At 65.4% G+C, this 41,080-nt stretch carries 38 protein-coding genes and 1 pseudogene; 19 read left to right on the top strand and 20 right to left on the bottom strand.

Annotated elements, in window-relative coordinates:
- Positions 1-336 (bottom strand): annotated as a pseudogene (locus ACFW0H_RS28575) (acetaldehyde dehydrogenase); the annotation flags it as partial.
- Between the two features lie 42 nt (positions 337-378).
- Entirely contained in the window at positions 379-1,686 is a 1,308-nt protein-coding gene (locus ACFW0H_RS28570) for an MFS transporter (RefSeq protein WP_422917220.1), read from the bottom strand.
- 196 nt (positions 1,687-1,882) lie between these two features.
- Between ACFW0H_RS28570 and ACFW0H_RS28565 the strand changes: the two genes are divergently transcribed.
- The 4 genes from ACFW0H_RS28565 to ACFW0H_RS28550 all read left to right on the top strand — a co-directional run bounded on the left by ACFW0H_RS28565 (position 1,883) and on the right by ACFW0H_RS28550 (position 8,305).
- Entirely contained in the window at positions 1,883-3,622 is a 1,740-nt protein-coding gene (locus ACFW0H_RS28565) for an IlvD/Edd family dehydratase (protein WP_422917219.1), read from the top strand.
- A gap of 104 nt (positions 3,623-3,726) precedes the next feature.
- Positions 3,727-4,449 (top strand): FadR/GntR family transcriptional regulator, encoded by a 723-nt coding sequence (locus ACFW0H_RS28560; protein ID WP_422917218.1) that lies wholly within the window; start codon positions 3,727-3,729, stop codon positions 4,447-4,449.
- Between the two features lie 52 nt (positions 4,450-4,501).
- The gene (locus ACFW0H_RS28555) at positions 4,502-5,905 is read left to right on the top strand and encodes an FAD-binding oxidoreductase (protein ID WP_422917217.1); all 1,404 of its coding nucleotides are present in this window, start codon (positions 4,502-4,504) and stop codon (positions 5,903-5,905) included.
- Between the two features lie 606 nt (positions 5,906-6,511).
- Positions 6,512-8,305, top strand: coding sequence for an alpha/beta fold hydrolase (locus tag ACFW0H_RS28550; protein WP_422917216.1), 1,794 nt, complete (start codon positions 6,512-6,514; stop codon positions 8,303-8,305).
- A gap of 282 nt (positions 8,306-8,587) precedes the next feature.
- Here ACFW0H_RS28550 and ACFW0H_RS28545 read toward each other — a convergent pair whose 3' ends face one another.
- Both ACFW0H_RS28545 and araD1 read right to left on the bottom strand, forming a co-directional pair.
- A complete protein-coding gene (locus ACFW0H_RS28545) occupies positions 8,588-10,168 on the bottom strand; it encodes an aldehyde dehydrogenase (NADP(+)) (protein WP_422917215.1) in 1,581 nt (526 codons plus the stop codon).
- 127 nt (positions 10,169-10,295) lie between these two features.
- Positions 10,296-11,291 carry an AraD1 family protein gene (gene araD1, locus ACFW0H_RS28540; RefSeq protein WP_422917214.1) on the bottom strand — a complete coding sequence of 332 codons (996 nt, stop codon included), beginning with the start codon at positions 11,289-11,291 and terminating at the stop codon, positions 10,296-10,298.
- 105 nt (positions 11,292-11,396) lie between these two features.
- Between araD1 and ACFW0H_RS28535 the strand changes: the two genes are divergently transcribed.
- Positions 11,397-12,338: a LysR family transcriptional regulator gene (locus tag ACFW0H_RS28535; RefSeq protein ID WP_422917213.1), complete on the top strand. Its 942-nt coding sequence runs from the start codon at positions 11,397-11,399 to the stop codon at positions 12,336-12,338.
- A gap of 122 nt (positions 12,339-12,460) precedes the next feature.
- Positions 12,461-13,189 (top strand): gamma-glutamylcyclotransferase, encoded by a 729-nt coding sequence (locus ACFW0H_RS28530; protein ID WP_422917212.1) that lies wholly within the window; start codon positions 12,461-12,463, stop codon positions 13,187-13,189.
- Here ACFW0H_RS28530 and ACFW0H_RS28525 read toward each other — a convergent pair.
- On the bottom strand, positions 13,156-14,265 hold the full coding sequence (locus tag ACFW0H_RS28525; protein ID WP_422917211.1) for a DUF1615 domain-containing protein: 1,110 nt from the start codon (positions 14,263-14,265) through the stop codon (positions 13,156-13,158). The two genes, ACFW0H_RS28530 and ACFW0H_RS28525, sit on opposite strands and share 34 nt — an antisense overlap.
- Positions 14,266-14,810: 545 nt before the next feature.
- Between ACFW0H_RS28525 and ACFW0H_RS28520 the strand changes: the two genes are divergently transcribed.
- Positions 14,811-15,626: a gamma-glutamyl-gamma-aminobutyrate hydrolase family protein gene (locus ACFW0H_RS28520; RefSeq protein WP_422917210.1), complete on the top strand. Its 816-nt coding sequence runs from the start codon at positions 14,811-14,813 to the stop codon at positions 15,624-15,626.
- Between the two features lie 190 nt (positions 15,627-15,816).
- Here the strand turns inward: ACFW0H_RS28520 and ACFW0H_RS28515 are convergent, their stop codons facing one another.
- The gene (locus ACFW0H_RS28515) at positions 15,817-16,755 is read right to left on the bottom strand and encodes a YeeE/YedE thiosulfate transporter family protein (RefSeq protein ID WP_422917209.1); all 939 of its coding nucleotides are present in this window, start codon (positions 16,753-16,755) and stop codon (positions 15,817-15,819) included.
- A gap of 120 nt (positions 16,756-16,875) precedes the next feature.
- On the opposite strand from ACFW0H_RS28515, the gene ACFW0H_RS28510 reads away from it, so the two are divergent.
- Together ACFW0H_RS28510 and ACFW0H_RS28505 are read left to right on the top strand one after the other, a co-directional pair.
- Complete coding sequence (locus tag ACFW0H_RS28510) at positions 16,876-17,361, top strand: GNAT family N-acetyltransferase (protein WP_422917208.1); 486 nt, start codon at positions 16,876-16,878, stop codon at positions 17,359-17,361.
- Positions 17,362-17,523: 162 nt separating this feature from the next.
- Complete coding sequence (locus ACFW0H_RS28505; protein ID WP_422917207.1) at positions 17,524-18,474, top strand: phospholipase D family protein; 951 nt, start codon at positions 17,524-17,526, stop codon at positions 18,472-18,474.
- Between the two features lie 174 nt (positions 18,475-18,648).
- On the opposite strand, the gene ACFW0H_RS28500 is transcribed toward ACFW0H_RS28505, so the two are convergent.
- Together ACFW0H_RS28500 and ACFW0H_RS28495 are read right to left on the bottom strand one after the other, a co-directional pair.
- Complete coding sequence (locus ACFW0H_RS28500) at positions 18,649-18,948, bottom strand: cell division protein ZapA (protein ID WP_422917206.1); 300 nt, start codon at positions 18,946-18,948, stop codon at positions 18,649-18,651.
- Complete coding sequence (locus ACFW0H_RS28495; RefSeq protein WP_377696616.1) at positions 18,945-19,175, bottom strand: hypothetical protein; 231 nt, start codon at positions 19,173-19,175, stop codon at positions 18,945-18,947. Before ACFW0H_RS28495 ends, ACFW0H_RS28500 begins: the two co-directional genes overlap by 4 nt.
- Before the next feature lie 223 nt (positions 19,176-19,398).
- Between ACFW0H_RS28495 and ACFW0H_RS28490 the strand changes: the two genes are divergently transcribed.
- A complete protein-coding gene (locus ACFW0H_RS28490) occupies positions 19,399-21,762 on the top strand; it encodes a DNA polymerase II (RefSeq protein ID WP_422917205.1) in 2,364 nt (787 codons plus the stop codon).
- Positions 21,763-21,902: 140 nt separating this feature from the next.
- Here the strand turns inward: ACFW0H_RS28490 and ACFW0H_RS28485 are convergent, their stop codons facing one another.
- Both ACFW0H_RS28485 and ACFW0H_RS28480 read right to left on the bottom strand, forming a co-directional pair.
- Positions 21,903-22,535: a response regulator gene (locus tag ACFW0H_RS28485; protein WP_422917204.1), complete on the bottom strand. Its 633-nt coding sequence runs from the start codon at positions 22,533-22,535 to the stop codon at positions 21,903-21,905.
- A gap of 34 nt (positions 22,536-22,569) precedes the next feature.
- Positions 22,570-23,916 (bottom strand): cache domain-containing protein, encoded by a 1,347-nt coding sequence (locus tag ACFW0H_RS28480; protein WP_422917203.1) that lies wholly within the window; start codon positions 23,914-23,916, stop codon positions 22,570-22,572.
- Between the two features lie 172 nt (positions 23,917-24,088).
- On the opposite strand from ACFW0H_RS28480, the gene ACFW0H_RS28475 reads away from it, so the two are divergent.
- Entirely contained in the window at positions 24,089-25,354 is a 1,266-nt protein-coding gene (locus tag ACFW0H_RS28475; protein WP_422917202.1) for an OprD family porin, read from the top strand.
- Positions 25,355-25,598: 244 nt separating this feature from the next.
- On the opposite strand, the gene yjiA is transcribed toward ACFW0H_RS28475, so the two are convergent.
- The 10 genes from yjiA to ACFW0H_RS28425 all read right to left on the bottom strand — a co-directional run bounded on the left by yjiA (position 25,599) and on the right by ACFW0H_RS28425 (position 34,349).
- Entirely contained in the window at positions 25,599-26,573 is a 975-nt protein-coding gene (gene yjiA / locus ACFW0H_RS28470; RefSeq protein ID WP_422917201.1) for a GTPase, read from the bottom strand.
- A 169-nt stretch (positions 26,574-26,742) separates the two neighbouring features.
- Entirely contained in the window at positions 26,743-26,946 is a 204-nt protein-coding gene (locus ACFW0H_RS28465) for a YbdD/YjiX family protein (RefSeq protein ID WP_422917200.1), read from the bottom strand.
- A 13-nt stretch (positions 26,947-26,959) separates the two neighbouring features.
- A complete protein-coding gene (locus ACFW0H_RS28460; protein WP_422917199.1) occupies positions 26,960-29,017 on the bottom strand; it encodes a carbon starvation CstA family protein in 2,058 nt (685 codons plus the stop codon).
- A 342-nt stretch (positions 29,018-29,359) separates the two neighbouring features.
- On the bottom strand, positions 29,360-29,977 hold the full coding sequence (locus ACFW0H_RS28455) for a LysE family transporter (RefSeq protein WP_422917198.1): 618 nt from the start codon (positions 29,975-29,977) through the stop codon (positions 29,360-29,362).
- A gap of 196 nt (positions 29,978-30,173) precedes the next feature.
- Positions 30,174-30,800, bottom strand: coding sequence for a hypothetical protein (locus ACFW0H_RS28450; RefSeq protein ID WP_422917197.1), 627 nt, complete (start codon positions 30,798-30,800; stop codon positions 30,174-30,176).
- 738 nt (positions 30,801-31,538) lie between these two features.
- Positions 31,539-32,402, bottom strand: coding sequence for an MBL fold metallo-hydrolase (locus ACFW0H_RS28445; protein WP_422917196.1), 864 nt, complete (start codon positions 32,400-32,402; stop codon positions 31,539-31,541).
- 42 nt (positions 32,403-32,444) lie between these two features.
- Positions 32,445-32,864 (bottom strand): DUF6691 family protein, encoded by a 420-nt coding sequence (locus ACFW0H_RS28440; RefSeq protein WP_422917195.1) that lies wholly within the window; start codon positions 32,862-32,864, stop codon positions 32,445-32,447.
- The gene (locus tag ACFW0H_RS28435; RefSeq protein ID WP_422917194.1) at positions 32,861-33,301 is read right to left on the bottom strand and encodes a YeeE/YedE family protein; all 441 of its coding nucleotides are present in this window, start codon (positions 33,299-33,301) and stop codon (positions 32,861-32,863) included. Before ACFW0H_RS28435 ends, ACFW0H_RS28440 begins: the two co-directional genes overlap by 4 nt.
- Positions 33,302-33,492: 191 nt before the next feature.
- Positions 33,493-33,762, bottom strand: a complete 270-nt coding sequence (locus ACFW0H_RS28430) for a metal-sensing transcriptional repressor (protein WP_422917193.1) — start codon at positions 33,760-33,762, stop codon at positions 33,493-33,495.
- A gap of 140 nt (positions 33,763-33,902) precedes the next feature.
- Positions 33,903-34,349, bottom strand: coding sequence for an Lrp/AsnC family transcriptional regulator (locus ACFW0H_RS28425; RefSeq protein WP_422917192.1), 447 nt, complete (start codon positions 34,347-34,349; stop codon positions 33,903-33,905).
- Between the two features lie 132 nt (positions 34,350-34,481).
- Between ACFW0H_RS28425 and ACFW0H_RS28420 the strand changes: the two genes are divergently transcribed.
- From ACFW0H_RS28420 to ACFW0H_RS28385, 8 genes are all read left to right on the top strand, one after another.
- Positions 34,482-35,102 carry a LysE family translocator gene (locus ACFW0H_RS28420; protein ID WP_422917191.1) on the top strand — a complete coding sequence of 207 codons (621 nt, stop codon included), beginning with the start codon at positions 34,482-34,484 and terminating at the stop codon, positions 35,100-35,102.
- A gap of 97 nt (positions 35,103-35,199) precedes the next feature.
- Complete coding sequence (locus tag ACFW0H_RS28415; protein ID WP_422917190.1) at positions 35,200-35,706, top strand: ankyrin repeat domain-containing protein; 507 nt, start codon at positions 35,200-35,202, stop codon at positions 35,704-35,706.
- Positions 35,707-36,019: 313 nt separating this feature from the next.
- Positions 36,020-37,120: a polyamine ABC transporter substrate-binding protein gene (locus tag ACFW0H_RS28410; protein WP_422917189.1), complete on the top strand. Its 1,101-nt coding sequence runs from the start codon at positions 36,020-36,022 to the stop codon at positions 37,118-37,120.
- 381 nt (positions 37,121-37,501) lie between these two features.
- Positions 37,502-38,656 (top strand): amine dehydrogenase large subunit, encoded by a 1,155-nt coding sequence (locus ACFW0H_RS28405; RefSeq protein WP_422917188.1) that lies wholly within the window; start codon positions 37,502-37,504, stop codon positions 38,654-38,656.
- Between the two features lie 12 nt (positions 38,657-38,668).
- On the top strand, positions 38,669-39,208 hold the full coding sequence (locus tag ACFW0H_RS28400) for a MauE/DoxX family redox-associated membrane protein (RefSeq protein WP_422917187.1): 540 nt from the start codon (positions 38,669-38,671) through the stop codon (positions 39,206-39,208).
- A 3-nt stretch (positions 39,209-39,211) separates the two neighbouring features.
- Positions 39,212-39,823 carry a methylamine dehydrogenase accessory protein MauD gene (mauD, locus tag ACFW0H_RS28395; protein WP_044874235.1) on the top strand — a complete coding sequence of 204 codons (612 nt, stop codon included), beginning with the start codon at positions 39,212-39,214 and terminating at the stop codon, positions 39,821-39,823.
- A 15-nt stretch (positions 39,824-39,838) separates the two neighbouring features.
- Positions 39,839-40,360, top strand: coding sequence for a methylamine dehydrogenase light chain (locus tag ACFW0H_RS28390; protein ID WP_069084045.1), 522 nt, complete (start codon positions 39,839-39,841; stop codon positions 40,358-40,360).
- Positions 40,361-40,377: 17 nt separating this feature from the next.
- Positions 40,378-40,905: a cytochrome C gene (locus ACFW0H_RS28385; RefSeq protein WP_422917186.1), complete on the top strand. Its 528-nt coding sequence runs from the start codon at positions 40,378-40,380 to the stop codon at positions 40,903-40,905.
- Positions 40,906-41,080: the final 175 nt, after the last annotated feature.

Genomic DNA, 41,080 nt, shown 5'->3' with positions numbered 1-41,080 from the left:
GCAATACGGGCCGATGGCGGCCGGGGTCAGGTCGATCACACGCAGACCGGGCTTGTGGCCCCGCAGCAAGGCGTCATTCTTCACGTGCGCCGACGCACTGGTGGCATCGAAGACGAAGTCGATCTCGCTAAAGACCGGCAGGCGCGTCAGGCCCTCGACGCCTTCATGGGTGGTGGCTACGCCCAGTCGTGCGGCGCGGGCCAGACCGTCGGACGCCGGATCGATACCGACCATGGCGCCCATTTCCAGATGCTGCGCGTTGCGCAGCACCTTGATCATCAGGTCGGTGCCGATGTTGCCGGAACCGATGATCGCGACTTTCAGCTTTCTATTCATGCACGTGCTCCAGGGCGGCGGGAATCCCTGCCCGCCGCTGTGTCAGGAAGCCTGCTCAAGCACCGTAGGGCGCGCGGCGGCAGTCTTCTTTTCCAGTTGGCTGTAAACAATCCAGGTCAGCAGCACGCCGCTGATCAGCACCGCGGAGAGGAAGTACAGGCCGGAGGCCAGGCTGCCGGTGTATTCCTTCAGGGCGCCGATGCCGAACGGGCCGATGTAGCCGCCCAGGTTGCCGAAGGAGTTGATCAGGGCGATGCCCGCCGCGGCGCTGGCGCCGGTGAGGAAGCGGCCCGGCAGGACCCAGAAGATCGCGGTGATCGAGAACAGGCTGAAGGCGGTCAGGCACAAGGCCGCCAGCTGCAGTACCGGCGAGCCCAGCCAGGCGCTGAGGAACAGCCCGGTGGAGCCGAGGATGTAGAGCACGGTGAGGTGGCCGTAGCGATCGTTCAGGCGGTCGGAGCTGCGCGGCACCACCAGCAGGCCGATCACACCGAAGATATAAGGCACCGCGGAGATGAAGCCGGTGGTCAGGTCGCTGCCACCGAACTGGTGTACCAGGGTCGGCAGCCACAGGCTCAGGCCGTAGGTGCTGAGGGTGCTCGGCAGGTACAGCAGGGCCAGCAGCAGCACACGGCGGTCGGTCAGGGCGCGCAACGGGTTGGCGTGCTCGGTCTGGCCGTATTCCTTGCGATCCTTGTCCAGCTCGGCGATCAGCCACTGACGGTCCGGCTCGGCCAGCCAGCGGGCGTCCTTCGGGGTGTCCGGCAGGATGCGCAGGGTCGGCCAGGCCAGCAGGATGGCCGGTACGCCGATGACGATGAACAGCCATTGCCAGCCGGCGAGGCCGGCGATGCCGTTCATGCCCAGCAGCGCGCCCGCCAGGGGGCCGGTGACCATCAGGGCGATGGGCTGGGACAGGATAAAGAAGCCCAGCACCTTGCCGCGATGGCGCACGGGGTACCAGCGGGTGATGTAGTAGAGCACCCCCGGGAAGAATCCCGCCTCCGCGGCGCCCAGCAGGAAGCGCATGGCGTAGAAGCTGTAGGCCCCCTGCACCAGGGCCATGCCCACGGTGATTGCACCCCAGGTGATGAGGATACGGGCGAACCAGCGCCGCGCGCCGTAGCGCTCCAGCAGCAGGTTGCTGGGCACTTCGAAGATGAAATAGCCGATGAAGAACAGGCCGGCGCCGAAGCCGTACGCCATGTCGCTGATGCCGATGTCGGCATTCATATGCAGCTTGGCGAAGCCCACGGCGGAGCGGTCGATGAAGGCGACGAGGTAAAGCAGGATCAGGAAGGGAATCAACCTGAGCGTGAGCGTACGAATGATCCGAGCTTCCGGATTCATGGCGGTTCTCCAGCTTGTTGTTTTTATGGGTCGGTTGCCTCGGTCCGGCGGGCGCATGGCAGGCACCCGTCTCGGCCAAGTGAGGCAGACAATATAGTAATACTTTTTGACGAGCAACTATTTCAAAAAGCCTTTTCAGCAGGTAGATTTGGCAACAACCCCACTAAATAGTCATACAATAAGAGTTGACCCCGCCATGACTGAGAAGAAGTCCCCGCTCCGCTCCGCCCAGTGGTTCGGCACCGCCGACAAGAACGGTTTCATGTACCGCAGCTGGATGAAGAACCAGGGCATCCCGGACCACGAATTCCAGGGCAAGCCTATCATCGGCATCTGCAACACCTGGTCGGAGCTGACGCCCTGCAACGCCCACTTCCGCAAGATCGCCGAGCACGTGAAGAAGGGTGTCCTGGAGGCCGGCGGCTTCCCGGTGGAATTTCCGGTCTTCTCCAGCGGCGAATCCAACCTGCGTCCCACTGCCATGCTCACCCGCAACCTGGCCAGCATGGACGTGGAGGAAGCCATTCGCGGCAACCCGGTGGATGCCGTGGTACTGCTCACCGGCTGCGACAAGACCACCCCCGCCCTGCTGATGGGCGCGGCCAGCTGCGATGTGCCGGCCATAGTCGTGACCGGCGGGCCGATGCTCAACGGCAAGCACAAGGGCAAGGACATCGGCTCCGGCACCGTGGTCTGGCAGATGCACGAGGCCTACAAGGGCGGTCAGATCAGCCTGGACGAGTTCCTCTCCGCCGAGGCCGGCATGTCCCGCTCGGCGGGCACCTGCAACACCATGGGCACCGCCTCCACCATGGCCTGCATGGCCGAGGCCCTGGGCACCTCCCTGCCCCACAACGCCGCGATCCCGGCGGTGGACTCGCGCCGCTACGTGCTGGCCCACCTGTCCGGCATGCGCATCGTCGACATGGTCCATGAAGACCTGCGCCTGTCGAAGATCCTCACCCGCGAAGCCTTCGAGAACGCCATCCGCGTCAACGCCGCCATCGGCGGCTCCACCAACGCGGTGATCCACCTCAAGGCCATCGCCGGGCGCATCGGCGTCGAGCTGGACCTGGAGGACTGGACCCGCGTCGGCAAGGGCACTCCCACCGTCGTCGACCTGCAGCCCTCGGGCCGCTTCCTGATGGAAGACTTCTACTACGCCGGCGGCCTGCCCGCGGTGATCCGCCGTCTCGGCGAAGCGGGCCTGTTGCCCAATCCCGACGCGCTGACCGCCAACGGCAGGAGCATCTGGAGCAATTGCCAGGCGGCACCGCAGTACAACGACGAGGTGATCCGCCCGCTGGACAAACCGCTGGTGGCCGACGGCGGCCTGTGCATCCTGCGCGGCAACCTGGCGCCCCGTGGCGCGGTGCTCAAGCCCTCCGCCGCCACCCCGGCGCTGATGCAGCACCGTGGCCGCGCCGTGGTCTTCGAGAACTTCGACGACTACAAGGCGCGCATCGCCGACCCGGACCTGGACGTCGACGAAACCTGTGTGCTGGTCCTGAAGAACGCCGGGCCCAAGGGGTATCCCGGCATGGCCGAGGTGGGCAACATGGGCCTGCCGCCCAAGGTGCTGGCCAAGGGCATCAGCGACATGGTGCGCATCTCCGACGCCCGCATGAGCGGCACCGCCTACGGCACCGTGGTACTGCACGTGGCGCCGGAGGCCGCGGCCGGCGGCCCCCTGGCGGCGGTGCGCAACGGCGACTACATCGAACTGGACTGCGCCAGCGGCCGCCTGCACCTGGACATCAGCGACGAGGAACTGGCCGGCCGCCTGGCCGACCTCAAGCCGGACACCAGCGCGAAGATCTTCGACAGCGGCTACGCCCGCCTCTATGTGGATCACGTGATGCAGGCCGACCAGGGCTGCGACTTCGACTTCCTGGTTGGTTGCCGCGGCTCGGCGGTCCCCCGCCACTCCCATTGACCCACCCGGGCGCCGGCAACTCCGGCGCCCATACACGCCTCTCCGAATTCGGCAAGGGAGCGATGCTATGATGCGCGGCATCATTTCGGACCTGCGTTTCTTCCATGGATTACCAGACACCCAAGCCCCGCAAGAGCATGCACGCCCGCATCGTCCAGGAACTGGGCATGCACATCGTTTCCGGCCGCTTCAAGCCCGAGGAGAAGCTGCCCCTGGAGGCGACGCTCTGCGAGGAGTACAAGGTCAGCCGGCCGGTGCTGCGCGAAGCCACTCGCGTGCTCACCGCCAAGGGCCTGGTGTATTCCAAGCCGCGCGTGGGCACCGTGGTGCGTCCGCGCAACGAATGGCACCTGCTGGACCCGGACGTCCTCTACTGGCTGGTGCAGACCACCCCGCAGAGCGAGTTCTTCAACACCCTGGTGGGGGTGCGGCGCATCCTCGAACCGGAGATCGCCGCCCTGGCCGCGACCACCGCGACGGAAGACGACATCGCCGCCATCGAAGACGCCTACCAGCGCATGGAAGCGGCCCAGACCCGCGAGCAGATGCTGCAGCCGGACCTGGACTTCCACCGCGCCATCGCCGAGGCCACCCACAACGATCTGCTCGCCTACATGTGCAACATGCTCTCGCTGCCCCTGCGCGAGTCGATCACCGTCACCAACCTGCGTCCCAACACCCAGCAGCTCAGCCTGCCGCGCCACAAGGCGATCCTCACCGCGATCAAGAACCGCGACGCCCTGGGCGCCCGGCACGCCTCCCTGGTGCAGCTGGACGATACCCGCGTAGCCCTCGACACCGTGATGAACGAACTGACGCCGCTCTAGCCGGCGCCACCAGCGTCGCGGGCTATGCTCCCCCCATAGCAAGGAGCCCGCGATGACCCCAACCCCCTCCCCCCGCCAACGCCAACCGCTGCCCCAGGCCCTGGCCGATGCCCTCGCCAGCCTGTTGGGCGAGCGCTTCAGCACCGCCGCCGCGGTCTGCGAACACCACGGCCGCGACGAATCCCTCTACGATCCCGTGCCGCCGGATGCGGTGGTCTTCGCCCGCAGCCAGGACGAGATCAGCGCCATCCTGCGCCTCTGCCACCAGCACCGGGTACCGGTGATTCCCTATGGCAGCGGCTCCTCCCTGGAAGGCCACCTGCTGGCCGTGCAGGGCGGCATCAGCCTGGACGTCTCGCAGATGGACCAGGTGCTGGACTTCCGCCCCGAGGACCTCAGCATCACCGTACAGCCGGGTATCACCCGCAAGGCCCTGAACGAATACCTGCGCGCCAGCGGGCTGTTCTTCCCCATCGACCCCGGTGCCGACGCCAGCATCGGCGGCATGTGCGCCACCCGTGCCTCGGGAACCAACGCCGTGCGCTACGGCACCATGCGCGAGAACGTGCTGGGCCTGACCGCCGTGCTGGCGGACGGTCGCGTGCTGCACACCGGCTCCCGGGCGAAGAAATCCTCCGCCGGCTACGACCTGGCGCGGCTGTTCGTCGGTAGCGAAGGCACCCTGGGGGTGATCAGCGAAATCACCCTCAAGCTGCATCCGCAGCCGGAAGCCGTTTCCGCCGCCGTGTGCAGCTTCCCCAGTGTGGAAGACGCGGTGCACACCGTGATCGAAACCATCCAGATGGGCATTCCCGTGGCCCGCGCCGAACTGGTGGACGCCCTGGCCATCGGCGCCCTCAACCGCCACTTCAAGCTGACCCTGGAGGAAGCCCCCACCCTCTTCCTGGAGTTCCACGGCAACGCCGGCAGCGTCGCCGAACAGGCGGAAACGGTGCAGGGGCTGGCCGACGGCAATGGCGGCAACGGCTTCCAGTGGGCCACCCAACAGGAGGAGCGCAACCGGCTGTGGAGCGCCCGCCACAACGCCCTGTTCGCCTTCCTTCAGCTCAAGCCCGGTTGCCGCGCTTCCTCCACCGACGTCTGCGTGCCGCTGTCGAAACTCGCCGAATGCGTGGCGGGCACCGAGCAGGACCTGCGCGAGTCCAGCATCCCGGCGCCCATCTTTGGCCATGTGGGCGACGGCAACTTCCACGTCTGCCTGCTGCTGGACCCCAACGACCCGGCCGAGGTGGAAGAGGCCGAGCGCCTCAATCGCGCCATCGTCCGCCGCGCCCTGGCCGCCGGCGGCACCTGCACCGGCGAACACGGCGTGGGCCTGCACAAGATGGACTTCCTGGTGGAGGAACATGGCGAAGTCGCCATCGACGTCATGCGCGCCATCAAACAGGCGCTCGATCCGCTGAACCTGATGAACCCGGGGAAGATCTTCCGCTAGCCCACCGCCCCCTGTGGGGCGAACTCATTGGTTATGTCTGCGTTAGCTGTTGAAGCGCCGAATAGAAGCGTCTGGTACGGGCCATTCAGATCTCCATACTGCCTGACGCCCCCCTCTCCCCCGGCCCCTCTCCCTGAAGTGGAGAGGGGTGACTCGCGCCTCACAGGGCATGGCGATCCTGATGCCTGGTCATCGCCTGAACCTATGTAGAAGAGGTGGAGCAGCGCTATTTCCTTGCCTGACCCGCTGACCGCCTGGTTGCTTCGTCGGCCAACCCGGCCGATGTCATGAAATGAAAAACCGCTGTCACCTGATGAAAGGTTTCCCGCCAACCACCGGCCTACAGTCGACCCCATTCATCACAGGCTCGGTTCATGCCCGGATGATGCAAGCGTCGGCTCCGCTGATCAGGTCGGGGCTCGGATGCTGTGCCCCAGGCGCAGGGTCCGAATCAGGGACGTGACACCACGACCTGTCCGTCCCTGGTTGACCTTCCCCGAGTGCCTGTCGTGACAGGCGCTCCATGTCGCGTCCCCGACCTTGATGGGTGAGGACCGATGTGCCTGGCATCACCTTCGACAAACTCCCGGAAAAACAACAATCACCATGAGCAAGTCCCCTGAAACGCCCCAGTCCCCAACCACCGCGAAGCGACGCCCGGCCGCAGGCCGTGCCCGCCGCAGCGGCAAAGATGCCGATCTTCCAGGTGATTCCCAGCAGCATGAGCTGATTGGTACCGCGGCTAACCAGACCCTCGCGGGCAACCCGCTGGTCAGCGTGCGCCCGGCCGACCTCGCCAGCTCCGCCGGCTACCTGCTCAAGGCTGTCGGCAAGTCGCCGCTCAAGGCCGGCTATCACCTCGGCGGCTACCTGAAGGAACTGCGCGCCATCGTCGGGGGCACTTCCAGCCTTGCGCCGGACCCGAAGGACAAGCGCTTCGCCGATCCGGCCTGGCAATCCAACTTCCTGTTGCGCGCCCTGCTGCAGAATTACCTGGCTGGCCAGAACGAATTCGCTCGCTTCATCGACGCCACCGATCTCGCCCCGCTGGAAAAGAGCCGGGCTCAGTTTGTCGCGTCGCTCCTGGCCGATGCAGTAGCGCCCAGCAACTCGCCGCTGACCAATCCCGCCGCCCTGCGCAAGCTGGTGGACACGGGCGGCATGAGCCTGGCCCGGGGGTTTCGCCAATTCACCCGGGATCTGCTGAACAACCGGGGGCTCCCGACGCAGGTCGACAGCACGCCGTTCAAGGTCGGGGAGAACATCGCCGCGGCCAAGGGCGAGGTGGTGTTCCGCAGTGAGATGTTCGAGCTCCTGCAGTTCGCACCGACCACCGGGAATGCCTACGCGCGGCCATTGGTGATGTCGCCGCCGCAGATCAACAAGTACTACGCCATCGATCTGTCGCCGGAAAAAAGCCTGATCAAGTGGATTCAGGACAGCGGCGTGAACCTGTTCGTCATCAGCTGGCGTAATCCCACCAGCGAACACCGCGACTGGGGACTGTCCGACTACGCGATGTGCCTCGACCAGGCCGTGGACGTGGCGCGCCAGATTACCGGAAGCCCCGACGTGAACATGTGGGGCTCCTGCTCGGGCGGCATCACACTGGCGGCCTACCTGGGCTGGCTGGCGGCCCGTGGCGAAGGTCACAAGGTGGCCAACACCAGCTGGGCCGTGTGCGTGCTCGACATGCCGTCGGCACTGGACGACACCACCCTCGGGCTCTTCACCACTCCGGCCGCCTTGCGCGCGGCCAAGGCCAGCTCACGACGCAAGGGGGTGCTGAGCGGCCAGGAAATGGCGCGCATGTTCGCCTGGATGCGGCCCAACGACCTGATCTGGAACTACTGGGTCAACAACTACCTGCTGGGCAACAAGCCGCCGGCCTTTGACATCCTGGCCTGGAACAACGACACCACGCGTCTGCCGGCCCAGCTGCATGCGGATTATCTCGACCTGGTCCAGCTGAACCCCTACAGCAACCCCGGCACACTGTCGATCGCCGGTGAGTCGATCGACATGACCAAGGTCAAGGTCGGCGCCTATGTGATCGGCGGCACCACCGACCACATCACGCCCTGGCAGGGCTGCTACGGCACCGCCCGCCTGTTCGGCGAAGACGCCACGTACGTGCTGTCCAATGCCGGCCACCTGCAGAGTCTGGTCAACCCGCCCGGCAATCCCAAGTCGTTCTTCTACTCCGCACCCGCCAGCGCCAGTGATCCGGAAACCTGGCTGCAGAATGCCGGGGAACGGCAGGCAGGCAGTTGGTGGCCCCATTGGCGCGAGTGGATCCAACAACGCTCGGGCGACAGCCTGCCGGCGCCGAAGAAGCTCGGCTCGCGCAAATACCCGCCCCTGTGCGCCGCGCCTGGCACCTATGTGCTGGAAAGCTGAAGGCCCTGCGCGGACTTCAGCCAGCAACCTGGTTCGGACGGCGCTCCGCGAGCCGGTGATACCCTTCGATCGCCATTGATGGGTATCGCTGCGCTCAAGCGCCATCGGCCTGATGAACACCCTCAAGCGCTTCGGCGTCGCGTTCCGTTCCACGCCTGGGACCCAACGCCGGCACTCGCCCCACCGTAGGGTGCGCCATGCGCACCGACCGCAGGATCTCAACCCTTGGTGCGCGCGGCGCACCCTACCTGGTCGGCTCCGTGGCTTTTGAAGGTACGGCCCTCAGATCGCCTCCCGCGTGCTCTGCCCATCCACCAGCCGCTGGATCCCCAGTGGATTGGCACTCTTCAGCGCATCCGGCAACAGCGCTTCCGGGTAGTTCTGGTAGCAGACTGGACGCAGGAAGCGGTCGATGGCCAGTGTCCCCACCGAAGTGCCACGCGCATCGGAGGTGGCCGGATAGGGCCCGCCGTGGACCATGGCGTCACAGACTTCCACACCGGTCGGGTAGCCGTTGAGCAGCAGCCGACCGGCCTTCTGTTCCAGCAGGCTCGCCAGGTCACCGAAGGCGGCGAGGTCCGCCGGTTCGGCGATCAGGGTAGCGGTGAGCTGGCCACGCAAGCCCTGCAGGGCAAGGATGAGCTCGGCCTTGTCGGCCACTTCGACCACCACAGTGGTGGGGCCGAAGACCTCTTCCTGCAGCAGTTCATCCCCTTCCAGCAACAGGCTCGCATCGGCCTTGAACAGTTGGGCGCGGGCCTGACTGCCTTCCTGCTTCGCACCGGCCAGGTGGCTGACGCCGGGGTGTTGATGCAGGTGCTCCAGGCCCTGGCAGTAGCTCTTCAGGCCACCGGCGTTGAGCATGGTCTGCGCTGGCTGGTCGCCCATCAGGGCGGCGAAGCGCTCGAGGAACGCGCTGAACTCCGGCGAGCGGATGCCGATCACCAGGCCGGGATTGGTGCAGAACTGCCCTGCCCCCAGTACCACGGACGCGGCCAGTTCGGCGGCCACTTGTTCGCCACGGACCTTGAGGGCGTCGGGCAGCAGCAGCACGGGATTGATGCTGCTCATCTCGGCGAATACCGGGATGGGTTGCGGGCGCGCCGCCGCCATATCGCAGAGGGCGCGGCCGCCGCGCAGGGAACCGGTGAACCCAACGGCCTGGATGGCCGGATGCTTGACCAGCCATTCGCCGACCCCGGCGCCGTAGATCATGTTGAACACGCCCTTCGGCATGGCGGTTTTCTCCGCCGCGCGGACGATGGCGTCGGCCACCCACTCGGCAGTCGCCATGTGGCCGCTGTGGGCCTTGAACACTACTGGGCAGCCGGCGGCCAGGGCCGCGGCGGTGTCGCCCCCGGCCGTAGAGAAGGCCAGGGGGAAGTTGCTGGCGCCGAACACCGCCACCGGGCCGACGCCGATGCGGTACTGGCGCAGGTCCGGGCGCGGCAGGGGCTTGCGCTCGGGCAGCGCGCGATCGATGCGTGCGCCAAGGAAGTCACCCCGGCGCAGCACGGTGGCGAACAGCCGCAACTGGCCGCTGGTGCGGCCACGCTCGCCCTGGATGCGGGCGGCGGGCAGCGCGGTTTCGCGGCAGACGGTGGCGATGAAGTCGTCGCCCAGGGCGTCCAGTTCGTCGGCGATGGCGTCGAGGAATTCGGCGCGGCGGCTGGCGGGCAGGTTACGGAAGGCCGGATAGGCCGCTTCGGCGGCGCGGGCGGCGGCGTCCACTTCGGCCTCGGTGGCCTGGTGGAAGTCGTGGGGCAGCGCCTCGCCGCTGGTGGCGTCGAAGCTCTGCACGGTGATGCTGCCGGCGGCGCTGCGGCTGCCGGCGATGAAGTTGAAACCGGTGATGACGGTCATGCGCGTCTCCCTGGCCTTGTGGGTTGAGGGTGGCCGCCGCGAACGGCAGCCGGAAATGAATGAAACGCGCCAGGCGCGCACCTCTTGGGCGCGCGCCTGGCGCGGGTGCCGCCCGCGGGCGGCGGACTCAGAGGCTGCGCACAGCACCAGGCGCCAGGCGCTCGTCCTCGCGGGCGATGCCGTTCACCAGCGCTGCGCCGAACTCGACCATCTCGATCTCGAAGCGGTCCCCGGGCCGGGCCTTGATGCCATCGGCGAAGGACAGGGTGGCGGTGCCGAAGTAATGCACGTGAACGTCGCCCGGACGCAGGAACTGGGCGTACTTGAAGTGATGGAACTCCAGGTTCTCCAGGCTGTGGCACATGTTGTCCTCGCCGGAGAGGAATTCCTTCTCCCAGATCACTTCGCCGTTACGGCGGATACGGCTGGTACCGGCCAGGTGCGCCGGCAGCTCGCCCACCCGCAGTTCGGGGCCGTAGGCGCAAAACCGCAGCTTGGAATGGGCCAGGTAGAGGTAGCTGCGGCGCTCCATGACATGGTCGGAGAACTCGTTGCCCAGGGCGAAGCCCAGGCGATAAGGCCGGCCGTCCTCGCCGACCACGTAGAGGCCCACCAGCTCGGGCTCCTCACCCGCATCCTCGGCAAAGGCCGGCACGGGGAAGTCGGCGCCGGGGCGCACGACGATGCCACCATCGCCCTTGTAGAACCATTCCGGCTGCGCGCCCACCTTGCCGGCGCCGGGTTTGCCGCCTTCCACGCCCCATTTGAACATGCGCATGGTGTCGGTCATGGCGGCCTCGTCCTGGGCCTTCTGCTGGTGCATCTTGTCGCGGGTGGAGGCACTGCCCAGGTGGGTCAGGCCGGTGCCGCTGACCAGGCAGTGGGCCGGGTCTTCATGGTCGAGCGGCGGCAACACGCGGCCGGCCTCCAGGAGTTCCGGGTAGCTGGGGCCGGGTTCAGTGCCGCGGGCCAGCACTTCGTCCTGCAGGCCGCGGCCGGCGGCGATGGCGGCCAAGGCCAGGGCGCGGGTGGTGGTGGCGCCGCGCACCTGCTGCACCTGTTCGCCCTCGATCACGCCCACATGGCGCTGGCCGCAGGCACTCTCGAACTGGATCAGTCTCATGGCGATGACTCTCGTTACGGGGTGTTGGCCGGGACTTTACGAATCCCCCGGCGGCCTGCCTAATGAGAGCTTCTGATCCCGCGATAACTTTTGGTCATCCCCCTCATGATCGCTTCCCTCCCCGCCCTGGTTTCCCGCCTGCGCCTGAAACAGCTGCGGCTGCTCATCGCCCTGGACGAACAGGGTTCGCTGCACAAGGCCGCCGAACAGGTGGCCATTACCCAGCCCGGCGCCACCAAGGCCCTGAACGAGATCGAGGCGGCCTTCGGCATGCGCCTGTTCAACCGCACCAGCCAGGGCCTGGAGGCCAACGACCTGGGACGTTGCGCCATTCGCTACGCACGGCTGATCCACACCGACCTGGCGCACCTGCGGGAAGAGATGATCGGCATCCTCCAGGGCCAGGGGGGCCGCCTCTCGGTGGGTGCGGTGATGGGCGCGGTGCCGCTGCTGGTGCGCAGCCTGCAGCGCCTGCGGGACGCCCAGCCGGAACTGGCGGTGGAAGTGGTGGAAGACACCAGCGCGCGCCTGCTGGGCCTGATCGACCAGGGCCGGCTAGACCTCGCCATCTGCCGCACCAGTGTCAGCCCGCGGCCGGATGCCTACGATTGCCTGCCGCTGTACGAGGAGCCCTTGCGGGTAGTGGCCAATCCTGCCCATCCCCTGGCCGCTACCGAAGCGCTGGAACTGCCGGAGCTGGCGGGTTATCCCTGGGTGGTCTACCCGGCCAACATGCCCATGCGCCTGGTCCTGGAACGGGAATTCAGCCAGGCGGGCCTGGAGTTTCCGCGCTATCCCGTGGAGACCGCGTCCACCCTCACCACCCTGATGCTGCTGCGACAGAACCCGCATCTGGTCGCCCTGATGCCCCGGGAAGTGGCGGACGAAGCCATCCACCTCGGCAGCCTCGCCGCCCTGCCTCTGCACCTGCGCTCGCGCAGCGAACCGTTCTCCGTGGTGGTGCGCCGCGGTGCGCCGCTGTCGGCGCCGGCGCGACTGCTGTGGACGGAGCTGGAGGCCGAAGCAGCGCCGCCGCCAGTGGCCTGATGCAGGGGGGCGCACCCGCGGCGAAATAGTCGTTATGCGCAAGTGATCTGAACCCGGCGCCGGCCCCCCCGCGCCGCTTCGGCTAGGCTCCACTATCCAGCCACAGCGAGGGTGGAGCCGACATGGCGCACAGAGCCAGGAAGCTGACCGCCGAGCTTGTTGCCCGGGTCGAACGCATGGAGGCGGACCCGGGGCCGGAGCCCGGTACGCGGGAACATACCGAGGACGAATTCGCCGCCATGGCCGATGCGCTCCTGGGCGATTACCGACCGGACGAGCTATGGGTGTTCGCCTACGGTTCGCTGATCTGGAACCCGGAGTTCGACTTTCTCGAGAGCTGCCCCGCAACGGCCTTCGGCTGGCACCGATCCTTCTGCCTGAAGCTGACCCGTTGGCGCGGCACGCGGGAGTTTCCCGCACTGATGCTGGCCCTGGACCGGGGCGGCAGTTGCCAGGGCCTGGTCTACCGGCTGCCACCCCGGGACCACGCCACGCAGCTGACGCAGTTGCTGGTCCGTGAAATCGACGCCAACCCGCCCACCAACGTACCGCGCTGGATCGGCGTACGGACCAACAAGGGCCTGCTGCGCGCCCTGGCGTTCGTCGCGGCCCGCGATGGCAATGCCTATGCCGGCAGGCTGCCGCCGGACCGGGTCGCCCATGTGCTGGCACGGGCCGCCGGCCACTGGGGGTCGGCAGCCCAGTACCTGTTCCGCACCGTCACCATGCTGGAGGAACACGGCATCCGCGATCGCAACCTCTGGCGCATCCAGAGCCTGGTGGCCGACGAGATCGAAAGCGCCGGCCTGGACGGGCATCAGTTCCCCGAGGCGCGTTTCATGCAGCGCTGATAGCGCTCGTCCACCCGTTTGGCGAACCACTCGGTGGTGAGCTTGCGGGTGATCTTCGGACTCTTCAGATCGATGCCCGGCATCACTTCGCGGGGCAGCTTGCGCCGCTCGACCTTCTCGGCCAGGGCGAAGACCCGCTGGTAAAGGCCGGTTTCCTCGAACTCCAGTCGGTCGCCCCTGAGCAGGTCGCGGCGGATGGCGGAGTCGCTGAGGTCCAGCTTCTTTTGCAAGGCGCGCACCGCGAGTTCCGTGGCACCGGCCTTGCTGGAACCGTGGATCACCAGATCGCCATCCAGGGCCAGCGGAATCCCGGAAGCCAGGCTCACGGCATTCTGGAAGGCGGCGTTGCGGCTGGCGTACCAGCCGGCATTGAAGTCGGCGAAGCGGTACAGGGGCTTCGGGTAGCTGGCCGGATAGCCCAGCAGGTGGGCGATGCCGAAGTACAGGCCGCCACGCCGGGTGAAGACCTCCTGGCGGATGGAACCCTTGACCGGATAGGGATAGTCCTTCGCATTGGCTTCGGCGAAGGCGATGCTCACCTGCATGGGACCGCCGGTATGCACCGGGTTGAAGTTGCCGAACAGGCGTTGCCCCAGGGGCACCATACCGATGAAGTCGTCGAAGATGGCGCTCAGTTCCTTCTCCGTGCGCACCGACGACAGGCGCTGCTCGTAGCTCTTGCCGCTGGGCGAATCGATCTTCAGCGCGGAATTCACCAGGATCGCCGGCACATGCAGGCGTCCGGCGCGGCGCTGGATCTCCTGGCGCGCGATCTTCGCCAGCCCCGGCACCCGCGGGTCCACCTGGTAGGTGGATTCCTGCTCGGCCACCGCCAGCACGGCGCAGAGGTTGCTATTGCTGGGGCGGATGTCCTGGGCGGCGAAGGCGGCCTGGATATCGGCGGCCCAGCCCTGGCGGTCCGGCACCTTGGCCGGCATCAGCTTGACTACCTTGGCGCGCACGTCGGCGGGCCGCAGCACCGGCTCCTCCGGGCGCTGGGTGCCGCAGGCGGCAAGTGCCAGCAGCGCGGCGAGGGTGGTGACGCGGGAGAAAAGCGGTATTGCAGGGTTATTCATGTAAGGGCTGCCTTGCGATTCATGCGCGCAGAAAATCGCATGAAAGGCGCAGCCAGGCCAGAAGTCGCGGGGTGGTGCCTGGTGGGGGCGACCGAGCTGACCCGGTAGGGTGCGCCGCGCGCACCAATGGTCGAACGGGGCGCAGAAGCTGATCCCGTGATCGGAACACATGGCGCACCCTACGGCGGGGCAAGTGCAGAAGTGTCGCCCCAGGCGCTAAAACGGGGCTTTCGACACCAGGAGCAAAAGTCCAGCATTCTGAACACTCGTTTTAGATGCTGAACCTGAAAATATTTTTGATAAAGGTTATTTTTCTTTATATATCAAATAGTTAGGCGTGAAAAACCGATAAAAATCGGCCATTATTTTTTACGTTTTCCGTCGGGTTCGTTTGACATATTTAACGGCTCTGGCAGGCTATATCGCAGGTTTCGACCGGAAATCGCCCCGACGATGGCCGGCAGTGCTCGGGACCTCAGGTAGCGCCAACCCTCACCGGCGCGCCTGCACAGCAACGATAGGCTGAGCCTGTCCCAAGGTGAAATATGTCCAACAGCAACATTGGCAATAAGAAACAGACCACTCGTAAACCGGTCGTCCTGATGTCCATGGGCGCCCAGGAACGCAAGGGCCACGACTACCAGGTGATGACCCACAAGTACATCGTCCCGCTGGTAGAGATCTCCGAATGTGTACCGGTCCTCGTGCCCACCTGCTGCGGCAGCGAGGACCTCGAGCAGTACCTCGATATGGCAGACGGCGTGTACCTCACCGGTGCCGGCAGCAATATCGACCCGACCCTCTACGGCCAGGAAAACCTGACCCCGGAGAAAGGTCAGGACAAGGATCGCGACCTCTTCGACCTGCCCCTGATTCGCGCTGCCATCGAGCGCGGCCTGCCGATATTCGGCATCTGCCGTGGCATGCAGGAAATCAACGTCGCCCTGGGCGGCGACATGTACCAGAAGCTCTACGCCGAGCCCGGCCTCAACGACCACCGCGAAAACCCCGAGGATCCGGTGGACGTCCAGTACAGCGCCGTGCACAGCGTGCGCGTGCAGGAAGGCAGCTGGCTGCAGAAAGTGCTGGGCACCGACGAGATCCGCGTCAACTCGCTGCACGGCCAGGGCCTGAAAACCCTCGGCAAGGGCATCGAGGCCATCGCCCACGCCGAAGACGGCCTGGTGGAAGCCATCCACGCGCCGAGCCTTTCGCCCTTCCTCTTCGCAGTGCAATGGCACCCGGAATGGCAGGCCGCGAAGAACCCCGATTCGGTGAAGATCTTCGAAGCCTTCGGTGAAGCCTGCCGCCAGCAGGTGGAGCGCAAGGCCAAGGGCAAGGCGTTCGACCACGCCGCCTGAGCGCCACCGCAGTAAGGAAGAAGCCCGGCAAGCGCCGGGCTTTTTCCTTACTGCGGATCGGCCTGCCCGAGCACTTCGTCATCAGCCGTGTAGGGTGGATAGCGCTCTTCTATCCACCTGCCGGGCGGACCGCGACGCCGATGGTGGAAATCCCCGAAGGGATTTCCACCCTGCAAAAGCAGGACGCCCCTCACTGAAACACCCTTCTACCCAAAGCCACCAACCAGAGCGCAAGCACCACCACCAGGCACATGCAGGCGAAGGCCAGCCAGGCGTTGGGCCAGAGCAGCGGCATGCCGAACAGGATCAGGCTGTCGTTACCGCCCGGCACCATGCTGGAGCCCAGCCCCATCAACACCCCGCCGCAGAAGCACCTCGCGAGGGTTGGCAGACTGGGCCAGCGATGTTCCCAATTCCCGGCCGTCCAGCCGCCCAGGAGCGCGCCGGCGAACATCGCCGGCAGCAGGAGGCCGCGCAGGCCCAACTCCATGAAGCGTCCCGTGGCCAGCTCGGCCAGTATGTCGGTATAGGCCCAGGCACCCACGCAGACGAACAGGAGCAGGAAGGCGATGCCGAGCACGATGGTGGCATGGTGCGGCGTCCAGATGGACGCATCGGCCGATCCATTGCGCCGGTTCCAGGCCAGCCAGCCCAGGCGCGCCACCGTCGCCGCGAGGATCAGCGGCACCAGGCCGATGGGTACCTGCTGCAACCAGTCCGGGATCGCCACCGGCATGGCCGAAGTCACGCCGAGGCTGCGACCGGCCAGGGCGAAGCCGGCGAGAAAGCCCGGCGGCGTCGCCAGCCAGGCCCATTGCCCGGAGCCGATACGTGCCACCACGCCAAAGGCACAGCCACCGTTGATAAAGGCACCGACGCCCAGCAAGGCCCCACCCAGGGCGGCATGCCAATGCAGCGGATAGCCCATGGGCACCATGGGCAGCCGATCGAAGGCCCGCAACAGGACGAACCCGCCCAGCACCCAGATGGAGGTCTCCAGCAGGGCCCGCAGCCGGGTCCAGCGGTGCTTGCCCACCAGTTCTTCCAGCGCGGCCACCAGGCAGGTGCCGCCACGCTGTACGGCATAGCCCATCAGCAGGGCCAGAAGAACACTCGCCAACAGGATCACGCCCTCGCCCTCCGCAGGCCGGGTCTCCGTCAAAGCTTAGCGGTTGCGGCATGGAAATCGCTTCATGCCGCCGGGCGAAGGCACTAGCATGGCGGCTTCATCTGCCCATGGAGATATCCCGTGTCCCTCGAGATCCGCCCCGCCCAGCCCAACGATGCCCAACAGATACTCGACTTCATCACCGAGCTGGCGGTCTACGAGCGGGCCGGCCACGAGGTCAAGGCCAGTGTCGAGGACATCCTGCGCAGCCTGTTCGCCGACAACGCCCCGGCCCGGGCACTGATGTGCCTGCTGGACGGCCGGCCGATCGGCTACGCGGTGTACTTCTACAGCTATTCCACCTGGCTGGGCCGCAACGGCATCTACCTGGAAGACCTGTACATCACGCCGGAACAGCGTGGCATCGGCGCCGGCCGCCGGCTATTGCGGGAAATCGCCCGTGAAGCCCGCGCCAACGACTGCGGCCGCCTGGAATGGAGCGTGCTGGACTGGAACCAGCCGGCCATCGATTTCTACCGCTCCATCGGTGCCCTGCCCCAGGATGAATGGGTGCGCTACCGCCTGGACGGCGACGCCCTGCGAGAATTCGCCGAAAGCAACGGCTGAGGCTCCCTCGGACACCCTCTCCGGCCCCAAAAGCCCGTGCTTTGGAGCGCAGGTCGAGCGTCACAGTATCGCAGCGTGCCCGCGGAACGCTGCGGGCACTGGCCAAAGGCGTTGCCTGTGCGAAAATGGCGCAATTGCAAAAATGATGTCGCTGGAGACTGTATGGAAATTCTGGATTACGAAGACAGCCTTGAGAGCTATCTGGGTGAGCTGAGCGGAAAGAAGATCACGATAGTTTCCGCCTTCGCCAGCGGCACCGAGCCTCTGATCGACCAGCTGATCGAGAACGACAACCAGCTGGACATCCTGGTCGGTAGCATCAACTCGCTGACCTCCCCCGACTTCATCGAGCACTGCCTCAACGAAGCCAACCCCGCCCTGGCCCTGTCGGTGGACTTCCGCTACCAGGCGAGCGTCAACTGGAAGCTCTACCTGGTCGAGCCGGACGTCGTCATCCTCGGCAGCGCCAACCTCACCCAAGTGGGCGTGAGCCTGGTGCGCGACACCTGTACCCTGATCACCGATGCCACCCTGTACGACGCCTACCTGGCGCGGGTCCAGGCACTCAAGAGCACCGACGGTGTGCTGGTCTGCAACCACTCCCAGGCCTTCGAAGACGCCCTGGACAGCTACAGGCAGAGCCACCGCCGCATGCAGGCGGGCCTGGCGCGCACCGCCGAATACCTCGACAGCGAAGGCTGGCTGGGCGACGACACCAACCAGAGCATCCCGCTGTTCATCTGGTACAGCGATCACTCGCAGCAGTCCGAGGACGAGGCGCGCAACCACCTCAAGTCCAGCAGCGACGGCGTGGCCTGGGACGATGTCCGTGAATTCTTCACCTATGAATGCGCAGAAGGCGCCCTGCCCTACGAGGAAGGCGACGTGGTGCTGACCGCGCGCTGCAACGGCTCGCACATCGGCTTCTACACCTTCGACCGCATCCTCTATCGCGACGGCACCTATTACATCTACGCCTACCGCAAGAAGCGCTACACCCAGCCGTTCAAGCTGGAAGGCGACAAGGAGCTGCTCAAGGAAGCCATTCCGGCCTGGTACGAAGACGGTCGCACCGAGATCAACCGCGCCGATATCCTGCGCGTCATCCGCTGAGCCCTTCGGTGGAAATCCACCTCGTGGATTTCCACCCTACCCACCCAATAAAGTTTCGTAGGGTGGAAAGCGCTCTTCTTTCCACCATCGGGCAGCATCCGGACTACGCACTGTGGGGGCGAATTCATTCGCGAATGAATTCGCCCCCACACAAATCTTCAGCGGATCGCAGGCTCAATCGTCCCGGGAATCCAGCTGCTCGCGAATACGCCGGTTGAGCACGGCGATGCGCTGGGTGGCGTCGGCCACCTCCACGGGCGCAGCTGGGGCGTTCAACTGGCGGGCGCAGAGGTTGAGCGCGGAAAGCACCACCAGCTCGCTGGCGGTGACGTAGGGGAACTTCTTTTTGTTGGCGGCGATCTCCGCCTGCAGCATCGCGCTGGCGTCCTGCAGCACCCGCTCTTCGCCGGGCGGCGCCTTGATGCTGTATTCGCGCCCCAGGATGCGCAGTACGCGGATGCCGTCGTTGTTCATGCGCTGGCGCGGCTCTCGCTGACGCGGCGGACCAGGGCCTGCAGGCGCTCGGCGGTGGCGTTGCTCTTCTCTTCCTGCTCCAGCATGGCCAGTTGCAGGCTGTCGTTCTCTTCACGGGCCTTGCGCAGCTCGGCGCGAACTCGCGCGTTGTCGTCGGCGATGGCCTGGTTCTGTTCCAGCAGTTCGCTGACGAGTTGTTCAAGTTGTACGAGGGTGTTGTCCAGCATGGTGGTCTCCAGGGCCTATGGAAAAGGCCGGGGAGAATAATGAATAACGCCCGTGCAGGCCAGGAAAAATCGGACTCTTCGGATAAACAGTATGCTGTCAATTCAATGTCTTAGCTCTCTTTCCTAAGGCTGTTTGAACAATGTGTCGACCATCTTGTCCAAGGCGCGCCCAAAAGCGATGGCAGGTAGAATCCTCGGATGAGATCGGTTTGGGGTTGAAGGTGTGGAATTGAGGCAAGGGTTCGTCCTGACCCGGCATTGGAAAGATGCGCCCGAAGGCACGGAGGTGGAGTTCTGGCTGGCCACCGACGCCGGCCCGGTACAGGTGCGCCTGCCGCCGCAGATCTCGGTCGCCTTCATCCCTGCCGCGCACCGAGAACGCGCCGAGTCCATTCTCGCAGGCGAGCGCGATGCGGAGTTGCGCCCCCTCGACCTCCAGGACTTTCAGCATCGCCCGGTACTGGGCCTCTACTGCAAGCAGCACCGCCAACTGATGCGCCTGGACAAGGCGCTGCGCAAGGCCGGCGTCGATGTTTTCGAGGCCGACATACGCCCGCCGGAACGCTACCTGATGGAGCGCTTCATCACGGCGCCGGTACTGTTCAGCGGCACGTCGGACGCCAGCGGACTGCTGCTGGACGTCCAGTTCAAGCCAGACACCGACTACCGCCCACGCCTGAAGCTGGTGTCCCTGGACATCGAAACCACCGAGCGCGGCGAGCTCTACTCCATCGCCCTGGAGGGCTGCGGCCAGCGCCAGGTCTACATGCTCGGCCCGGCCAATGGCGATGCCGGCGACATCGACTTCCAACTGGAATACCGCGATAGCCGCGCCGAGCTGCTGGAGGCGCTTAACCAGTGGCTGGCCGTGCACGATCCGGACGCCATCATCGGCTGGAACCTGGTGCAGTTCGACCTGCGTGTACTGCAGGCCCATGCCGAGAAGCTGAAGGTGCCGCTGCGCCTGGGCCGTGGTGGCGACCCCATGGGCTGGCGCGAGCATGGCAGCGGCAACAATCACTTCTTCGCCGAGGCCGCAGGAAGGCTGATCATCGACGGCATCGAAGCCCTGCGCTCGGCCACCTGGAGCTTCCCCTCCTTCAGCCTGGAGAGCGTCGCCCAGACGCTGCTCGGCGAAGGCAAGGCGATCGACACGCCCTACCAGCGGATGGACGAAATCAACCGCATGTTCGCCGAGGACAAGCCCGCCCTGGCGCGCTACAACCTCAAGGACTGCGAGCTGGTCACGCGCATCTTCGACAAGACCGGGCTGCTCGACTTCCTCCTCGAACGGGCCACCGTCACCGGTCTCGCCACCGACCGCAGCGGCGGCTCGGTGGCGGCGTTCACCCACCTCTACATGCCACTGATGCACCGCCAGGGCTTCGTCGCCCCCAACCTCGGCGAGAAACTTCCTGAGGCCAGCCCCGGCGGCTTCGTCATGGACTCGCGCCCCGGCCTCTACGAATCGGTGCTGGTGCTGGACTACAAGAGCCTCTACCCCTCCATCATCCGCAGCTTCCTGATCGACCCGGTGGGGCTGATCGAAGGCCTGCGCCAGCCGGACGACGAACACTCGGTGCCGGGCTTTCGGGGAGCGCGTTTTTCCCGCACCCAGCACAGCCTGCCGTCCATAGTCGAGCGGGTCTGGCAGGGTCGCGAGGCGGCCAAGCGCGATGGCAACAAGGCGCTGTCCCAGGCGCTGAAGATCATCATGAACGCCTTCTACGGCGTGCTCGGCTCCAGCGGCTGCCGCTTCTTCGACCCGCGCCTGGCCTCCTCCATCACCATGCGCGGCCACGAGATCATGCGCCGCACCCGCGAGCTGATCGAGGCCGAAGGCTACAGCGTGATCTACGGCGACACCGACTCCACCTTCGTCTGGCTCAAGCGACCCCACGAAGAGGAGGCAGCCGCACGCATCGGCCGCCACCTGGTGCAGCGGGTCAACCAGTGGTGGCGCGAGCACCTGAAGCAGGAATACAGCCTGGAAAGCGCCCTGGAGCTGCAGTTCGAAACCCATTACCAGCGCTTCCTAATGCCCACCATCCGCGGCGCCGAGGAAGGCAGCAAGAAACGCTATGCCGGCCTGGTGCAACGCCCGGACGGCAGCCGGGAAATGATCTTCAAGGGCCTGGAAACCGTGCGCACCGACTGGTCGCCCCTGGCCCAGCAATTCCAGCAGGAGCTCTACCAGCGCATCTTCAATCGCCAGCCTTACCAGGATTACGTGCGCCAATACGTGCAGCAGACCCTCGCCGGCGAACTGGACGAGCTGCTGGTCTACCGCAAGCGCCTGCGCCGCCAGCTGGACGACTACACCCGCAACGTGCCGCCCCACGTCCGCGCCGCACGCATCGCCGACGAGTTCAACGACCGGCAGGGCCGCCCGCGCCAATACCAGAACGGCGGCTGGATCAGCTACCTGATCACCGTCAACGGCCCCGAGCCCCTGGAAGCCCGCCGCTCGGCCATCGACTACGACCACTACCTGACCCGCCAGCTACAGCCAGTGGCCGATGCCATCCTGCCCTTCGTGGGGGATGACTTCAGCTCATTGATCGACCGGCAGATGGTGTTGTTCTAGTCAACCCGCCGTAGGTTGGCGCTGAGGAACGAAGCCCAACAAGCCAGGGTCGGCATCGCTCCGTTGGGCCTCGCTGCGCTCGGCGCCAACCTACATGTTCTCTCCCGTGTAGGGTGGATAGCGCTTTTCTATCCACCGCCCTAGATCGAGATCAGCCCATGCTCCAGGGCGTATTTCACCAGGGCAGCGGGGGTGTCAATATTCAGCTTGCGGCGAATGCTCAGACGGTAGGTTTCCACCGTGCGCACGCTGATATCCAGCTCGCGGGCGACTTCCTTGTTGTTCAGGCCCTTGGCGAGCATGGAGAGGACCTGCAGTTCCCGCGGGGTGAGCTCGTTCTCGTCGCGGATATTGGTGGCCAGCTTGCGGGCGATTTCCGGGCTGTAGAAGCTGCCGCCGGCGACTATGGCCTCAATGGCGGCGATCAGCTCGGTGGAAGGCGCGTTCTTCAGCACATAGCCAAAGGCGCCGGCGTTGATGGAGGTGCGCACGTACTCCTGGTTGTCGTACATGCTGAGGATGAGGATCTTGATGCCCGGATACAGGCCGCACAGCTTGCGCGTCAACTCCAGGCCGTTCATGTCCTTGAGGCCGACGTCCACCAGCAGCAGGTCCAGCTCGGTGGAAGCCACCAGCTCCAGGGCTTCGGCGCCGGACTCGGCCTGGGCCACCACCTCGAAATGCGGCATCGCCGAGAGCAGGGCTTTCACGCCGTCACGCACCAGCACATGGTCGTCGATCAGCGCAATTCTGATGGGTCGGGGAAAGCTCATCACGGCCTCTTGGTTCTTCTGCTGGGAGAGCCGATCAAGCTCTTTGCACGGGTATCTCGACCTGTAGCTCCGTGCGGCCGTGATAGGAGGAAACGGCGAAGGTCCCACGATGGTGGTCGACCCGCTCCCTGATGTTGCGCAAGCCGATTCCCTGGCTTCTGTCCATCAGGCCGGGGTCGAATCCCACCCCGTTGTCTTCCACCCGCAGGGCGATGGCGCGCTTCGATGTGGTGAGCGAAATTATAGCGGCGCTGGCCCGGGAATGGCGCTCGATGTTGGCCAATGCCTCCTGGATGATGCGGAACAGTGTGACGGATACATCCTTGTCGACCTGTGCGTCGTCCAACTCGCGCTCGTACTGGGTACGGATCGAGGTGCGCTGCTCGAACTCGCGCACCAGCTGGTCGATGGCCGGCGACAGGCCAAGGGTGTCCAGCAGCGACGGCCGCAGGTCGTGGGAGATGCGCCGGACTTCACCGATGGCCTCGCCCAGGCGTGCGGTGCCCGCGCGCAGGTTGTCCAGCCCCCTGCCCTGCCCGTTCTCCAGCTCCAGGCTGGCCAGCTCGAACTGGAACTTGATGGACACCAATTGCTGGCTGATGCCGTCGTGCAGCTCGCGGGAAACCCGCGAACGCTCTTCTTCCTGCAGGTGGACGATGCGCTGGTTGAGGGCGGAGAGCTTGCGGTCGGCAAGGCGATGCTCGGTGAAATTCAGCATCAGCCCGCCGGTGAACACCACCAGCACCGCAATCAGTGAAAAGGAGGCGATCGCCAGCACCGTGGTCAGCACCCCTGAGGCCACTTCCTGGCGGGACTTGAGGGTGGCCACCTCGACGTCGTCGATATAGATGCCGGTACCGAGCATCCAGCCCCAGCGGTCCAGCATCACCACGTAGGAGAGCTTTTCGGTCACCTGCCCCGAGGACGGTTTCTCCCAGGTGTAGAGCTGGTAGCCGTCGCCCCGCTGGGCGCTCTCCAGCAGCGCCTGGATCACCGGCAGGCCGTTCTTGTCCTTCATGCCGATGAGTTCCTTGCCCACCAGGTTCGCTTGCCGGGGGTGCATCAGGTTCTTGCCGTGGCGGTCGTAGACGAAGAAGTAGCCATCCAGGCCGAAACTCGCCCGCGACAGCATGCGCAACGCCTGCTGCCGGGCTTCTTCGTCGTCGCGACCGCTCTGGTATAGCGGCGAGATCAGGCTCAGGGCCAGTTGCAGGTAGTTCTTCAGCTCGGCCTTCTTGGCGGCCATGATGCTGCTCTCCACCAGCCTTGCCTGCTCTTCTTCCAGCTTCTGGCTCTGGGCGAAGACCAGGACGCAGATGAAGAGCACGGAAACGATGAGCGGCAGGACGCTGAGCGTCACGATCTTGTACTTGAGTTGCATGGTCACTCACTTCATCGCGCGGCCGAGCCGGAGCTCGGTAGTTCTACGCATCCGGTGTCGGTAGAACAGCGCATATCAATGGGCGGCTCGCCCGTGAATAGTTGCGCGGCTGTGCTGGCCCCTGCTGCGGCTCGCCAGCTCACCCGCTTCCACAATAACAAGAGATATGAACATGCCCCGTCATACCCGTCTCTATTCTTCCCTGCTCCTGCTGACCGGCACCGCCCTTGGTGCGGCTTCACCCGCCCAGGCCGAGTTCGTCAAGGACAGCAAGGCCAGCCTGGAACTGCGCAACTTCTACTTCAACCGCGACTTCCGTCAGGACAACGCACCGCAGGCCAAGGCCGAGGAATGGGCCCAGGGCTTCCTCCTGCGCTACGAGTCCGGCTTCACCGAAGGCTCCGTCGGCGTGGGCGTCGATGCCCTCGGCCTGCTCGGCGTCAAGCTCGACTCCAGCCCCGACCGCAGTAATACCGGCCTGCTGAAGCGTGACCGCGAGACCGGCCGCGCCCAGGACGAATACGGCGAGCTCGGCCTCACCGCCAAGCTGCGCGCCTCGAAAAGCGTGCTCAAGGTCGGCACCCTGCTGCCCAAGCTCCCGGTCGTCCAGTACAACGACTCGCGCCTGCTGCCGCAGACCTTCCAGGGCGGTCACCTCAACTCCATGGAGCTCGCGGGCCTGACCTTCGACGCCGGCCAGCTCAAGGAGGTCAACCAGCGCGACTCCTCCGATTACGAGGACATGACCATCGCCAACGGCGGCGCCCGCGGCATCACCTTCCGCCGCGGCACCACCAGCGACGCGTTCAACTTCGCCGGTGCCAGCTACAAGTGGAACGACAGCCTCACCACCGGCTACCACTACGGTGAACTGGACGAGTTCTACAAGCAGCACTATTTCAGCGCCGTACACCTGCTGCCGCTGGGCGACAAGCAGTCCTTCAAGAGCGACCTGCGCTTCGCCCGCTCCACCGACGAGGGCACCAGCAACGTCGACAACAAGGCGTTCGGCGCCATGTTCACCTATGCCCTCGGCGGCCACGCCCTGGGCCTGGGCTACCAGAGCATGAGCGGCGACACCGGCTTCGCCTACATCAACGGCACCGACCCCTTCCTGGTCAACTATGTGCAGATCGGCGACTTCGCCAACAAGGACGAGAAATCCTGGCAGGCCCGCTACGACTACAACTTCGCCAGCCTCGGCATTCCCGGCCTGACCTTCATGACCCGCTACCTGTCCGGCGACAACGTCGACCGTGGCGCCACCCTCTCCGACGGCAAGGAATGGGAACGCAACACCGACATCGCCTACGTGTTCCAGGAAGGCGCGCTGAAGAACTTCGGCATCAAGTGGCGCAACGCCACGGTGCGCTCCAACTTCACCAACGACATTGACGAGAATCGCCTGATCCTCAGCTACGTCGTGCCGCTCTGGTAAGCGTTTCCGGACGAAGAAGCCCGCCATCCGGCGGGCTTTCTCGTTCTGGCACGAATGGCCTTTCTTGTGGGGGCGAATTCATTCGCCAACCGGACCGCAGGTTCGGCCTGCAAGGCCTCATGGGGCGGCTTCGCCGCCCTTGGCGAATAAATTCGCCCCTACTGGCTCTGCCGCCCCCCGCAGCCGAAGCGCCAGAAAAACGACCAGCACAGTTGTGAGCGAATTCATTCGCGATTGCGCCGTCTCACACCTGCGCCGCTTCGAACCCCGCGCGGATCTTCTCCTCCGGCAACTGGTCGCCGATGAAGACCATCACGCTCTCCCGCGCTTCGCCAGCCGCCCATTCGCTGTCCCAGTCGAAGCCGTAGAGCCGCAGCACGCCCTGGAACACCAGGCGGCGGGGCTCGCCATCGACGCAAAGCACGCCCTTGTAGCGCAACAGGGAATTGCCGTGTTCCTCCAGCAGCCCTTCCATGAAGCTGCTGAGCCTGTCCATGTCCAACGGGCGGTCGCTTTTCAGCACCAGTGTGCCGATGCGGTCGGGCGTGCCGGCCGGGGCCAGCGGGCGCAGGCTCAGCGTCGGGCCGACATCGGCGTTGAGGTTGAAGCCGCGCACGTCCAGCAGCTCGGCCAGGTCGATACGGCCGTGGTCCACCACGCGGATCGGCGCGCGGCGGTTGATGCGTTGCAGGCGTTGGCAGAGGGCGTCGAAATGCGCCTCGTCCACCAGGTCGCGCTTGCTCACCAGGATGCGATCGGCAAACCCCACCTGGGCCTGGGCGATGGTTTCCTGCAGGTGGCGTTCGGCGTTCACCGCATCCACCAGGGTGATGATGCCGTCCAGCACATAGCGCTCGCAAAGCTCCTCGTCGGCGAAGAAGGTCTGCGCCACCGGTGCCGGGTCGGCCAGGCCCGTGCATTCGATCACCACGCGGTCGAAGGCCAGCTCGCCGGCGTCCAGGCGCTCCAGCAGGAGGAACAGCGCCTTCTCCAGCTCCACATGGATGGAACAGCAGACGCAGCCATTGGCCAGGGTCACCACCTGCACCGGCTCATCGCCGAGCAACTGGCCGTCGATGGGGGTCTCGCTGAATTCGTTCTCGATCACGGCGATCTTCAGGCCGTGCTCGGCCTTGAGGATATGTTTCAGCAGGGTGGTCTTGCCGGCACCGAGAAAGCCGCTGAGCACGGTGACCGGAATGGGGAGATGGGCAGACATCAAGGTAATCCTCGAAATTCGAACGTAGGGTGGACCACGCTTCATCGGTCCACCGGCGGAGCTCGGCCAGGCCACGAATGGTGGACATGAAAAGCGATGTCCACCCTACGGCAGCCGGAAACAGGAGCGCCACGACAGGCGTGGCGCTCAGGTTACCGCAGGAATGAGTTCAGCAGCAGCGGATCGGGCGTCCCTTGCCGCCGCCGTAGCGGGCGTCCTGCCGCTCGCGGAAGAACTCATCGTAGGTCATTACCGGCTTGTCCGGGTGCTTGCTGCGCATGTGCTCGACGTAATTGTCGTAGTCGGGCATGCCCACCAGCATGCGGGCGGCCTGCCCGAGGTACTTACCCATGCGGCTCAGGTCATTGAACATGCGCAGGTACTCCTCAAGCGTCCGGAATCGGCTGGAAGGGCGATTCCTTGTCGCTGCGCTCGGACTTCATCCAGGCGCTGCGGCCCACCTTGATGGCGTAGAACAGGACGCTCAGCACCACGAAGAGGAACAGCACGGTCAGGGTCGAGTTGGTGTAGGCGTTGAAGATCACATGCTGCATCTGGCCCATGTCCTTGGCCGGCGCCAGGATCTGCCCGGCGGCTGCGGCATCGCTGTACTTCTTGGCCAGGGCCAGGAAGCCGACGGCCGGGTTCGGGTCGAGCAGTTTGATCAGGCCCGCGGTGGTGGTGCAGATCAGCAGCCACACGGCCGGCACCAGGGTGACCCAGACATAGCGCTGGCGCTTCATCTTGATCAGCACCACGCAGCCCAGCATCAGGGCAATGCCCGCCAGCATCTGGTTGGAGATGCCGAACAGCGGCCACAGGGTGTTGATGCCACCCAGCGGATCGATCACGCCCTGGTACAGCAGCCAGCCCCAGAGTGCCACGCAGCCGGCGGTGCCGATGACGTTGGCGGTCCAGGAGTCGGTCTTCTTCAGGGCCGGGACGAAGTTGCCCAGCAGGTCCTGCAGCATGAAGCGACCGGCACGGGTACCGGCGTCCACCGCGGTGAGGATGAACAGCGCCTCGAAGAGGATCGCGAAGTGGTACCAGAAGGCCATGGTGTTCTCACCCGGCAGCACCTGGTGGAGGATCTGCGCGATGCCCACGGCCAGGGTCGGCGCACCACCGGCGCGGGCCAGGATGCTGTGTTCGCCGATATCGGTGGCGGTCTGCTGCAGCACTTCCGGGGTGATGGCGAAGCCCCAGCTGCTGACGGTGGCAGCGACGGCATTGACGTCGCTGCCCACCAGCGCGGCCGGGCTGTTCATGGCGAAGTACACGCCCGGCTCGATCACCGAGGCGGCGACCATGGCCATGATGGCGACGAAGGACTCCATCAGCATGCCGCCGTAGCCGATGTAGCGGGCGTGGCTCTCGTTGGCTAGCAGCTTGGGCGTGGTGCCGGAGCTGATCAGCGCGTGGAAGCCGGACACCGCGCCACAGGCGATGGTGATGAACAGGAAGGGGAACAGGGTGCCCTTCCACACCGGGCCGGTGCCGTCGACGAACTGGGTCAGCGCCGGCATTTTCAGCTCGGGCGCGATGACCAGGATGCCGATGGCCAGGCCGACGATGGTACCGATCTTCAGGAAGGTCGACAGGTAGTCACGCGGCGCGAGGATCAGCCACACCGGCAGCACCGCGGCGACGAAGCCGTAGCCGATCAGCATCCAGGTGATCTGCACGCCGGTGAAGGTGAAGGCCGGGCCCCAGACCGGGTCGGCGGCCACTACGCCGCCGAGCCAGATGGAGGCCAGCAGCAGCACCACGCCGATGATGGAAATCTCGCCGATGCGGCCCGGGCGGATGTAGCGCATGTACACGCCCATGAACACCGCGATCGGGATGGTCGCCATCACGGTGAACATGCCCCAGGGGCTTTCGGCCAGGGCTTTCACCACGATCAGCGCCAGCACGGCGAGGATGATGATCATGATCAGGAAGCAGCCGAACAGCGCGATGGTGCCCGGAATTCGGCCCATCTCCTCGCGGACCATGTCCCCCAGCGAGCGGCCGTTGCGCCGGGTGGAGAGGAACAGCACCATGAAGTCCTGCACCGCACCGGCCAGGACCACACCGGCGATCAGCCAGAGGGTGCCGGGCAGGTAGCCCATCTGCGCGGCGAGCACCGGGCCCACCAGCGGGCCGGCGCCGGCGATGGCGGCGAAGTGGTGACCGAAGAGGATGTGCTTGTTGGTCGGGACGTAGTCCAGGCCGTCGTTATTCAGCACAGCAGGTGTTGCACGGGTGGGGTCCAGCTGCATCACCTTGTTGGCGATGAACAGGCTGTAGTAACGGTAGGCAACGAGGTAGATCGCAGTTGCAGCAGTAACGATCCAGAGGGCGTTGATGGCTTCGCCACGGCGCAGCGCCACTGTACCCAGCGCGAATGCGCCCAGCAGGGCAACGGCGAACCAGGCAATTCGGGTAGCCAGTTGGGTCATTGAATTGTCTCCTGCCGCCGGGGGTTACCTGCGGCAACTTTTGTTGTTGTTTATGCCCGGATAAGGGCAGCCAACACTATCGGCGCCCAGCGCCCGCGGAGACATTCGCACAACTACGAAACACGACTACGTAATACTACGTAGCCAGCATGAATCTTCCTGTAGAAGGCCTGTAGGGGCGAATTCATTCGCCAAGCGAACCGCAGGTTCGCCCCATGACCTCCAGGGGGCGGCTCCGCCGCCCTTGGCGAATGAATTCGCCCCTACAGGAAAGTGGTGCGCAACCGTTCGATCAGCATGCTGATGCCCCGGCCCTCTCCCTGAAAGGCGAGGGAGATAATCTCAGCGAGCCAGCAACAACCTGCCGCCCAGCCCCACCAGGACCACGCCCATCAGGCTCTCGAAGACCGTCTTGAAACGCAGGAAGCCACCGCGCACGGCGGGGCTGGAGAAGAGCACCGCCATGCCGCAGTACCAGAGCCCGGAGACCGCCGCGGCGATGACGACAATGGCGGCGTAGAACCACACCGGAGCATGGGTCGGGACCATCACGGCGAAGATGCTGCCGTAGAAGGCCAGCGCCTTGGGGTTGGTCATGCTGACCAGGTAACCCTTGCGCGCCGCGGCAAAGGCGCTGGATTCGAGCATGTCGGGGGTGGCGGCCGGCGGCTTGCGCGCACCGAGGATCATCCGCAAGCCGATCCAGATCAGGTAGGCGGCGCCGGCCAGCTTGATGCCCAGGTAGAGCCATTCCACCTGCATAAGGATCAACCCCAGGCCGGCCACGGCCAGCAGCGCCCAGGTGGCGGAAGCAGCGGCCAGGCCAAGCCCCGTGGCCACGCCGGCGCGGCGGGAGCGCAGGGTCGCGGTGGAGGTGACGATGGCGAAATTCGGACCCGGGCTGACGACACTCAGAACCAGCACGCCGGAAATGGCCAGTAAAGCGCCGAGGTAGTCCACGGCACCCTCCTCTTGCATGGGATAGGGAAATTGCGGCGAGTATAGCCGGCTGACCAGCCCGGATGGGCCGCTGGTCGTGCGAACGGCAATGGCCGGCATTCGGCCTGGAGGGAGATTGCGCCATTCCCTGGACTGCAGCGACAACCCTCTTCCCCACCCTCCCCTCCAAGGGAAGGTGGGAGATCAGGTCACGACTTCAAGGCATGGCCGGTGCTGCCGGTGGCACCTCGTCCACCGGCGGTTCGACTGCCGGTTCAGCCGGAACGACATTGGCCCGCGGGATACCCGCAGCGAACCAGCCGCCATTGGCGGCATTGCGGATCAGCAGAACAGGGGCGTCGCAGGGGGTTGGCGGGGTCGGCGTCAGCACGTCGTTGATCACGAAGTCGCCTTCGTCGGTCAGCGGCACGCCAGCCAGGTTGCTGTCGCTTGTCGTGAAGGGCGCCACGGCACCGCAGATCAGGCTGGCGAAAACCGACTGTCCGGCTGCCCTGCCAATGTTGTTGCCACCGCCAAGTATCAGGCCGCGTCCGACAGCGTGGATGCTGCCATCCACGCCAACCAGCGCATCGAACTTGCGGATCACCCAGATCTGCCCGGCGGGCTGCACATCACGCACGATGTTGCGGTTGACCACGGTCGCGATGGCCTCAAGACCTTGACCGCTGGAAACCGGGATGACGCCTATTCCACCCTTGAACTGCACCAGGGTATTGACGGCCAGGGGCGCGGGCATCAACAAGGGGTCGACGGCCAAGGCGGTGGAAGCCAGTGCTCCGGCGAGCAGCAGCACGGGGATGGATAGGGCTAGTGTTCTTTTCATGTATGTACCTCCTTTCAGGCACCCGCAGCATGGAAAGGCGGGTGGCCGCTGCGCGGAGAGAGGGGTAGTCCATGATCCCTTGTCGCAAGGGCTGGCTGGCCAGGTGGCCCGAGGAGCGTAAGGGCTTGAAATGATACGGGATCGCTGGCCGTGTCGGAGTGGACCGGGCGAGCCGCCTCTCTCCTTCGGTGGGTGTGCGGGACAGGCATCCGGTCAGGAAGCTGCCGGCCCCACCGCGGGCCAGAGTTGGCACGAGCGCATACAGCAGGAGGGCGGGGGTGCTTGGACTCTGGAAAGTATTACAGCGCCATTATAAACCCCTGTCGCGCCGTCCCCGGTCCGTTTGTCCCGTAATGGCACCCTGGCCCCTCCCCTCGTCGGACGAATGCTCCAACCCGGCCCCTTCCTCACTGGCCACCTCGGTGCCGAACAGGGTCAACAGGAACAACCAGAGGCAAGCGCCCACCAGAGGCCACCTCAGGGCACGCCGGCCATTGCTACGAGGGACACGGCTGGTCATCGGCTGCAGCTCTCCCGCGCGGAGCCGCCGGGCATCGGGGCGTTGGAGATCACCCCCGGTGGTGGCGACGTAGGTCGTATCGGAAAGGTTATGTCCCTCCCCGAAGAAGCCCACGCCTTCCATCGGCCTATAACCGCCCTTCAGCCCCCGGACGACATGACCCTCGGCATGCAAGGATTCGGCCTGATCGACGTTGTGGCGGTGCGCAAGCGGGAGCCTCAGAGGGCGTCCAGCGGAATCTTCAGATAGCGGATGCCATTGGCTTCGGCCGGCGGCAACTGCCCGGCACGCATGTTCACCTGCACCGCCGGCAGGATCAGCGCCGGCATCGCCAACGTGGCGTCGCGAGCCATGCGCATGGCGACGAAGGACTCTTCGTCGACGCCCTCGTGGGCATGGACATTGCGTGCGCGCTGTTCGGCCACCGTGGTCTCGTAGCGGTACTCGTCGCGCCCCGGCGCCTTGTAGTCGTGGCAGAGGAACAGGCGCGTGGCGTCCGGCAGTTCGAACAGGCGCCGGGTGGAGCGATACAGGGAACGGGCGTCGCCGCCGGGAAAGTCGCAGCGGGCAGTGCCGTAGTCAGGCATGAACAGGGTGTCGCCGATGAAGGCGGCATCTCCTACCAGATAGGTCATGCAGGCCGGTGTGTGGCCCGGCGTGTGGAGGGCGCGCAATTCCAGGTTGCCGATCGCCAGGCGGTCACCGTCGTGCAGCAGCCGGTCGAACTGGCGACCGTCGGTGGCGAAGTCCTGGCCGGCATTGAACAGCTCGCCAAAGCGCTCCTGTACCTGGGTGATCAGGCCACCAATGGCCAGCTGCCCACCCAGTTCACGCTTGAGCCAGGCGGCAGCGGACAGGTGGTCGGCATGGACATGGGTTTCCAGCAGCCAGTCGACCACCAGGCCGTGCATCCGCACATGGCTGGCGATGCGCTCGGCCCCGGTATAGGAGGTACGGCCGCTGGCGGCGCAATAATCCAGTACCGGGTCGATGATGGCGCAGCGGAGGCCTTCCGGGTCGCTGACGACGTAACTGTAGGAACAGGTGGCCGGGTCGAAGAAGGCTTCCACGCGCGGGTTCATAAGACGCACTCCAATCCTGGTTTCTTCAGCTTAGATTCAAGGTCAACGCCTGTACCGACCTTCCAGGACTGCGTAGAGGAACATGCCGGCAGCCATGGCCAGGACGAACAGCCAGGCTTGCCAATGGCCGGTCAGCAGCAGGACCAGGGCCGGCCCCGGGCAGATTCCGGCAATGCCCCAGCCCACACCGAACAGCAAGCTGCCGGCCAGCAATCGCCGGTCAGGCGGCTGCCTTGCCGGCAAGCGGACGGGCTGCCCCAGCCAGGAGTCCGGCAAGCGCCTGGCCAGGGTGAAGGCCGGCAGCGCCACGGCTATGGCACCGGCCATCACCAGGGCCAGGGAAGGGTCCCAGGCGCCGGCCAGATCGAGGAATGCAAGGACCTTGGCGGGGTCGGCCATTCCGGCCAGCAGCAGCCCCAGGCCAAAGACCAGGCCGGCGAGAAATGCACTGAGCCTGCTCACTGGCCGCCCCCGATCAGGTGCCGCAGCACATAGGCGGTGAGAAACCCCGTCGCCATGAAGGCCAGGGTCGCCACCAGCGAGCGCGGCGACAGGCGAGCCAGCCCGCATACGCCGTGGCCACTGGTGCAGCCGGAGCCATAGCGGGTACCGACACCCACCAGCAGGCCGGCGACCAGCAACGCCGGCCAGCCCGTCTCAATCCTGACTTGCGGCGCGCCGACCACGGCCATCCAGAGCAAGGGGGACAGCAACAGCCCCAGGAGAAACAAAGCCTTCTCATCCAGGCCATCGCCCTCCCGCTGCAACAGGCTGCCAAAAAGGCCGCTGATGCCGGCGATACGACCATTGGCGAGGATGAAGAGGCTGGCGGACAGACCGATCAGCGCGCCACCGGCCAGGGCGCTCAATGGGGTGAAGGCAGGCCAGTCGATACTCATCGGGGGCTCCTGGCCTCGGCGGCCACGGGAAATCGAATGCCGCGATCATATACTCCCAGGGGTATATGATCCAGCCGCGCGAGTCACTCAGCCGTGTAGGGGGGATAGCGCTTTTCTATCCACCAGCGAAGACATGCAAGACACCGATGGTGGAAATCCCTCACCGGGATTTCCACCGCGCCGGCCCCGGCTCAGGTGTACTTGGTGAAGATGGCGCGAACACGCCCGAGGGTGTCGCCGGCATCCTGCTCAGGGTCGAGCATGGCGTCTTCCAGCAGGCACATCAGCATCTGCTGGTAGGCGCGGTCGAGTGCCTTGCGCGAGGCGCTGAACTGCTGGGCGATGGCCTCGCAGTCATCACCGCGGCGGATCATCGCCTGCAGGCCACGAATCTGCCCTTCGATACGGGCGAGACGCTTGAGCATGGCATCCTGGTGCGCGGCCACCGCTTGGTTGGTCATTGCTTGCCTCTTCTGCCAATTACTCCGGGGAGTATGAATCTAACCCAGCCTCGCACCTTGTGCATCGCCCCCGGTCATCGACTCAGGCTGGCGCCCCGCTCCCGGCACGGCATCAAGGCGCTGCGCTGCTCCGCCTGAACTCAGTCGCGAGGCGGCTCCAGCCCACGCAGCGGAATCGGCGCCGACATGACGATGGAGGTGCGGGTCTCGCCAAAGTGGTTGATGCTGCCGACGAAGCGCTCAAGGTGACGGATATCGCGGGTGACCACCCGCAGGATGAAGGAATCCTGGCCCGTGACGTGGAGGCACTCCAGTACCTCGGGCATCTGCTGCAACTGGGCGATCAGACGGGCCTTGTCAGGCTGCGGGGTGGTCATGCCGATCAGCGCCATCACCCCGTAGCCGGCTTCCTCCGCCGACACCACGGCGCGATATGCCTCGATCACCCCGGCCTCTTCCAGGCGCTTCAGGCGCTCGGACGTCGCCGGCAGGGACAGCGCCACCCGCGCCGCCAGATCAGTGAGGGAAATCCGGCCTTCGGCCTGCACCGTTTGCAGGATTTTCCAGGACTTCGCATCCAGTTCCATGTATCTCAGGCCTCCCGCGGATATTTCGTTAGTTTTTCAGCCACCGACTGGAAACAACCGTAGTTCCTGCATTCAAGCCCGAAGCAGTGCAGCGCAGAATGTCGGCCATGTCCATTGCCGCCGGAGCCCCGCATGGAAGCCCTGCTGTTTCTCAAGTCCGTCCTTATCGGCCTGTCCATCGCCGCCCCGGTTGGGCCCATCGGTTTGCTGTGCATCCAGCGCAGCCTCGGCCATGGCGCGCGCATCGGCTTCATCAGCGGGCTGGGCGCGGCGGCGGCGGATGCCTGCTACGGCGCACTGGGCGCCTTCGGCATCGGCGCCCTCACCCACAGCTTCGTGACGCTGGCCACCCCGCTCGCCCTGGCCGGCGCCCTGTTCCTGGCCTGGATGGGCCTGAAGATGCTGCGTGCCACCCCGTCCGAACACGCTGCCGGGGCCGGGGATCCGGCACGGGCGTTGCCGGCCTTCGTGTCGGTGTTCCTGCTGACCCTGAGCAACCCGCTGACCATCCTTTCCTTCATCGCCATCTTCGCCACCCTGTCCAGCGGAGAAACCCTGTCGGCCACGTCCGGCCTGGTGATGGTCCTCGGCGTATTCTGCGGCTCGGCCCTCTGGTGGCTGGCCTTGAGCCTGGGTGTGGCCACCGTTCGCCACCGCCTGGACGCCCGCGCCATGCAATGGATCGACCGCACGGCCGGGGTGGTCCTGCTGGGTTTCGCCGCCTGGCAGCTGGTGCGGGTCAGCGCCAGCTGAATGCGGCAATGCCCCCGATAGATTCTCTTGGCTCAACTCTCGCGGTGCCGATGCCTATCATGCAGGGCATGTTTTCCAGCCGAACAAGGGAGCTGACATGACGGAACAGAAGCCACAACTGGATGATGAAACCCTCGCCTTCGCCCAGGAGGTCCTCGACCTCGCCCGCTCGGGCAACAGCGAACGCCTTGGCCAACTGCTGGCCCAGGGCCTGCCGGCCAATATCCGCTCGCACAAGGGCGACAGCCTGGTGATGCTGGCCAGCTACCACGGCCACCTCGACACGACCCGCCTGCTGCTGCAGCACGGCGGTGACGCCAACCTGCGCAACAGCGCCGGCCAGAGCCCCATCGCCGGTGCCGCCTTCAAGGGCGACCTGGCCATGATCGAATTGCTGCTGGAATTCGGCGCGGACGTGGAAGGCGCCACCCCGGACGGCAAGACCGCACTGATGATGGCGGCCATGTTCAACCGGGTGGAGGTGATCCGTCTGCTGGTGGCCCGCGGCGCCAATCCCCAGGCTCGCGACGCCGATGGCGTGACCCCGCTGCTGCTGGCGCAACGCATGGGCGCCAAGGACGCAGTAGTGGCGCTTTCCGATTAATCCTGGCGGGAGCGATTTCAATCGCCAATCAATGAGCTCCCACAAGTGACTTGGATGGCATCACCGATGCTTCCCCGGATCGCATCCGGGCTACTGCAGGGCACACATTCGGTGCATCCAGGTGGGTAGCCGGGTGCCATGTACCGTTACGCCCGGTAATCCCCTCCCCTGCGTACAGCCCGGCGGACCCACTTTAAATCGACATATATCGGCATTTTTAAAGATTGGCGCGGCATTTGCTTTGGAGATATTGCCGACTTGCCGATAGTTATCGGCCGGCGACTCAAAAAATCACATCCAAAGGTTGCCGCAATTGATCAAGCACAGACTCCCCCGCCTGCTGGGCGCCGCCTTGTGCGGCCTGCTCGCCACCAGCGCCCTGGCTGAAGAACGCACCCTGCGCGTGTACAACTGGTTCGACTACATCACCCCGCAGACCCTGGACAACTTCAAGAAGGAGAATGGCGCCAAGCTGATCTACGACATCTTCGACACCAACGAGGCCCTGGAAGCCAAGCTGCTTACCGGCAACTCCGGCTACGACGTGGTGGTGCCGTCCAACGTCTTCCTTGCCAAGCAGATCCAGGCCGACGTGTTCCAGCCGCTGGATCGCAGCAAGCTGCCCAACTGGAGCCATCTGGACCCGCAGCTCATGAAGCTGATCGAAGCCAACGATCCGGGTAACCGCTTCGCCGTGCCCTACATGTACGGCACCGTGCTGATCGGCTTCAATCCGGCCAAGGTCAAGGCCGCCCTGGGTGATCACGCCCCGCTCGACAGCTGGGACCTGATTTTCAAGGAGGAGAACATCGCCAAGCTGAAACAGTGCGGCGTGGCGCTGCTGGATTCACCATCGGAGATCATGCCCATCGCCCTGCACTACCTTGGCCTGCCGCCCAACAGCAATTCGCCCAAGGATTACGAGAAGGCCGGCGAACTGCTGCAGAAGATTCGCCCCAACGTCGCCTACTTCCACTCCTCCAAGTACATGGCCGACATCGCCAACGGCGACATCTGCGTGGCCGTGGGTTATTCCGGCAGCTTCTCCCAGGCGGCGAATCGTGCCAAGGAAGCAAACAACGGCGTGGTGGTCGACATGCGTCTGCCCAAGGAAGGCGCGCCGGTGTGGTTCGACATGCTGGCGATTCCGAAAAGCGCGAAGAACAACGAAGACGCCCACGCCTTCATCAACTACCTGCTGCAGCCGCAGGTGATCGCCCCGGTCAGCGACTTCGTCGGCTACCCCAACCCGAACAAGGACGCTACCGCCCTGGTGAACCCGGAAATCCGCAATAACCCCAACCTCTATCCCACGCCGCAAGCCCAGGCCACCCTCTTCACCCTGGTGCCGCTGGAGCGCAACGCCGAACGCGCCCGCACCCGGGCCTGGACCAAGCTGAAGTCCGGGACCTGATCGACCTGTGCCGCCCCGTAGGATGGCGTAGAGCGCAGCGAAACCCATCAACTGTCGATGGGTTTCGTACCTCGCGCCCTCCTACGAACTGCGATACCCACTCCACACCAGAGCCGATCCCCTTCCCCGCGTCCCCCCATTGCGAATGCGCTGACCTTCCTCCTCCATGCCAGCCGGCATCCCGACAGAGGCCAGTGCCAGGCGGGGCTATGCTTTCTGGCGGGTTCCGGGTACCTGGCAGTCAGCCACAACTTGTGGCACAGGCACACAAGGGGTTGGCACGGACAACAAGCTCCCCTCTGGCGTCCGGCGGCAGACTAGGACTGCAGACTACTGCCCTGCACCCGCAATAAAAGTCCAATAATTCAGGGAGCCGCCCCTATGCGAATAACCAGGATCCTCGCTCAATCAACGCTGGCCCTGGGCGTCTCGCTCATCGGCCTCGGCCACGCCAGTGCCGAGTTGCCAGCCGATCAAGGCATCGGCCAGACCACCTTGCCCTTCCCGCCGGAACCGCACCGCGCCTACATCGTCGACGTGGAGTTCGAGAACTTCGTCGCCGGCCGCGTGACCGTAGTCGATCCGGAGAAGAAGAAGATGCTCGGCATGGTGCCCACCGGCTTCGCCGCGCCCTCGACCCTGAGCCGCGACGGCAAGACGCTGTTCACCGCCGACCTGTTCTACTCCCGTGGCACCCGCGGTACCCGCACCGACGTGCTGACCGCCTGGGACACCAGCACCCTCTCCCCCTCCTGGGAAGTGCTGATCCCCACCAAGCGCGCCGAGACCCTGACCCAGCGCTACGCCCTGGGCACCAGTTCGGATGACCGCTTCGTCTACGTCTACAACTTCACCCCGTCCACTTCGGTGACCGTGGTCGACACCAAGGCCAAGGCCGTTACCGCCGAACTCGCCATCCCCGGCTGCGTGCTGAACTACCCGGTAGGCAAGCGCGCCTTCGCCTCCCTGTGCGGCGACGGCAGCCTGCAACTGGTGACGCTGAACGACGAGGGCAAGGAAATCGCCCGTACCCACACCGCCTTCTTCGACCCCAACGCCGAGAAGCTGGTGGAACGCGCCTATGCCGTGGGTGACACCTACTACTTCGTCACCACCACCGGCACCGTGCGCGGCGTGGACTTCTCCGGCAAGCAGCCGAAGGTCCTCGAAGCCTGGGAACTGGTGAGCGACGCCGCCGAGAAGAAGGCCGGCTGGGCTCCGGGCGGCTGGCAGCTGATCACCGTGGCGCCGAAGCTGAACCGTCTCTACGTGCTGATGCACGACGCCCATGAGCCGATGAAGTGGGAAGACCCGAGCCCCATCGTCTGGGTCTACGACCTCAAGACCCACAAGCGCATCGGCACCCTGGAAGCGCCGAACCCGATCTGGAGCCTGCACGCCACCACCGATGACAAACCCCTGCTGCTGGGCACCAACATCGCCGGCGGCCTGGAAGTCTTCGACCTGACCAGCGGCAAGCACACCGGCACCATGGAACACATCGCCAAGACGCCGATCCAGGTCCTCAGCCACTGACGAGGTGCAGCCATGCAACCTGATCCCATATTCGTCATCGCCGCCGCCCTCGCGGTCGCGGTGATCCTGGCCAGCGCGGCGACCCACAAGTTGCGTGCGCCGGCGCGCTTCGCCAACCAGGTGGAGGACTACCAGTTGCTGCCACGCGGCCTGGTGCGCCCGGTATCAAGGGTACTGCCCTTCATCGAAGTGGCGGTGGCCTTCGCCCTGCTGGTGCCCGCCAGCCGCCACGCCGCCGCGCTGGCCGCCGCCGCGCTGCTGGCCGGCTACGCCGCGGCCATCGCCATTAACCTGTGGCGTGGCCGCCGCGACATCGACTGCGGTTGCGCAGGGCCTGAACAGGCCCAGCCGATCCGCCCGGTGCTGCTGGCGCGCAATGCCGTACTGGTAAGCCTGGCGCTGGTCGCCAGCCTCGCCCCACACAGCCGCGAGCTGGGCGTGTTCGACAGTTTCGTCGTGATCGCCGCCGCCGCCGTGGCCCTGCTCATCTATGCCGCCGCTGATGGCCTGATGGCCAACAGCCCCCGTCTGCTCAAACTTATTGGAAGGTGAATTATGGAAGCCCTGATCGTTTCCAACGTCCTGCTCTGGTGCCTCTTGATCGCCCTGGCCTTCGCCGTCATGGGCCTCGTTCGCCAGATCGGCGTACTCCACGGCCGTCTGGCCCCCGCCGGCGCGCTGATGGTCGACAAAGGCGTATCCGTCAACGAACCCGCGCCGAAAGTCACCGCTGCCGACCGTAACGGCCGCCCGGTCAACTTCGGCTATGCCGGCGAGAAGGCCCAGCTGCTGTTCTTCCTCTCGCCCACCTGCCCCATCTGCAAATCCTTGCTGCCGGCCATCAAGTCCATCGCCAAGGACCAGGCCGACCGCCTCGAAGTGGTCTACGTCAGCGACGGCGACATGGACGCCCAGCAGGCACTGATCGCCGAGCACAAGCTGGAAGACGCCACCTACGTGGTCGGCCCGGAAGTCGGCATGACCTACCAGATCGGCAAGCTCCCCTATGCCGCGCTGATCGACAAGGCCGGTGTGCTGCGCTCCAAGGGCCTGGTGAACTCCCGCGAGCACCTGGACAGCCTGTTCGAGGCCGAACACCTGGGCAGCGCCACCCTGCAGCAGTACCTGCACAACCATTCGCACGCCCACGGCGCGCACAACCACTAAGGAAGGGAGCTCTCCATGAAATTGCTAGACCGCTTGTTCGAGCGCTCCACGCGCCACGTCGCCGACACCACCTCGCGGCGTAAACTGCTGGCCCGCCTCGGCTCGCTGATGGTCGCCGGCGCCGCCCTGCCGGTGCTGCTGCCCATCGACCGGACCAGCAAGGCCCTGGCCGCCGAGGCCCCGAAGGCCGGCGATCCGGGTGACCCCAACAGCTGCGACTACTGGCGCTACTGCTCCATCGACGGCTTCCTGTGCAGCTGCTGCGGCGGCTCGGTGACCTCCTGCCCGCCGGGCACCGAGGCGTCCCAGGTGACCTGGATCGGCACCTGCCGCAACCCGGCCGACGGCAAGGACTACATCATTTCCTACAACGACTGCTGCGGTAAGCACAGCTGCGCCCAGTGCGCCTGTACCCGCAACGACAGCGAGGAACCGATGTACCGTCCGTTCAACAACAACGACGTCAACTGGTGCCTGGCGGCCAAGTCGCACATCTACCACTGCACCGTCTCCATCATCCGCGGCGTCGCGATCTGACCCGCTGGAGGGCTGCCATGCGTTACCTGTTGATCGCCGGTCTGATGTGCGCCATGGCAGCTCCTACGGCCATGGCCCGCGCCATTCCGGACCCGAACCAGAAGCACGCTCCGGGCAATGAGGAGCTGCAGAAGCCCATCGCCAAGGCCGGCTACAGCACCCCGGTGAACTACCAGCTGCAATGCGCCGGCTGCCACCTGGGCGACGGCACAGGATCAAAGGCCAACGACACGCCGAAGATGAAGGACTTCGTCGGCAACTTCCTCAAGGTGGACGGCGGCCGCGAATTCCTCGTGCGCGTGCCGGGCATGTCCCAGTCGGCACTTAACAACGCCCAACTGGCCGACCTGCTGAACTGGCTGCTGCGCAAGGACGGCATGGCCGGCAAGAGCATGCCGGACAACTACCAGCCCTACACCGAGGCGGAAGTCGCGAAAGTCCGCGGCGTCGCCCTGCTTAACCTCCCCGACACCCGTGCGGGCCTGATCAAGCAGATGCGCGAGCAAGGCATCGCCATCGAGGATGGGGTAAGCGGCGACGACTGACGTTTTAGCTGGACGGTTTGTGGCCCGCCTTTATGGCGGGCTTTTTTTTGGTTCTTCGCGGAGTCTGGGGGAAGAGCGAGTTGACAGTCAGGGAAGTGGGTAAATTGGCAGTCGCCAAACACACCAACCCCCACTCCCTGCTGCCGCCGTGCATCCTATTGATCTTGCCCAGTTC

It is taken from the genome of Metapseudomonas cellulosilytica (assembly GCF_049334135.1).
Classification (GTDB): domain Bacteria; phylum Pseudomonadota; class Gammaproteobacteria; order Pseudomonadales; family Pseudomonadaceae; genus Metapseudomonas.
This window is presented reverse-complemented; position numbering and strand designations above follow the sequence as displayed.

What these genes read in the sequence shown, in the direction of transcription:
- ACFW0H_RS28465 (WP_422917200.1), bottom strand. Translation starts at nt 26,946, where the DNA reads ATGTTCAATGACCTGAGCCGCATGGGTAAGTACCTCGGGCAGGCCGCC.
- ACFW0H_RS28405 (WP_422917188.1), top strand. Translation starts at nt 37,502, where the DNA reads ATGCGAATAACCAGGATCCTCGCTCAATCAACGCTGGCCCTGGGCGTC.
- ACFW0H_RS28565 (WP_422917219.1), top strand. Translation starts at nt 1,883, where the DNA reads ATGACTGAGAAGAAGTCCCCGCTCCGCTCCGCCCAGTGGTTCGGCACC.
- ACFW0H_RS28460 (WP_422917199.1), bottom strand. Translation starts at nt 29,017, where the DNA reads ATGACCCAACTGGCTACCCGAATTGCCTGGTTCGCCGTTGCCCTGCTG.
- ACFW0H_RS28400 (WP_422917187.1), top strand. Translation starts at nt 38,669, where the DNA reads ATGCAACCTGATCCCATATTCGTCATCGCCGCCGCCCTCGCGGTCGCG.
- ACFW0H_RS28560 (WP_422917218.1), top strand. Translation starts at nt 3,727, where the DNA reads ATGGATTACCAGACACCCAAGCCCCGCAAGAGCATGCACGCCCGCATC.
- ACFW0H_RS28435 (WP_422917194.1), bottom strand. Translation starts at nt 33,301, where the DNA reads ATGAGTATCGACTGGCCTGCCTTCACCCCATTGAGCGCCCTGGCCGGT.
- ACFW0H_RS28480 (WP_422917203.1), bottom strand. Translation starts at nt 23,916, where the DNA reads ATGCAACTCAAGTACAAGATCGTGACGCTCAGCGTCCTGCCGCTCATC.
- ACFW0H_RS28425 (WP_422917192.1), bottom strand. Translation starts at nt 34,349, where the DNA reads ATGGAACTGGATGCGAAGTCCTGGAAAATCCTGCAAACGGTGCAGGCC.
- ACFW0H_RS28420 (WP_422917191.1), top strand. Translation starts at nt 34,482, where the DNA reads ATGGAAGCCCTGCTGTTTCTCAAGTCCGTCCTTATCGGCCTGTCCATC.
- ACFW0H_RS28520 (WP_422917210.1), top strand. Translation starts at nt 14,811, where the DNA reads ATGTCCAACAGCAACATTGGCAATAAGAAACAGACCACTCGTAAACCG.
- mauD (WP_044874235.1), top strand. Translation starts at nt 39,212, where the DNA reads ATGGAAGCCCTGATCGTTTCCAACGTCCTGCTCTGGTGCCTCTTGATC.
- ACFW0H_RS28450 (WP_422917197.1), bottom strand. Translation starts at nt 30,800, where the DNA reads ATGAAAAGAACACTAGCCCTATCCATCCCCGTGCTGCTGCTCGCCGGA.
- ACFW0H_RS28485 (WP_422917204.1), bottom strand. Translation starts at nt 22,535, where the DNA reads ATGAGCTTTCCCCGACCCATCAGAATTGCGCTGATCGACGACCATGTG.
- ACFW0H_RS28385 (WP_422917186.1), top strand. Translation starts at nt 40,378, where the DNA reads ATGCGTTACCTGTTGATCGCCGGTCTGATGTGCGCCATGGCAGCTCCT.
- ACFW0H_RS28390 (WP_069084045.1), top strand. Translation starts at nt 39,839, where the DNA reads ATGAAATTGCTAGACCGCTTGTTCGAGCGCTCCACGCGCCACGTCGCC.
- araD1 (WP_422917214.1), bottom strand. Translation starts at nt 11,291, where the DNA reads ATGAGACTGATCCAGTTCGAGAGTGCCTGCGGCCAGCGCCATGTGGGC.
- ACFW0H_RS28495 (WP_377696616.1), bottom strand. Translation starts at nt 19,175, where the DNA reads ATGCTGGACAACACCCTCGTACAACTTGAACAACTCGTCAGCGAACTG.
- ACFW0H_RS28550 (WP_422917216.1), top strand. Translation starts at nt 6,512, where the DNA reads ATGAGCAAGTCCCCTGAAACGCCCCAGTCCCCAACCACCGCGAAGCGA.
- ACFW0H_RS28530 (WP_422917212.1), top strand. Translation starts at nt 12,461, where the DNA reads ATGGCGCACAGAGCCAGGAAGCTGACCGCCGAGCTTGTTGCCCGGGTC.
- ACFW0H_RS28415 (WP_422917190.1), top strand. Translation starts at nt 35,200, where the DNA reads ATGACGGAACAGAAGCCACAACTGGATGATGAAACCCTCGCCTTCGCC.
- ACFW0H_RS28555 (WP_422917217.1), top strand. Translation starts at nt 4,502, where the DNA reads ATGACCCCAACCCCCTCCCCCCGCCAACGCCAACCGCTGCCCCAGGCC.
- ACFW0H_RS28505 (WP_422917207.1), top strand. Translation starts at nt 17,524, where the DNA reads ATGGAAATTCTGGATTACGAAGACAGCCTTGAGAGCTATCTGGGTGAG.
- ACFW0H_RS28500 (WP_422917206.1), bottom strand. Translation starts at nt 18,948, where the DNA reads ATGAACAACGACGGCATCCGCGTACTGCGCATCCTGGGGCGCGAATAC.
- ACFW0H_RS28445 (WP_422917196.1), bottom strand. Translation starts at nt 32,402, where the DNA reads ATGAACCCGCGCGTGGAAGCCTTCTTCGACCCGGCCACCTGTTCCTAC.
- ACFW0H_RS28570 (WP_422917220.1), bottom strand. Translation starts at nt 1,686, where the DNA reads ATGAATCCGGAAGCTCGGATCATTCGTACGCTCACGCTCAGGTTGATT.
- ACFW0H_RS28430 (WP_422917193.1), bottom strand. Translation starts at nt 33,762, where the DNA reads ATGACCAACCAAGCGGTGGCCGCGCACCAGGATGCCATGCTCAAGCGT.
- ACFW0H_RS28535 (WP_422917213.1), top strand. Translation starts at nt 11,397, where the DNA reads ATGATCGCTTCCCTCCCCGCCCTGGTTTCCCGCCTGCGCCTGAAACAG.
- ACFW0H_RS28545 (WP_422917215.1), bottom strand. Translation starts at nt 10,168, where the DNA reads ATGACCGTCATCACCGGTTTCAACTTCATCGCCGGCAGCCGCAGCGCC.
- ACFW0H_RS28525 (WP_422917211.1), bottom strand. Translation starts at nt 14,265, where the DNA reads ATGAATAACCCTGCAATACCGCTTTTCTCCCGCGTCACCACCCTCGCC.
- ACFW0H_RS28475 (WP_422917202.1), top strand. Translation starts at nt 24,089, where the DNA reads ATGCCCCGTCATACCCGTCTCTATTCTTCCCTGCTCCTGCTGACCGGC.
- yjiA (WP_422917201.1), bottom strand. Translation starts at nt 26,573, where the DNA reads ATGTCTGCCCATCTCCCCATTCCGGTCACCGTGCTCAGCGGCTTTCTC.